General features: G+C 55.5%; 58 protein-coding genes, 2 tRNA genes and 2 pseudogenes (2 of these 62 only partly in view). 27 read left to right on the top strand and 35 right to left on the bottom strand.

Annotated elements, in window-relative coordinates:
* The 3 genes in view from ACZ89E_RS21160 to ACZ89E_RS21150 are tightly spaced (each overlapping or abutting the next) and all read left to right on the top strand, a layout consistent with a single transcriptional unit that may run on beyond the window.
* A protein-coding gene (locus ACZ89E_RS21160; protein ID WP_178129123.1) for a GNAT family N-acetyltransferase crosses the window boundary here: on the top strand, positions 1-223 show its 3' portion. It extends 215 nt beyond the left edge of the window; only the last 223 of its 438 coding nucleotides appear in the window; its start codon lies off the left edge, out of view; it ends in the stop codon at positions 221-223.
* The gene (locus ACZ89E_RS21155) at positions 220-936 is read left to right on the top strand and encodes an AzlC family ABC transporter permease (protein ID WP_476256381.1); all 717 of its coding nucleotides are present in this window, start codon (positions 220-222) and stop codon (positions 934-936) included. Before ACZ89E_RS21160 ends, ACZ89E_RS21155 begins: the two co-directional genes overlap by 4 nt.
* Positions 915-1,232, top strand: coding sequence for an AzlD domain-containing protein (locus ACZ89E_RS21150; protein WP_010464672.1), 318 nt, complete (start codon positions 915-917; stop codon positions 1,230-1,232). The genes ACZ89E_RS21155 and ACZ89E_RS21150 overlap by 22 nt, the downstream gene beginning before the upstream one ends.
* Here the strand turns inward: ACZ89E_RS21150 and ACZ89E_RS21145 are convergent.
* Entirely contained in the window at positions 1,149-2,075 is a 927-nt protein-coding gene (locus ACZ89E_RS21145; protein ID WP_463259109.1) for a LysR family transcriptional regulator, read from the bottom strand. The genes ACZ89E_RS21150 and ACZ89E_RS21145 overlap by 84 nt on opposite strands.
* A 483-nt stretch (positions 2,076-2,558) precedes the next feature.
* Between ACZ89E_RS21145 and ACZ89E_RS21140 the strand changes: the two genes are divergently transcribed.
* The 4 genes from ACZ89E_RS21140 to ACZ89E_RS21125 all read left to right on the top strand — a co-directional run bounded on the left by ACZ89E_RS21140 (position 2,559) and on the right by ACZ89E_RS21125 (position 4,506).
* Complete coding sequence (locus ACZ89E_RS21140; protein WP_149659071.1) at positions 2,559-2,849, top strand: type II toxin-antitoxin system RelB/DinJ family antitoxin; 291 nt, start codon at positions 2,559-2,561, stop codon at positions 2,847-2,849.
* Complete coding sequence (locus ACZ89E_RS21135; protein WP_123511297.1) at positions 2,815-3,129, top strand: type II toxin-antitoxin system YafQ family toxin; 315 nt, start codon at positions 2,815-2,817, stop codon at positions 3,127-3,129. Before ACZ89E_RS21140 ends, ACZ89E_RS21135 begins: the two co-directional genes overlap by 35 nt.
* 289 nt (positions 3,130-3,418) lie before the next feature.
* Positions 3,419-3,829, top strand: a complete 411-nt coding sequence (locus ACZ89E_RS21130) for an MbcA/ParS/Xre antitoxin family protein (RefSeq protein ID WP_476256380.1) — start codon at positions 3,419-3,421, stop codon at positions 3,827-3,829.
* Positions 3,829-4,506, top strand: a complete 678-nt coding sequence (locus tag ACZ89E_RS21125) for an RES family NAD+ phosphorylase (protein WP_476256379.1) — start codon at positions 3,829-3,831, stop codon at positions 4,504-4,506. Before ACZ89E_RS21130 ends, ACZ89E_RS21125 begins: the two co-directional genes overlap by 1 nt.
* A 188-nt stretch (positions 4,507-4,694) precedes the next feature.
* Here the strand turns inward: ACZ89E_RS21125 and ACZ89E_RS21120 are convergent, their stop codons facing one another.
* Both ACZ89E_RS21120 and ACZ89E_RS21115 read right to left on the bottom strand, forming a co-directional pair.
* On the bottom strand, positions 4,695-4,979 hold the full coding sequence (locus ACZ89E_RS21120; RefSeq protein WP_123598117.1) for a DUF3077 domain-containing protein: 285 nt from the start codon (positions 4,977-4,979) through the stop codon (positions 4,695-4,697).
* 595 nt (positions 4,980-5,574) lie between these two features.
* Positions 5,575-5,898 carry a helix-turn-helix domain-containing protein gene (locus tag ACZ89E_RS21115; RefSeq protein ID WP_149659074.1) on the bottom strand — a complete coding sequence of 108 codons (324 nt, stop codon included), beginning with the start codon at positions 5,896-5,898 and terminating at the stop codon, positions 5,575-5,577.
* Between the two features lie 230 nt (positions 5,899-6,128).
* Between ACZ89E_RS21115 and ACZ89E_RS21110 the strand changes: the two genes are divergently transcribed.
* Genes ACZ89E_RS21110 through ACZ89E_RS21100 form a run of 3 tightly spaced genes read left to right on the top strand, consistent with a single transcriptional unit; the run spans position 6,129 to position 7,757 of the window.
* On the top strand, positions 6,129-6,350 hold the full coding sequence (locus ACZ89E_RS21110) for a tautomerase family protein (protein ID WP_123402644.1): 222 nt from the start codon (positions 6,129-6,131) through the stop codon (positions 6,348-6,350).
* Positions 6,347-7,003 carry a DsbA family oxidoreductase gene (locus ACZ89E_RS21105; RefSeq protein ID WP_476256378.1) on the top strand — a complete coding sequence of 219 codons (657 nt, stop codon included), beginning with the start codon at positions 6,347-6,349 and terminating at the stop codon, positions 7,001-7,003. Before ACZ89E_RS21110 ends, ACZ89E_RS21105 begins: the two co-directional genes overlap by 4 nt.
* 43 nt (positions 7,004-7,046) lie before the next feature.
* Entirely contained in the window at positions 7,047-7,757 is a 711-nt protein-coding gene (locus ACZ89E_RS21100) for an SDR family NAD(P)-dependent oxidoreductase (RefSeq protein ID WP_476256377.1), read from the top strand.
* A gap of 64 nt (positions 7,758-7,821) precedes the next feature.
* On the opposite strand, the gene ACZ89E_RS21095 is transcribed toward ACZ89E_RS21100, so the two are convergent.
* The 3 genes and pseudogenes from ACZ89E_RS21095 to ACZ89E_RS21085 all read right to left on the bottom strand — a co-directional run.
* Positions 7,822-8,154: a hypothetical protein gene (locus ACZ89E_RS21095; RefSeq protein WP_476256376.1), complete on the bottom strand. Its 333-nt coding sequence runs from the start codon at positions 8,152-8,154 to the stop codon at positions 7,822-7,824.
* A gap of 532 nt (positions 8,155-8,686) precedes the next feature.
* Positions 8,687-10,012: a hypothetical protein gene (locus ACZ89E_RS21090; RefSeq protein WP_476256375.1), complete on the bottom strand. Its 1,326-nt coding sequence runs from the start codon at positions 10,010-10,012 to the stop codon at positions 8,687-8,689.
* Positions 10,013-10,114: 102 nt separating this feature from the next.
* Positions 10,115-10,651, bottom strand: a pseudogene (locus tag ACZ89E_RS21085) (site-specific integrase); the annotation flags it as partial.
* A 133-nt stretch (positions 10,652-10,784) separates the two neighbouring features.
* On the opposite strand from ACZ89E_RS21085, the gene ACZ89E_RS21080 reads away from it, so the two are divergent.
* Complete coding sequence (locus ACZ89E_RS21080) at positions 10,785-11,426, top strand: BRCT domain-containing protein (RefSeq protein WP_476256374.1); 642 nt, start codon at positions 10,785-10,787, stop codon at positions 11,424-11,426.
* Positions 11,427-11,940: 514 nt separating this feature from the next.
* On the opposite strand, the gene ACZ89E_RS21075 is transcribed toward ACZ89E_RS21080, so the two are convergent.
* The 3 genes from ACZ89E_RS21075 to ACZ89E_RS21065 form a co-directional block, all read right to left on the bottom strand.
* Positions 11,941-13,299 (bottom strand): hypothetical protein, encoded by a 1,359-nt coding sequence (locus ACZ89E_RS21075; protein ID WP_476256373.1) that lies wholly within the window; start codon positions 13,297-13,299, stop codon positions 11,941-11,943.
* Between the two features lie 155 nt (positions 13,300-13,454).
* Positions 13,455-14,267, bottom strand: coding sequence for a putative phage abortive infection protein (locus ACZ89E_RS21070; RefSeq protein WP_379555810.1), 813 nt, complete (start codon positions 14,265-14,267; stop codon positions 13,455-13,457).
* Positions 14,268-14,526: 259 nt separating this feature from the next.
* On the bottom strand, positions 14,527-15,081 hold the full coding sequence (locus ACZ89E_RS21065) for a hypothetical protein (protein WP_379555812.1): 555 nt from the start codon (positions 15,079-15,081) through the stop codon (positions 14,527-14,529).
* Positions 15,082-15,896: 815 nt separating this feature from the next.
* Here ACZ89E_RS21065 and ACZ89E_RS21060 point away from each other — a divergent pair.
* On the top strand, positions 15,897-16,019 hold the full coding sequence (locus ACZ89E_RS21060; protein WP_379555881.1) for a hypothetical protein: 123 nt from the start codon (positions 15,897-15,899) through the stop codon (positions 16,017-16,019).
* A gap of 88 nt (positions 16,020-16,107) precedes the next feature.
* Here ACZ89E_RS21060 and ACZ89E_RS21055 read toward each other — a convergent pair whose 3' ends face one another.
* From ACZ89E_RS21055 to ACZ89E_RS21010, 10 genes are all read right to left on the bottom strand, one after another.
* Positions 16,108-18,576 carry a DEAD/DEAH box helicase gene (locus ACZ89E_RS21055; RefSeq protein WP_476256372.1) on the bottom strand — a complete coding sequence of 823 codons (2,469 nt, stop codon included), beginning with the start codon at positions 18,574-18,576 and terminating at the stop codon, positions 16,108-16,110.
* Between the two features lies 1 nt (position 18,577).
* Positions 18,578-19,621: a hypothetical protein gene (locus tag ACZ89E_RS21050; protein WP_476256371.1), complete on the bottom strand. Its 1,044-nt coding sequence runs from the start codon at positions 19,619-19,621 to the stop codon at positions 18,578-18,580.
* An 831-nt stretch (positions 19,622-20,452) separates the two neighbouring features.
* A complete protein-coding gene (locus tag ACZ89E_RS21045; protein WP_476256370.1) occupies positions 20,453-20,713 on the bottom strand; it encodes a hypothetical protein in 261 nt (86 codons plus the stop codon).
* Positions 20,714-20,899: 186 nt separating this feature from the next.
* Positions 20,900-20,975: transfer RNA gene (locus ACZ89E_RS21040), tRNA-Thr, on the bottom strand.
* Between the two features lie 78 nt (positions 20,976-21,053).
* On the bottom strand, positions 21,054-21,878 hold the full coding sequence (locus ACZ89E_RS21035; protein WP_476256369.1) for an FkbM family methyltransferase: 825 nt from the start codon (positions 21,876-21,878) through the stop codon (positions 21,054-21,056).
* A gap of 332 nt (positions 21,879-22,210) precedes the next feature.
* Positions 22,211-23,443: a methyltransferase gene (locus ACZ89E_RS21030; protein ID WP_476256368.1), complete on the bottom strand. Its 1,233-nt coding sequence runs from the start codon at positions 23,441-23,443 to the stop codon at positions 22,211-22,213.
* A complete protein-coding gene (locus ACZ89E_RS21025; RefSeq protein WP_149659085.1) occupies positions 23,424-24,113 on the bottom strand; it encodes an ABC transporter permease in 690 nt (229 codons plus the stop codon). The genes ACZ89E_RS21030 and ACZ89E_RS21025 overlap by 20 nt, the downstream gene beginning before the upstream one ends.
* Complete coding sequence (locus tag ACZ89E_RS21020; RefSeq protein ID WP_149659086.1) at positions 24,110-24,805, bottom strand: ABC transporter permease; 696 nt, start codon at positions 24,803-24,805, stop codon at positions 24,110-24,112. The genes ACZ89E_RS21025 and ACZ89E_RS21020 overlap by 4 nt, the downstream gene beginning before the upstream one ends.
* A 77-nt stretch (positions 24,806-24,882) precedes the next feature.
* Entirely contained in the window at positions 24,883-25,629 is a 747-nt protein-coding gene (locus tag ACZ89E_RS21015) for an ABC transporter substrate-binding protein (RefSeq protein WP_476256367.1), read from the bottom strand.
* Between the two features lie 13 nt (positions 25,630-25,642).
* A complete protein-coding gene (locus tag ACZ89E_RS21010) occupies positions 25,643-26,416 on the bottom strand; it encodes an ABC transporter ATP-binding protein (RefSeq protein WP_133837806.1) in 774 nt (257 codons plus the stop codon).
* A 551-nt stretch (positions 26,417-26,967) separates the two neighbouring features.
* On the opposite strand from ACZ89E_RS21010, the gene gabP reads away from it, so the two are divergent.
* Positions 26,968-28,359, top strand: a complete 1,392-nt coding sequence (gabP, locus tag ACZ89E_RS21005; RefSeq protein ID WP_149659088.1) for a GABA permease — start codon at positions 26,968-26,970, stop codon at positions 28,357-28,359.
* Positions 28,360-28,734: 375 nt separating this feature from the next.
* Positions 28,735-29,061, top strand: coding sequence for a hypothetical protein (locus tag ACZ89E_RS21000; RefSeq protein WP_149659089.1), 327 nt, complete (start codon positions 28,735-28,737; stop codon positions 29,059-29,061).
* A gap of 80 nt (positions 29,062-29,141) precedes the next feature.
* Here the strand turns inward: ACZ89E_RS21000 and ACZ89E_RS20995 are convergent, their stop codons facing one another.
* The 4 genes from ACZ89E_RS20995 to ACZ89E_RS20980 all read right to left on the bottom strand — a co-directional run bounded on the left by ACZ89E_RS20995 (position 29,142) and on the right by ACZ89E_RS20980 (position 32,161).
* Complete coding sequence (locus ACZ89E_RS20995) at positions 29,142-29,612, bottom strand: hypothetical protein (RefSeq protein ID WP_463259118.1); 471 nt, start codon at positions 29,610-29,612, stop codon at positions 29,142-29,144.
* Between the two features lie 5 nt (positions 29,613-29,617).
* Positions 29,618-30,034 (bottom strand): hypothetical protein, encoded by a 417-nt coding sequence (locus ACZ89E_RS20990; RefSeq protein ID WP_133837810.1) that lies wholly within the window; start codon positions 30,032-30,034, stop codon positions 29,618-29,620.
* 37 nt (positions 30,035-30,071) lie between these two features.
* Positions 30,072-31,034 (bottom strand): alpha/beta hydrolase family protein, encoded by a 963-nt coding sequence (locus ACZ89E_RS20985; protein ID WP_476257067.1) that lies wholly within the window; start codon positions 31,032-31,034, stop codon positions 30,072-30,074.
* A gap of 68 nt (positions 31,035-31,102) precedes the next feature.
* On the bottom strand, positions 31,103-32,161 hold the full coding sequence (locus ACZ89E_RS20980; RefSeq protein ID WP_476256366.1) for a PDDEXK nuclease domain-containing protein: 1,059 nt from the start codon (positions 32,159-32,161) through the stop codon (positions 31,103-31,105).
* A 261-nt stretch (positions 32,162-32,422) separates the two neighbouring features.
* Here ACZ89E_RS20980 and ACZ89E_RS20975 point away from each other — a divergent pair, with 261 nt between their 5' ends.
* Positions 32,423-32,872: a carboxypeptidase regulatory-like domain-containing protein gene (locus tag ACZ89E_RS20975; protein ID WP_149659093.1), complete on the top strand. Its 450-nt coding sequence runs from the start codon at positions 32,423-32,425 to the stop codon at positions 32,870-32,872.
* Here ACZ89E_RS20975 and ACZ89E_RS20970 read toward each other — a convergent pair.
* Together ACZ89E_RS20970 and ACZ89E_RS20965 are read right to left on the bottom strand one after the other, a co-directional pair.
* Positions 32,869-34,323 (bottom strand): aminotransferase-like domain-containing protein, encoded by a 1,455-nt coding sequence (locus ACZ89E_RS20970; RefSeq protein WP_476256365.1) that lies wholly within the window; start codon positions 34,321-34,323, stop codon positions 32,869-32,871. The two genes, ACZ89E_RS20975 and ACZ89E_RS20970, sit on opposite strands and share 4 nt — an antisense overlap.
* Before the next feature lie 30 nt (positions 34,324-34,353).
* On the bottom strand, positions 34,354-35,778 hold the full coding sequence (locus ACZ89E_RS20965) for an L-lactate permease (RefSeq protein WP_476256364.1): 1,425 nt from the start codon (positions 35,776-35,778) through the stop codon (positions 34,354-34,356).
* A gap of 251 nt (positions 35,779-36,029) precedes the next feature.
* Here ACZ89E_RS20965 and ACZ89E_RS20960 point away from each other — a divergent pair, with 251 nt between their 5' ends.
* Positions 36,030-36,560 carry a hypothetical protein gene (locus ACZ89E_RS20960; RefSeq protein WP_463259122.1) on the top strand — a complete coding sequence of 177 codons (531 nt, stop codon included), beginning with the start codon at positions 36,030-36,032 and terminating at the stop codon, positions 36,558-36,560.
* A 62-nt stretch (positions 36,561-36,622) separates the two neighbouring features.
* Positions 36,623-36,910 carry a YceK/YidQ family lipoprotein gene (locus tag ACZ89E_RS20955; protein WP_149659096.1) on the top strand — a complete coding sequence of 96 codons (288 nt, stop codon included), beginning with the start codon at positions 36,623-36,625 and terminating at the stop codon, positions 36,908-36,910.
* Positions 36,911-37,176: 266 nt separating this feature from the next.
* Here ACZ89E_RS20955 and ACZ89E_RS20950 read toward each other — a convergent pair.
* From ACZ89E_RS20950 to ACZ89E_RS20930, 5 genes are all read right to left on the bottom strand, one after another.
* Positions 37,177-37,252 (bottom strand) — tRNA-Phe (locus ACZ89E_RS20950).
* 103 nt (positions 37,253-37,355) lie between these two features.
* Positions 37,356-37,628, bottom strand: coding sequence for an oxidative damage protection protein (locus tag ACZ89E_RS20945; RefSeq protein WP_149659097.1), 273 nt, complete (start codon positions 37,626-37,628; stop codon positions 37,356-37,358).
* Positions 37,625-38,692, bottom strand: coding sequence for an A/G-specific adenine glycosylase (gene mutY, locus ACZ89E_RS20940; protein WP_123511222.1), 1,068 nt, complete (start codon positions 38,690-38,692; stop codon positions 37,625-37,627). Before mutY ends, ACZ89E_RS20945 begins: the two co-directional genes overlap by 4 nt.
* Positions 38,689-40,920 (bottom strand): AsmA family protein, encoded by a 2,232-nt coding sequence (locus ACZ89E_RS20935; protein ID WP_476256363.1) that lies wholly within the window; start codon positions 40,918-40,920, stop codon positions 38,689-38,691. Before ACZ89E_RS20935 ends, mutY begins: the two co-directional genes overlap by 4 nt.
* A gap of 76 nt (positions 40,921-40,996) precedes the next feature.
* Positions 40,997-41,401, bottom strand: a complete 405-nt coding sequence (locus ACZ89E_RS20930) for an acetyl-CoA sensor PanZ family protein (RefSeq protein ID WP_463259130.1) — start codon at positions 41,399-41,401, stop codon at positions 40,997-40,999.
* Between the two features lie 332 nt (positions 41,402-41,733).
* On the opposite strand from ACZ89E_RS20930, the gene ACZ89E_RS20925 reads away from it, so the two are divergent.
* From ACZ89E_RS20925 to ACZ89E_RS20895, 7 genes and pseudogenes are all read left to right on the top strand, one after another.
* Positions 41,734-43,398 carry an OFA family MFS transporter gene (locus ACZ89E_RS20925; protein WP_149659100.1) on the top strand — a complete coding sequence of 555 codons (1,665 nt, stop codon included), beginning with the start codon at positions 41,734-41,736 and terminating at the stop codon, positions 43,396-43,398.
* A 305-nt stretch (positions 43,399-43,703) separates the two neighbouring features.
* Positions 43,704-44,297, top strand: a complete 594-nt coding sequence (gene hisB / locus ACZ89E_RS20920; protein WP_003218037.1) for an imidazoleglycerol-phosphate dehydratase HisB — start codon at positions 43,704-43,706, stop codon at positions 44,295-44,297.
* Positions 44,297-44,935: an imidazole glycerol phosphate synthase subunit HisH gene (gene hisH, locus ACZ89E_RS20915; protein WP_149659101.1), complete on the top strand. Its 639-nt coding sequence runs from the start codon at positions 44,297-44,299 to the stop codon at positions 44,933-44,935. Before hisB ends, hisH begins: the two co-directional genes overlap by 1 nt.
* A complete protein-coding gene (locus ACZ89E_RS20910; RefSeq protein ID WP_008024930.1) occupies positions 44,936-45,193 on the top strand; it encodes a DUF2164 domain-containing protein in 258 nt (85 codons plus the stop codon).
* A 100-nt stretch (positions 45,194-45,293) separates the two neighbouring features.
* Positions 45,294-46,035: pseudogene (hisA, locus tag ACZ89E_RS20905) on the top strand (1-(5-phosphoribosyl)-5-[(5-phosphoribosylamino)methylideneamino]imidazole-4-carboxamide isomerase).
* A 110-nt stretch (positions 46,036-46,145) separates the two neighbouring features.
* Positions 46,146-46,916 (top strand): imidazole glycerol phosphate synthase subunit HisF, encoded by a 771-nt coding sequence (gene hisF / locus ACZ89E_RS20900; protein WP_121731627.1) that lies wholly within the window; start codon positions 46,146-46,148, stop codon positions 46,914-46,916.
* 75 nt (positions 46,917-46,991) lie between these two features.
* Complete coding sequence (locus tag ACZ89E_RS20895; protein ID WP_476256362.1) at positions 46,992-47,747, top strand: substrate-binding periplasmic protein; 756 nt, start codon at positions 46,992-46,994, stop codon at positions 47,745-47,747.
* A 250-nt stretch (positions 47,748-47,997) separates the two neighbouring features.
* Here ACZ89E_RS20895 and ACZ89E_RS20890 read toward each other — a convergent pair whose 3' ends face one another.
* The 4 genes from ACZ89E_RS20890 to gpmI all read right to left on the bottom strand — a co-directional run bounded on the left by ACZ89E_RS20890 (position 47,998) and on the right by gpmI (position 53,100).
* Positions 47,998-48,774, bottom strand: coding sequence for a divergent polysaccharide deacetylase family protein (locus ACZ89E_RS20890; protein ID WP_476256361.1), 777 nt, complete (start codon positions 48,772-48,774; stop codon positions 47,998-48,000).
* 1 nt (position 48,775) lies between these two features.
* The gene (locus ACZ89E_RS20885; RefSeq protein ID WP_149659104.1) at positions 48,776-50,104 is read right to left on the bottom strand and encodes a S41 family peptidase; all 1,329 of its coding nucleotides are present in this window, start codon (positions 50,102-50,104) and stop codon (positions 48,776-48,778) included.
* A gap of 34 nt (positions 50,105-50,138) precedes the next feature.
* The gene (locus tag ACZ89E_RS20880) at positions 50,139-51,434 is read right to left on the bottom strand and encodes a murein hydrolase activator EnvC family protein (protein WP_123402605.1); all 1,296 of its coding nucleotides are present in this window, start codon (positions 51,432-51,434) and stop codon (positions 50,139-50,141) included.
* A gap of 136 nt (positions 51,435-51,570) precedes the next feature.
* Complete coding sequence (gene gpmI / locus ACZ89E_RS20875; protein ID WP_149659105.1) at positions 51,571-53,100, bottom strand: 2,3-bisphosphoglycerate-independent phosphoglycerate mutase; 1,530 nt, start codon at positions 53,098-53,100, stop codon at positions 51,571-51,573.
* 153 nt (positions 53,101-53,253) lie between these two features.
* Here gpmI and ACZ89E_RS20870 point away from each other — a divergent pair, with 153 nt between their 5' ends.
* Genes ACZ89E_RS20870 through secB form a run of 3 tightly spaced genes read left to right on the top strand, consistent with a single transcriptional unit; the run spans position 53,254 to position 54,453 of the window.
* Positions 53,254-53,667 carry a rhodanese-like domain-containing protein gene (locus ACZ89E_RS20870; RefSeq protein ID WP_149659106.1) on the top strand — a complete coding sequence of 138 codons (414 nt, stop codon included), beginning with the start codon at positions 53,254-53,256 and terminating at the stop codon, positions 53,665-53,667.
* A gap of 1 nt (position 53,668) precedes the next feature.
* On the top strand, positions 53,669-53,923 hold the full coding sequence (grxC, locus tag ACZ89E_RS20865) for a glutaredoxin 3 (RefSeq protein ID WP_149659107.1): 255 nt from the start codon (positions 53,669-53,671) through the stop codon (positions 53,921-53,923).
* 38 nt (positions 53,924-53,961) lie between these two features.
* Positions 53,962-54,453, top strand: a complete 492-nt coding sequence (gene secB / locus ACZ89E_RS20860) for a protein-export chaperone SecB (protein WP_149659108.1) — start codon at positions 53,962-53,964, stop codon at positions 54,451-54,453.
* A 188-nt stretch (positions 54,454-54,641) separates the two neighbouring features.
* On the opposite strand, the gene ACZ89E_RS20855 is transcribed toward secB, so the two are convergent.
* Positions 54,642-54,693: the 3' portion of a tRNA (cytidine(34)-2'-O)-methyltransferase gene (locus tag ACZ89E_RS20855; RefSeq protein ID WP_133837827.1), read on the bottom strand. Its footprint extends 404 nt past the window's final position; only the last 52 of its 456 coding nucleotides appear in the window; its start codon lies beyond the right edge, outside the window; it ends in the stop codon at positions 54,642-54,644.

The following is a 54,693-nucleotide window of genomic DNA, read 5'->3' as shown; positions in this document are numbered from 1 at the left end:
CGGCAGCCGCGGCACCATCAACCACTTGGCGGTGAGCCCGCACTATCGCGCACAAGGCGTGGGTCAGCGCCTGGTGGAAGCGGCTTCGGCGGACATGAAGCGCGTGGGCGTGCTGCGGATGTTCCTGTTCGTCGACGATGCTAACCTTGCCGGCAAACGTTTTTGGACTGCCCAGGGTTTTTGCGAGCCGCGTGGCGAAACGACCTTTGAGAGGGACCTATGAATGAGACGTCCAGCAGCCAGCCGCTGATGGTCGAGCCGCAGCCTTCGCGCACCTTTGCAGAAGCCAGCCCGGTGGTGGCCGGTTACTTCACGGTGTCGTTTGTGTTTGGTTTGATGGCCGTCAACGCCGGGTTGCCCGTGTGGTTGCCGGTTGCGATGTGCCTGTTCGTGTATGCCGGCGCTTCGCAGTTCGCCGCGTTGGCGCTGATCTCCAGCGGCGCGTCGCTGACCACGATTATCCTCACCACGTTTTTGATCAACGCGCGGCACATGCTGATGTCGGTCTACATGGCCAAGGCCTTGCGGGCGTTGGGGCTCAGTCGTTTTGAACGTTGGTGTTATGCCGGTGGGCTGACCGATGAATCGTTCGCCTTCCACAGCGTGAAACTGGGCAGCGGCGCGCCGGTCAACGTGCGTTACCTGATCGGCTTCAACCTGTTTTGCCACACCTCGTGGGTGCTCGGCGGTTTGCTCGGGGCGATTTGCGCGCAGTACGCCTCGCACTTGATCAAATACCAACTCGACTACGCCCTGACCGCGATGATGCTCTACGTGCTGGTGTCGCTGTGCAACACTCGTAACAAGCTGATCGCCGCAGCGGCCGCAGTCACCTGCATGGGCGCCTTGAGCCTGGTTGGCAGTTCGCCGTTCAACGTGTTTATCGCCACATTCGTGGGTTGCGGGGTGGGTGTATGCCTGACCAAACGTTCCTGATCCTGGTCGTCGTGCTGATGATGGCCGTGACCTTCCTGCCACGCGCACTGCCGCTTCAAGTCAACACCGACCACTGGCCGCCCTTCGTCGCGCGAGCGCTGGAATACCTGCCAGTGGCGATCGTCGCTGCGATCAGCCTTACGCCCTTGTTGATCAAGGACCAGCATGTGCAGCTCGATCGCCCGGAATTCTATGCCGCGATTCCGACGTTGTTATGTGCGTATTTCAGCAAAAACCTCTTTCTCAGTGTGGCGGTTGGGACGGCTGCGTACATTGCGCTCGGCTCGTTCATGTAGGCGCAGGTCGACCACATCGCTCAAGGCCTGGCCCGACAACTCAGGGTTATTGACCGCCAGCCGCACTTCGAGGAAATCCTCGAAGCCAGGGAAAATGGTCAAGCCGTTACGCTGCGCGGCGTCGCGAGACACCATGCCGATGCCGTCCATTTGCGGGATCAGCGACAGGGTCAGGGTTTCACTGCAGGAATAAATCATCCGTTGGCCGGTTTCGTAGTTGCCCAGGCCGGCGTCGAGAAAGCGTAGGAAACTGTGGGAATACGGACAATCATCCGCAGGACGAACCTGAAACTTGTCGCCCAGCATCACCAGCGGGTCGTTTTCCTGACCGCAATGCGCGCCGACCACCTGAACGTGCACGTCCGGCAGCAAAATGCTCGGCAGCCCCGGCTTTTGCGGGCCGATCAAAATGGCCAGGTCGAAGTCTTCGTTCTTCAGCTTGCTGAGGTTTTCCATCGACTCGGCGTAGGAAAACTCCAGTTGATGGTCAGGAAACACCTCAAACAGGCGTCCAATCATGCGCCGATTGAAATCCTCCGACAGCGTGGTATTCAACGCCACCTTCAGCGTGCGCTGGCCGGGCACCTTCAGCGCCGCCACTTTCTCTTCCATCTGCCGCGTCGCGACCAGGACCTTGTCAATATAGGGCGTGAGCTCCGTGCCCTGCGCAGTCAGGGTCAGGCCCTTGTTGGAACGTCGAAACAGACGAAATCCAAACTGCTCTTCGACCTTGTTCAACTGCGCGGCCAACGCCTGCACCGTCAAACAGGAATGCTCTGCTGCCGCCGACAACGAGCCGGTCTGCACGATGCGCATGAGGTTGCGTAAGGTTCTGCTATCCATGGGGTAATGCCCTCTAAAGTGGGCTGGCAATTGTTGTGTACCTGCGGCCTATCCGGCGCCGTATGCCGGCTATATTCCTGCACCTGAGCATAGTTGTCGCGAGTTTAGTAGCGAATTGATTCCGCAGCCGATGGCTGGAGGCTTACACAGGATCGGGGTTTTTGGTGGGGTTGGGGGTGATTGAGGTCAAAAAAGATGCCCGGACTGGAAAGGTTCGGGCATTTTTTATTGGGTGGGGCTTACGGCTGCGGGGATTCTTCCTGCAGCGGTCTCGGAAGAGTCTCAGGGAAGATTGCGATCGGGCTGATGGTTGTCGCTATCGGCAGCGGTTGTAATAGGTCGAGAGATCTCCGGTCGATAAATATCTTCGATTGAGCAAATGGTAAGGCCGCCTATCAACTTGCCATTGACCGAAAATGAGACCCCCAATCACAATGCAGAGGTAGCGCCAATGTAGCTACAAATGACGATGAGGTTATTAACATGGGTGCATTACTGAAAACTACCGACGTTCGGTGCCGCATTGATGAGGATCTGAAGATGCGTGCGACAGAAGTATTAAGCGCTTGCGGGCTGAGTATCAGTGACGCCATGCGTCTTTTTCTCCGCCAGGTCGTAGCGACTCAAGGACTCCCGTTTGAGGTTCGCGTCCCTTCTGAGAAAACCGCCCGGGCTATGATGGAAGCACAAGAGATTGGCCAGCGGTTCGGCTCGATAGACGACATGCTGAGGGACGTTGATGGCAAAACCGGAAAAAAAGCAAAAGCGCGCTGAGCTGCCTAAGCAGTGCGCGCAAACGTCGGAATTCAAGAAGTCTTGGGAACGTTATAAACGAGCTGGGCGTCGTGACATGAATGAAGTCCGCCACATGATGGTCCTGTTATTTCTAGGTGAGCAATTACCAGCTGAGTACCTGGATCATGCTTTGACTGGCGATTGGGCTGGATTTCGGGAATGTCATATTGGTGGTGATTTCTTGCTGATCTACCAGAACACTCGCCCCGACCTGATTACATTTGTTGATCTCGGAAGCCATTCTGAGCTGTTCAAATAGAGGGTATGAATCTCGGTCAACGCTCCAAAAAAAGCAGCCCAATTTAATTAGGCTGCTTCACATAAGAGGTCTCACCCGAGCGCTGACGTTCAAGTCATCAACAGGGTTCCTAACGCCGACTATCGCCACTTGAAGGCAGTCGGTTTCGCGCTCTTGACGCGATTTTCTGCAGCAAACGATTTTGTGTCAATGCGCTGAAATAGTGCTTAGTACACTTGCGAATTAATAGTACATATCTATCCGCATCTGTACTAATCTGGCCCTAAGACATTCTCAAGGAGGCCACCCCATGCCTACCTCATCCCCCGCCCTCAGCCCACAGCAACAACTCGACTCCCCCGAAGCCGGCCGCGTCGCGCTCAAGTTCTTCTTCAACCTCATGGAGCGTTGGGGCTGCAGCGCCGAGCAACAACGCACGCTGCTGGGCAAAGTCGGCAACACTACGTTCTACAAGTACAAACACTTACCGCCCAACGTGCGTTTGCCCCACGACACTCTTGAGCGCATTTCCTACCTGATGGGTATCCACAAAGCGCTGAGCATCATCTTCAGCAACAGCCGCGAGCGCGCCTATAAATGGGTCAGCAGCCCGAACACCGCCGCACCGTTCAATGGCCAAACCGCTTTGGAATACATGTTGGTCGGCCGCGTCGTGGACATCGCTGACGTGCGCCGCTACCTCGACGGAGTGCGCGGTTGATGGCGCCGGAACTGGCCGACCCGCAATGGTCGCGGGCCTATCGGATCGTTAACAGCTGCTTCCCGCCGATCTCGTTATTTGAAGACGTGCTCGATCCAGAAGATTTGCCCACGGCCTACGCACTTGAAGCACTGACCAATGATCGGCTGATGGAAGAGGCCGGCGTGCTCTCCCGAGTCCGTCCCGAAGACCGAATTTCCGGGCCCGGCTCCACGCCGGTGATGGCGGCGTTTACCCACATCGGCAAAACCAGCCGCTTTACCGATGGCACGTTTGGCGTCTATTACGCTGCGAGCAGCCAGGCTGCAGCCATTGCCGAGACGAGCTATCACCAGGAACGGTTTCTCGCGGCCACCAACGAACCGGACCTTGAGTTGACCATGCGCACTTACGTCAACAAAGTCGTCAAACCGCTGCATGACATTCGCGAAAACTATCCGCAGCTCCATGATCCGGACCCGACTGCTTACGGCCCGTCCCAGGCCTTTGCTCGGCAACTTCGCGAAACGTTGTCATGGGGATTGCTCTACAACAGCGTTCGTTTGCCGGGGCATGAATGTGTTGCGGCGTTTCGACCACCGGCGGTGTCGATTCCGAAGCAGGGGAAGCACATTCGGTATGTGTGGAGTGCGAGCAGTCGGAGGATTTCGTTTGTGTTTGAGGTGAGTGAGGTTTGAGGGGGAGGCCCGAAATTGTTAGGAGTTGCGAATGATTTGGCCAGTTTCTAATCGGTTTTATGCAAAAGGTCCGTTTTATATTCGTTTTTATGCAGGGAGAATCGTTTTTATGCACGGAGCTCAGGTTTTTAATGATTGCAGCACGCAAAAAGCCCCGATTGATTCGGGGCTTTTTTATGCGTGCGCGACTACGTTGGACGGCGGTTGTTACACGGTGCATCGAGCACCTTCACCACGTCATCGATGATCGCCTTGCTCATTTCCTGCAAATAATACGACGCCCAGGCATGCCGGTCGGTTTCGCGAACCATAGCAGCGTCAGAGGCGAGCAGTTTGGCGACGTGGAGCAGGTTGGAAGCGTGGGAAAGGGCTTCGATCACCGGGACACCGGAGTTGATGCGGAACAGCGCTTCGTTGGCGTGGTAGGAGAAAGGGGTGAGGCCGATGGTTTTCAGGTCTTGAGGGATGGTCATTGGGCACCTCCGGTTTTTGGGCGGTGGTGGGCATGAACCGGTGTTGCAGAAACGCAAATTTCGAACGGATTGATAACGGGCATTAGCAAAAACTCCTGAATCAAAGTTAGAGCTACCACGTTCGTTCTCAGGCGAATGGGTGGCAGCTATGCGCGGGCTGAGAAACCGGAGATACAGGAACCCGGCAGACCCGAAGGTCTCCCACGCACAGCCGCCATTACACGGAAATGCAGACACAAAAAAACGCCGGCAATCGTGATTTGGGGCGCTTGTGCGCCTGTATCTTACTTGGGTTCTCAGGCCCGGTCGCTGAATTGGCAGCGACGGCTTGAAGGTAGCTTTAGGCGGGAGGGAGCGCAATCGTGGCCAGGTGGTGGCGTCGGTCAAAAATTTACTTTGCTACCGGGCTAAGTGCTTGAGCGCTTGGAGTTTCACGTGTCGTTGGCGATACGCAACTCAATGGACTACAAAAAAAGGGGCAAGATCCTACTGCTCAAACAGTCCTCGATAACTACTAAACAGCTAAACAGCGCCTCCAAAATCGTCTACTGACGCACTCAGAGGGCATGAATGTTAGGAGGATGGGTGACAACGTTTAGCAGGTGCGACGCTGCGAAATCACGATCTGAGGCGAGACGCCGGCATCGTTGGGCGGCAAGGTAAAAGTGGTGCGAAAGCCGAGTTTATCCAGCATGTCCATCATTGCATCGATTGTGAATTTCTCGATCTTGCCAGTCGTGAGTTCAGAAACACGTGATTGGGTCACGTCCAGCTTGGCTGCGGCCTCACTTTGTTTGAGGCCCAGTTTTTTGATGCAGTCAGTGATGAATATTGAAAGCTCCATTTTCAAAGCCATTTTGCTGGCAACCTCCTCATCGTGGGTGACGTGGAATGGGCTGTCGAAGAATTGAATTGCCATAAACGATTAACCTCAATTTCTGCTGTTATCTAAAATTTACGATAATTGAAGATTAGCTAATTGATCATTTCCCAGGCAAACATTTTTTCGAGCGACAATCTCGGCACTCATTACGCGGCGTAACTAATGAAGTACCCACCCCCACCTTTATCCCCCTGACCCAACCCCCTACATTCTTCTCCAACGCCTCCCCATCATCCCGACGGGGCAGGTCACTGGAGATTTTCCTCATGCCTTTCGTAAGCGTTCGCATCACCCGCGATGGCGTTACCTCGGAGCAGAAAGCTCAGGTGATCGCCGAAATTACTGAAACCCTGCAGCGCGTCCTCAAGAAGGACCCGCACCTGACCCACATCGTGATCGAAGAAGTCGACACCGATAACTGGGGTTACGCCGGCATCTCCACCACCCAGTACCGCAAGCAACTGGCAGAGGCGGAGGGCAAGTCATGACCGCGACCGTGTCTATCGATTTCATCTCCGACGTGGTGTGCCCGTGGTGTGCGTTGGGCGCGACGGCGTTGGAGCAGGCGATCGAGAACGTGGCCGGTGAAGTGTCGGTCGAGTTGACTTACAAGCCTTTCGAGTTGAACCCGGATATGCCAGCAGTCGGCGAAAAAGCCGTCGAGCATTTGATGCGCAAATATGGACGAACCGCCGAAGACGTCGCCGCCGGTAAAGCGACGCAAATTGCTCTTGGTAATGCCCTCGGATTCACATTCGATCTGGAGAAACGCAGCCACTTCTACAACACGTTTGATGCGCATCGGTTGCTGACGTGGGCATTGCGGGAAGGGCGGCAGGTCGCGCTGAAAAAAGCCTTGCTGCGCGCTTACTTCACCGACGGCCAGAACCTGAGTGATCGCGAGACGCTGGTTCGACTGGCGGCGGAAGTGGGGCTGGATGCGGCGGCAGCCCGCGAGGTGCTGGCGTCCGGGGCGTTCACCACGGAAGTGCGTGATCTTGAGGTGTTTTATCGCGAGCGCGGCATCAACTCCGTTCCGGCCATGGTGCTGAACGGTCGTCACCTGGTGTCCGGCTCGCAGTCGGTCGAGTACTACGAACAGATGTTGCGACAAATGGCGCAGGCGCCTGTTGAAGCCTGATTAATCACCTTTTCAAACCATCATTTATTAGTTGAGGTTCATCATGAGCAATTCGAAAAAAGTCATCGTAATTACTGGCGCTTCCCAAGGTCTCGGCGCTGGCATGGTCAAGGCGTTTCGTGAACTGGATTACAAAGTCGTCGCCACTTCGCGTTCGATCAAACCTTCCACTGATCCGGATATTCACACAGTTGCCGGCGACATCGGTGATCCCGCAGTTGCCCAGCGCGTTATCCGTGAAGCGATTGAGCGTTTTGGTCGCGTCGATACGCTGGTCAACAACGCCGGGATCTTCGTCGCCAAACCATTCACCGCATACACCCAGGAAGATTACGCTGCGGTGCTCTCGGTGAATCTGAATGGCTTCTTCTACATCACCCAACTTGCGATTACCCAGATGGAAAAGCAGGGCAGTGGTCATGTCGTCAACATCACCACCAGCCTGGTGGACCATGCGATTGATGGCGTGCCTTCGGTACTGGCTTCGTTGACCAAGGGTGGCTTGAATGCGGCGACAAAGTCATTGGCGATTGAATATGCCAAGCGTGGGATTCGGGTGAATGCGGTGAGCCCTGGCATTATCAAGACGCCGATGCATGGTGAGGAAACTCACGCTGCTCTGGGCGCATTGCACCCGGTCGGGCACATGGGGGAAGTTCACGACATTACCCAGGCGATTGTTTATCTCGACACTGCGAATTTTGTTACGGGTGAAATTCTGCATGTTGATGGTGGGCAGAGTGCCGGACACTAAAGCTTGATTTTATAAACTGCAGAAACAACAAAGCCCTCGCAGAAATGCGAGGGCTTTGTTTTGCTCAGCCGAATTCTTTTTCGGCCAGTTCAGTGATTGCTTTGACCGTTGGGACATACTCTTTCACAAACTCCAAAACGTCATGAAAATTTTGCATCCCATACAGCTGTACCTCACTGCCCAATGTCAAATGGACTAGGGCGGAGTAATCGCACTTCCCAAAGTTTCTAAACAGCTCGATGGCCGCGATTTCAGGGTTGCCAATTTCGAATTGACGCTCGTAGCCTAATGCGCTTAATGCTTGATTGACATCATCTGTGCCGGCTTTTTTGCAGGCATCGCCAATCAGATCGACAGGGTGCTCGATGATGCCCCTCACGCTTGAATAGCTAAACATTGATTACTCCTTGGCTTTGAGAACAGATTTATTGCAAGAAACTTCACCCCTGTGCAGCTCTGAACAGGGGGGATTTATCTATCGCATGGCTTCATATCGCTTTCTCCATTCAAAAAAAGCCGCACGATTTGAGCTTGCTGACTGAGTCGACCTAGGCTTGGCGGGTGTATTGGCGTGCATTTTAAGAAGGTAAGCAGCACCGTCAACGGGACGCTTATGTGCAATTGTAACTAGCAGAAAAGGCAGGGCGGTGCAGCCTGAGGAATAGCGTCCATGACGCTGATAGGGCGGGAAACACGTGGGATCTTCAAATCCCAGAAACAACGAAGCCCTCGTATTTCTACGAGGGCTTCGTTTTGTATGGTGCCGGTACCAGGAGTCGGCCCCGGGACCTACTGATTACAAGGAAGCTGCTCAGAACAGTAAAATCAATAGCTTGAGCGATTCTTTATTACGTGCGCCATCGTCTCGACCACCCCATTTACAAGGCTTTGATGAACCTTGTTACGCTACCGGTCGGGCGCAACGTCGGTCATGCGTCCTCGTTCTGATCCTCACTGTCGCTGTCGCCAACCCCAAGGCCGCTCAAAATCTCCCAGATAGGCAGAAATCTTCTGAGAGATCTGTAAAAATACTTCGGTATGTCATCGGAATAATAGATGGCGTAATCTACGTCCGGTCTATAGACGTACTCCATATATTCGGAATGGATCTCTCGTAGAAGTCCTGTTAAGTATAAATCTCCATGGTTGACAGTGACCGACTCGATCATGCTTGTTTTAATTCCGTACCAATCCGGAAGAGATATTTCAAATTTTATCTTTTCTTGTTCTTTGTTTTTTAGAAGTTTTTTGAATTCGCTCCGGACTAATCTAATCAATCGATTATGAAAATTCCCTTCCATCGTTTCTATCCAAAACTGTCTTTCCAAGCCGGATAGTTGATCATGGACTGCTTGGATTTCCGTGAGTCTTCCTTCTAGAGAGCTTCCAGATATTCCATGTTCTGATATTTCGGTTCTAAAACTTGAGAAAGGATTTATCGCTGCTACGTATATGACATTTGGGAATGGGTAATTTAGACCAGCAGCAATTTCGCCCCACGGCTGGGTCGAGTAACACATGCTATGGTACCCACAAGCTTCAAGCATATTTGAGATGGCGCTAGTTAGCGTATTTAGAGCCCTCACGCTGTGACTAGGCATCCCTTCCTGACCTGTTTCTAGATCGATCCAGCCCTCTATTTCTTGGAACGCCAGCGCTACTGTGATGATGGACCGATCATCGAGAAGGTTGTTTTCGAACCATTTGTAATATGATGGGGCAGGATAATACACAGATAGCTGGGCTGTTTCATTTTCATATTTCGGTATTAAGGAAATTATGTATTTGTTGTTGGACACTAATTCTTGTGCGTATGCGTCTCGTATCGTTCGTGTTTCCATTGGTGCAACTAATATGGATGTTATTGAAGTTTCTTTTAGTCCGGGGAAAACGGTGCAGAAGTGATTTGAATAAGCCAGAAGTTCGGAGAAGGCTTGTCTTTCGGTTTGTTTGGATTTTTTTAGCTCGATTATTGTCAAGCCTGCGCTTTCTGAATTTCCCACTAGGTCAATGCGGGTTGTCGAATCGGCCTCCCTTGTAAGTCTTAACTCTTTTGCTGTTAGTGTCAGATCTTCCAGGTTGTCTAATGTTTCATTGATTTTTTTCTCGGCTCTTTGCTGCAACAAAATATGAATTGGTGGAAAGGAATCACCAGGCCAACTCACCGGTTCCCTCCGTCCAATGATGAGCGATGAAAAGTTTTCAGTGTGATTCTTGAATAAGAAATCCCGAAATTCGTTTTCGCTGATGTCCATATTTCACCGAGTGAATGCCTAGAAGAATTATTTCGTGTTGCACTCAGAGGGTAGTCGCTTTGAGAAATAGCGGGGAGCCGTAGCTCCTCTTTTGTACCCATTTCATTCCACTGATGGGGAAACGATTGGAACGCTGTGATCGTAGACGTCCATCATCTTCGGATCACGGTGCCCGCTTGCCTCTTGCTTATCAGCCCGTGTGCCCACCGTATCGGTAATGCCGCGTCGTTTCAGGTCATGCAGGGCAAAGCGTTCCTCTGGTGTCACGGCGCAGTCCGCTATCGCCAGTGTGATGAACCGCTGCCAGGCGGTGTCGAGGCTGGATTTGCGAAGCGGGCCGCCATGGCTGGCCACGATGATGTGACGGCGTGATGGGGAGATCGGGATAGCCGTCTTTCGACGTTTCGAGGTCCTGGCACGAAGCGCCTTCGCGCTATCCCAAACCGCACGTAACCGCGGAGTCCAACGCACGATGTTGTCCCGGCTACCCTTGCGCTGGTTGGTCTATAGCCCCTCGTCCAGTTCGTTGACGTCCATGAGGTTCACCACCTCGATGCCGCGCAGCCGACACAGGTAGGCCAGCTCCATAACGCTGGCCAAGTACTCCGGGCAACCACCTGGTTCATTGCGTGCCAGCCGAAGGGAAACGGGACGGATCTATTTTCCGGCTAAAAATGAGGTGTCTGCGCGCAGTGGTGCTAGCTTTGAACAGAACATTTACCCGCAAATGCTTCGGTTGCGAACCAGTACCCACCCCCAAGGAAAACCCGTAATGGATCTACACCACGAGTTCGAGAGCAGCAAATTCTTCCACCGCGCCCGTATCGATCGACGCGACGCCGATGCCTTGGTGGGATTGGCCGCTGGGATTACGGCGGACGGTGTTGTGAACATCACAGAAGCGGTATTTCTAAAACAATGGTTGGAAAACAACCTCGCGCATCTGAACGATCCGGTGATCAATCTGCTGTATTCGCGTTTAGCGTGCATGCTTCAGGACAGTGCTCTAGACATGGATGAGTCCCAGGAGCTACTTAACATTTTGCGTGGTTTTTCTGGCGTAGTCATTGAGAGGCCGAAGGTCGGCGATACCGTTGCCGTTACTCCTACGGATCTGCCTTTCAACTCACCGGCCCCTGATTTGGTGTGGGATGGTCGGATGTTCGTATTTACGGGTGTCATGACCTTTGGGCCGCGTAAGGATTGTCAGGCGCTAGTCGAAGAACGAGGTGGTTTGATCGGGGGCGGTGTGAGCAAGAAGGTTCACTACCTGGTGGTCGGTAGCGTGGGTAATGAGCAATGGCGTCACAGTACTTACGGAACGAAGATCATGAAGGCAGTGGAGTTGCGGGAGGCAGGAGCTTCGATTGCCATTGTGGGTGAGGATCATTGGCAAAAGATGCTGTTTGGTTGAGGTCGCTTCGTTTTCCGTGCCTTGGAAAAAGCGGCCTTTGCTTTGGTCAGTAGATTGTCGCTGGGGTTGATGGTCTCATCGCGAGCAGGCTCACTCCCACAGATTCCAATGCGTGGACAAAAAGTGGGCGTTCCAGAAACAACAAAGCCCCCACATTTCTGTGGAGGCTTCGTTTTGTATGGTGCGGCACCAGGAGTCGAATCGAATGGTAGTTTATTGAAATTTAATATAAATGTAATAACTAGCCTACAAGTATACCTCTAAAAGTACCCGATTGTTGCTTGCCATAGTTTATGGTGGAGCATAGGCTGTGCTCGCAATAATAAATATGTATGGTTGAGTTGATTTTAGTGGTTGGCAGATGGCGAAAAAATGGTTTGAGCTCTCTTTGTTGAGAAAAAAAGGCGACAGATTACCTGTTAGGTAACCTAGGGGTAAAACTTTCTACTGCTGTCGCCAGTTTGTAGACTCTTCTTTTCTTTGTTTGGACTTACACAAATTAAAGGCGAATTGATTACCAATTGTCCACTGGTTGGGAATCCTGCAAGATAAGAGATCGATAATGATGGGCGTGTAGTGTTGGTGCATAAAGTGGATTGAAGTTTTCACTTTCTCTCAAGAGTAACGAGTACCTGTGATCTTTTGATTCATGTTTGTGAGATAGTTCGCAATTAAGCCCGAGTGGCTTCAAGAACTTCTCATTGAACTCGTGGGAGTCGGCTCCGGACATAAATATCATCGATTCGATCGATGGTCCTTCAACAATATTTGCTGATCCACTAAGTGCCTCGAAGCCAAATTTCGAAATAGCGCAATATAGTTTGATGTGGAACTTGTTTTTCTTTATTGTGCCGTCAATCGCTTGTGAACTCAGTCCAAGCTCTTGCAGCTTGTTGTAGTCAATTCCTGATATGCTGCTGTAAGCTTTCTCAAAAAGTTTCACCTCAGAGGAGCGGGTTACAATTTTTGTTTTTTCTGGTGATATCTTACGCACCACGTTTAGCCAGTTTTCTACCCTCTGCTCACTTTTAAGGTACTGATGGCCGATAAATGGAGTTATTAAATATATGTCGTCAAACAGAATTGCCCACCTGTGCTGTAGTTTTCTTAACCATTGCATGATTTGAGTTTTGGAGAAGCTCCCTGGTGTTAAGTGTCCTTGCAGATTTTTTGCGCCTACTATATTGATTAGCGCGAAATCAGTTTCTTTAATATTTGCCGATTCGCTATAGGGCTTGCTGAAGTATGATACGGTATCCAGTCCGCACTCACATTTACAGGGAAGCCTGACAATCTGATATTCCGGCCTAGGCCCCCCGCCGTTTGCCAGATACCAGTTTAGGTATCGATCAAATCCATTTGATATATTGTTGATTTGCCCGATAAGTATTTCATACGCTTTTTCATCTAAGCCGGCACCGCATGTATGACATGTATAAAGTGGTTCCCCGGTCGGGCTATAGTTATGGTCAAGTTCATGAAGTCCAATATCTTGCGCAAGATAGTCATCGCATGTGGCAATCTCGCCAGTTTCTAAATTTAAGGGCTCAGGCATACCCTCAAGAAAAGCATACTCAATTTTCTCAGCGCCTTCATAAGCATAGCAAACGTCGGGATTAACTACCTTTATTCTAGACAGTTTTTGACATTTAGTGCACTCAAAAGTTACCACTCCGTCTTCATCGAACTTTGGGATTAGTGTGCCATTGGGTAACGTAACATTAGATGTCAAGGCTTGCGTAAATACTATTACGCTTCTACATCCTTGGCATTGTATGTTGTATTTTTTTACATTTTCAGGCTCAATTAGCCGCTCTCGCATTTCTCTTAAATCATGAGTTTCAAATATTATTTTTCCGTTTTCAAAATTCATCCCTAAATCTCGTCGAGATGCTGCGGTTAAAAGAAGTATTACCTGTCGCGACGGCATGGTGTAATTAACGTCAACCTCGCTGCCGTCGTGCTAGGAGTAGATTTATGTCGCCGTTCTTGTCGATCCTAAAGATAAAGTTTGAGCGGTAATAAGTATTACGCAGTGCTGAGGCTTGCTTGGATTTCAAGCGCTTCCGAATTTTCGCCGAAAACTTTAGCCTTCATCAGCTTTAAGTCGGAATGATGGAGTAACAGTTTCACATCTAGGTTATCAAACAACGCGTAGTCTTCAGCGAATCTCATGAACTTTCCCCCTTTCTTGCTCAAGCAGTTATAGAAAAGAAAAACCAGTTCGTAATCCGATAGCATGGAGCGCACAATAGTTCCCAGATGTTTTTTGTCTACTCCGTCAGAGTTTTCAATAAACCTGAAAATTGAATACAAGCTTCTGAAGTATAGGCCTAAATCACCACGATGTGACTCAAGTACAGAGTTATATGCAAACTTGGAGGCCTCGCTCGTTATAGTGCCCTCTTTGCGAAAGCGAACGAATCGTAATCTAAGCTTCCTGCGCCAGCTCCGAAAGCAGTCTCTTCCCTGAATGACAACGGCATGACCATTCCTTGTTAAGTGCAGATCAAATCCTTGGACAATTTGCTGCTGCAAACTTAGCAAGTTGTAAAATTGCGATTCAATCTGTTGCCTATGAGTCTGAGCATGGCTCGACTTAATATCCTTTCTTTGAAAGTGAAGCGAAAGTAGTACGCCAGAAAATGCGAGTGCCGAGAAAAACGCATTAAGTGTTCCAAAGGCATCACCAAAAGTACCGCTGCGAACGCCTTTCAATTCTGAGACATCCAGTGAATCTGCGTATCCAGAATACAAAAAAGCGTAATATATAATGTAAAAGCTCAGGACGGAAAATATCCCAATGGATATGATAATTCCAGATCCTATTTTTTTGCCCACCAGAGTATCTCCATGTATATCGACCCAATGTCGGTGGCCCTTAATACTCCACCTGGAGCCAAAATGCCATTATGTCCCGATGCGGAAAAGCGGGGTCAGACCACGATTTTCGACATTTAATTGAAAGCGTGGTCTGCCCCCTATTCACAGTACAGTAATTGGGTCAAAATGACCCTGTAAGGCAATCTTCATCGAAATATTATAGCGAGAGGTCGACACTAAAACGTTTTGGTTATGCCAAAACTCTCACCAATAGTAGTTAAACCCCGTTTACTCTTTTCTGATCCAAGATGGATATTATTTTTTCCGACAATTTCTTTTCTCTCGGGGATGAGATGAATTTTACAAAATCATCATTTTCATATGCGTGTAGATATTTTTCGGGGACTTCCGAGTCAAACAAAAACAGAAGCTGCTCTAGGTCTGGATGAGTTTCTTTCACTGTATTAAAATATTTTTTTGATGGCAGGCTGTAATTCCTTTTTACTTCAAGGCCTATTACGTGGCCGGAAAACTTTAGCAAAAAATCAACGCTATGATTTTTTGTATAACTAAACCCCTTATTTTTTTTCATATAAGCTTTTAATATTTGTTCCACCTTGCTTTCGAAGGCGTATTCTTTCTCGACAATTTTTTGTATTGCTCCGAGCTCGACTTTTCCGCTATATGATATTTTTTGCTCTTTTCCATTTGTATCTTTAACTATTAATTGTGTCATCTTGCCATCGAAGGTTTTTTTCAAGGCTTTTTTTGCCAAAACAGTAATAAGCGGGATGAGCAGCGCAACCGCTGTTGAAATAATAAGCTCATCCATTATAGTTTCTCCTTTGCCCACGTCATGATTAAACTAACCACGTATACGGCCCCACCAATTGCTAAGGGCATATCTAACACCCAAAGCTTTCTTATAGGTTGTTCGGTTGTTAGAAAGCAACTTCCAGCCCATAGAAACAAAAAAACAAAAACCAAAATCCATGTCAATCCTACGACCTGACTATCTCTGGTGGTCGTTAAAAAGCTATTAGGGTGACCTGGGATATTCATCTGTAGGACTTTTGGTTTAGTGAGTGGCATAAGAAAAGATAGTGCTGCAGCAGCTAGAGCGGGACCAGCAAATGAAGTGTTTTCTACCTTCATTATGTATTTCAAACCCCATTCGAAAGCTACAAGGATTAACGGAAATCCATACGTTATTAAAGAGTACATTATTTTCTTCGTGCTTATTCTGGTAGGGTTATGTATAGCTTATTTTTGTGAGAAGCGTGGGCACCTTCTCCTAGGTACGGACCATTCAGACGATAGCTCAACGCCACCATATAGTCTACTGCCTGCTTATGGCCGATTGCGATTTTCAAGATTTTTAGCTCGATGGATCATACGTTGGCAGATTTCTCGCCTGCCGTTGACATTTTGAGCTTTCCCTAAAGGAAATGTTGCGGAAGAGCCTCAAACCGATCGAGGCAAGGATGTAAGTTCCTCGTCAAAATGTTCAAACCCTAATAGCTCTGCTGCGCCTACAAATACCGGTCTCAAGGCGTACACGGGCGAAAAGGGGACTGATTTATTTTTTCTCTCTGTCCCGTCCTGAATAAGGTTTACACCTTCTGATCTGTTTTTCAGGAGGACGTAATGGAATCAGCTAAAAGGCGGAGTCAGCGCGACTACACGCTGACCTTTAAATTGTCGGTCGTCGATCAGGTCGAAAAAGGCGAGCTGAGTTATAAAGAGGCTCTGTACGAAACCCTGGAATAATCATAGTCGCCCGTGGCAATTGGGCCTCCAATTAAAAATTAGCAGGGACGACTTGAGAGAATTATTACATTCACGTAAAAATAAACCCCTATTGGATGTCTATGTACTTTCTTATTTCAAACTGAACAAGGTCATCTTGCGAGTTTACATAGTCAGCAAATTCGCTATTGAATTTAACCTCTCCAAGCTCATTTATTGAAATATTGCCTGTCTGCTTGTCACGCTCCAATTTATTCACCAAAGACCCACTAATGCCCATCTTGACGAATTCGGCATTTGTTTTTTTGTTGGTTCCGTAAATATGTAGATTGTACTCATTCTCAGTAATCAGTCTCAAGTCATGAAGGGCTTTCACGTATTCATTGAGTCTATAAGAGACAAAGTCACTTTCTATCTTAATTTTCACTAGCGCCAAGTTTACCAATTCTTTGTCTGTTTTTTTTGATAGATCTATGTATACATTGCTGCCATGTACGCCGTCGGCCCTGTTTTTGGCTATCTCGCCATAGGAACTTCCAATGAAAAACTCTTTTCCACTATCGATAAGTTTAATGCTGTGGAAATACTTTACTGTGTCTGATAAGTGATCTTTAAGATTTAGGCGATGGAGATTTCTTGTGAATAGTTTGTAGAAATCTCTAGCTTTTGGGTGCTGAAGGCGAAGAAACGCGGCATCTGAAATCTGATTTTCAAGAGCCTTGATAAAATATAAATACACTTTGTCAATTACGTCGGATGCTATCCATTCCTCACTTGAGGAAATTGTACCTAGGCGTCTTTCAAGTAAGCCAAAGACTCTCTCAGGATTATAGTACACAGAAGAAATGCCTGACTCCATAAGCGTGTGCTTTACTTTGCTAGACTCGTCCCCATCACTGTGTATCAAGAAGTCCTCTTTGCTCTGGATATATTCAAATTGATTAATTTTCCTCTCTAGAGTCTCTATACCATCTTGATCTATATTTTCGCGCGCTATGTCTAAGTCTTTAATGACTTGGCTCAAGTCGAAATTCAGCAGTAGAGGGTTTTCTATGTTGTCTTTAAATATTCCATTTTTTAGAAGTCTTATTTTATTTTCCATCTTTCCACCCTTCCGATTAAACTGGTCTGAGTTTACGAAATGTATAGGTGGAAGAAGTTTGTCGAGAGATTTTCTGCTGTCATCGAACACATCGTTAAGTCTATTTACCCTGCCAATCAAGTTGGTTAATGATTTTCCATCCAGATCGTAAGTGTTTAGAATAAATAGGTTGTCGATCGGCAGGTTAACCCCCTCTAGAATTACTGAATTCGCAATCAGGTATTTTAGCTCTTTGGTTTGTGAAAACTTGTGCTCCAAATATTCTTTTACTAAATCCGGGAGCTTTCCATGCAAATAAATCATCCCCTTTTTTATATGCTCTACGCAATAGAAGTCACTATGAACGTTGTTTGAAATGGTCTGAGATAAATCGCCGAGTACACTTGAGCCAATATATGGTAGCTCCTTGCTTATAAGCATGGAAAGCTCTTCAACTTTCTTCGGTGCTCTGAGGTATAGGAAGTTCTTCTCTTTCTTGTTTTTTATTATGTAGTCTACGAAACTCGACTCATTCCCTAAGCGATAAAACTCATTCATGAATCTATTGTAGGCGTGCTGTTCTCCATTTGATTTATATTCATAGATTTCTGGTTCTTTAATATTGCTTGCTATGCGCCGTTCAAAAAATTCCTGATTTTCATCAGTTTTAAGGTTTTCTGTTTCAGATACCAAGGGTGATAAATAATAGTTTGTCGACTCCGGATTTCTAAGCCTATTCCTACGTATTAGCCTTGTTAGCAGAATACTTCTTCCATCCATTTCAAATAAGTTGTGGGCTTCATCAATTATCAGCAGTTCAAATGATATATCTTTGTTTTTTAAGAGCCTGAGAGCACGCTCTTGAGTGAATATGGAAATAAAATTTCCTGCCCCATCATACATTTCATCATGAAATATAATGTGGCGGAGCGGGAAATTAGCTTTGATTAACTTGTAAGTTTGTATAAGGAGTGATTTGGTTGGTACGATGATTGCGGTTCTCTTGGGATTCCTTGCTTTTATTATATCTATAATTAATGTGCTTTTTCCAAAAGAGGTCGGCGCGATGTAACAGTTCTCCTTGCTACCGCTGTTAATTATTTGCTCTCGATATTTTTTTTGCTCGTAGGTTTCAGTTATGTGTTTGTTTAGAAATTTTTCCAACTGGTACTCTAAAGTGAAGTTTGTGCTTGTTGAATTCTCGGTTAATTTATTTTTTGATATGTACTGCGCTACCGGGTAGATCCCAAAATTTGAGCTTGCATCTAGTAGTGGTTGATAATAATTGTTATTAGTCGCGCACTTCAAGGTTATATAGTATGCAATCTCAAAGTAGGGGGATCTCCTCTTGTCGCCACTGTATTCGTTAAAAAATACAATTGCACAGCTTAGGATGAACTCCAGCTCTCTATTGTCAAGCTGGATGTTTAGAGAGGTCTTCCTCATAACTTCTGAAAATAATTTATTGCTCTTGAGCCAAGTCAGGCTAATTGCCATTTTACTTCTCCAGGTATTCAACAAAGCTATTTAGGCTAGATTTTGTCAAGCACATAGCTTTAATCGTTTTTCCGTCAAAGCTTAATACGAAGCTGTTATCATTTAAGATTTCAGCGCTCGCTGTTGAGTCCCACACGCCATTTAGGAATATCGTTGAACATGTGATGATATTGAATTCGGTTATCTTGTTAAAGGTTCCTTGGTCAAACATATCCTGAAGATTTTTAATTTTCTTTCTGATTGATTTTTCCGTTCCTACATCTATATGGGAGGCATGGTTGTAGGCATTCTTCCATGGGTTGTTTTTACCTTTCTCACTTTTCCCAGAAACGTACTTTTCTAAATCGGAGTAGGCATGTTTAAGCTTATCTTTGTGACTGATTCTTTTACTGGATATAGAGCCGGATTTACTTTCAAGTAGATAGGTTTCAGAGTCTTTAGAGAAAAAACCATCAAATCCTTTTTTTATTGATCCTTCTTCTAGATTAAAGAATAGGAATTCCTGTTTGTAACCAATCATTCTTAAGTATAAATGAGCAAAAAGCTCCGCGGCTGCTCCCATTCGAGTATTGGTATCTTTATCTTCCAGAAATTTTCTCAGCCTTATTTTAACTAGGTCTAGCTCGCTGTCAGAGCTGCCCTCACATATCGATACCAAAAAATCATCAAGATATTTAGTTATTTTGGTATCCAACGATTCTATATTGATGACATGTAGTTCGTGTGTGGAAGATATTAGCTTTATTTCAACTGGAAGCATTTTTATAGCCCAGGTTTTTTCGCTTGGTAATAGGGGGGGGCGCTGCCATGGCCAGACCTCTCCAACAAATCGGTGGATCTGCGTGGTGCTGCCTAACGTATTTAGAGTGAGATTGTGCAGCTGGAGATAGATGTGCTTGCCCGGCTTCCGGGCGAGCAGTCGCACCGAAAGTTCACCGTGATAGCCTTGGCTTAGCGGCCGCTTGAGCCGAGCGAGAAAAAATGCGCCCGGAAAAATCCAGTTCGGCATGCCCCAGATCTGGGCGATGATAGGGGTGAAGTCCATTTTTCAACCTCTCCAGAAATCCTTATCCACCCGCATCTTACCGAAATTTCGAGTAATGGCACGATAGTATTGCGCGATGCTGAGAAGGTGTGTGGTCGCGTTGAGATTTAGCCCCGTCTACCGACCAATGCCATGATCAAACTCCTCTCGAAGCAAAACCTTTAAAACCATCCCCACGTCATCCCGCCATGGATGTTGAGTGTTATCAGGGATCAAGGCCCCTGCGACCTGTGAGGGTTGTCCTCTAACGCGGGACTGGCGGCTCTTTACGACCGGGAGCTTGGGCATCTCATGATCTGGCCTCCTGAACACCTCTTAAGAGGTGGGCGGGTGGAGGCTGCATTGGCTGACGAGACCAGCGCCGCGAGATCCTGAGTCGGGTGAAGGCAGTGATGCGATGACCGGGGCATGCCTGACTGTCAGTCAGGTGCAGTCCATTCCGTCGGCTGCGGCACCATCATCTGCATCGCTGTTGCTAGTGACTTCGGTGTTTGTCACTCCGATTGTCACGAGGGGGAATGCCGCAAAGCCCTGTACGAGTTGGGCTGCAGCAGCGGTAGGAGCGCCCGTCTCTTTCCGGAAGAAAGAGACGGGCGCAGGTTGGCGCAATGAAATGGCCAAGCGGATAGGTTGCTGCAGGGCAGCTATAAAAGGGGATGAGTTGCCGCAGTGGACACTCTGGTAGAAGTAGGCATCCATCACATCGCTGTGACCGTGCGAGCCGCCGGACGCTAATCGCCTATTGGACAGCCATCAAGGACTGTATAGCTTGATGGGGCTACTTCGGTTGCGTTCATTGGCAACTTTTCCCAAGGGGTATTAGCAGCTATCTCAGCTGTATTGTTGTTCATAAAGAGCAATGAGATGGCTGCGATTGGTGTCGTCGATTGGCCAAGGGGCATGAATCTCGACCAGGTCAAATTCCATTTGTTCAGATTTGGCCAGCTCAACGATTTCTTCGTCTGAAAGCTTTGCGTATTCAGGCCATTGGTCGATGAGTTCTCGCGCATTTGCTACGGTATTTTCCTCGGTCTCGCCAACGAAGAGCTCTTCGATTTGAGTCATCCCGTAGGTAATCATGTAGAAGCTCATTGGTTCTCCAGCGGTAACGGTCCAGTGGGTAGAAAGTAGTCATTTCCCTGTTCTGAAGCTCAGAATCAGGGCGCGGGTTACCTTTTACCGACAATTCCAGATGGTTAGAAGCGTTGGTCTAAGACGCGAAACATATGGAAAACAAAAAAGGCCCACCTTTCGGTGAGCCTTTCTCGTTACTGCGTATGGTGCCGGCACCAGGAGTCGAACCCGGGACCTACTGATTACAAGTCAGTTGCTCTACCAACTGAGCTATACCGGCGTGTTAGGGCGACGATTATAGCGATTGCGTTGGTTCTGTAAACCCCTGAATTCAGACTATTTTTACTCGACCCTCAGGTTACCCACGAACCAGTGCTTTCCTGAGTTTCTGGAGAGTGCGCCAACCCCGGCTATTTTCCATCGCACGCACCTGCGCTTCCGCCTGTTCGGCCCGTTGCAGGGCGGCGGAAAGCTGCGATTCCGTGGCGCTGACGGGGTAGCTGAGCGCATGACCCTGACATAGTTGGAAGTTGTCCAGATTGCACGGCGGAATCTCGAACGCCGGTTTGAGGTCGATGTGTTCGTTGGCCAGGAACCAAGTGTTGATGCCATCGAACAGGACGGCCTCGTAACCGGCGTCGGTGACGAGGTGTTCCCAGGTGTGGTCGCGGGCCCATGGGGTTTCGATGAGGATGATCCAGGGGCGCCATTTTGCGAAGTCCATGCCGCGCAGGACGGTTTCTTCGTGGCCTTCGACGTCGATTTTCAGGAAGTGGATCGGGCGATTCTGGGCGTATTGCTCGCAGATGGAGGTGAGGGTGCGGGCTTTGACGGTTTGGCGATGGATGTCCATCCCGAGGGCTGTGCGTTGCTGGGCGGTGGCCGGGTCGACGGTGGAGAGGCCGGTGCCGGGGATGCCGTAGAGGATGAGGTCTTCGGTGCTGTCGCTGGCCACGCATTGCAGGTTGGTGTCGGTGGGGCGTTGTTGGCACAGGGCGTCGTAGTAGTGCTGCATCGGTTCGACGTTGATGCCGGTCCAGCCGCGATCGTGGAAAGCTTTGGTCACGGAGTCGTGGGTGGGGTCGTTGGCGCCTATGTCGATGTAGAAGCCGTTTTCGAACTGTTTGAGGGCGCGCCACAGGCGGATGTCTTCGAAATTCTGGGCATAGGAAATGAAGGTCACTGCGGCTTCCTGTCGGTGGTTCGTGGCCGCGCTTTCGGCGTCCTTGTCGTCTTGTATAACAAGGGCGGATGCCGGGCGCAATTTTCCGCTGGTGAGGTCCGGAATTCGGCGTTTATGTCCTTTCGGTTGAATGCTTATGCACAACGGGACCGCTGATTAGCTCGATCAACAGCGCTTTTGTGGACTCGTTCTCATTTGTTCGCAAATCCCTGTTTTTAGGGTTTTTTATTTATGTGTACGAAAAATGAACAGTTGTGTTTCAGTCGCGAAACAGCGCATTTATTGGATCCACGAGAATTTCATCAACAGAGTTATCCACAGGCTGCGACTGATTAAGGGCGTTCGGCCAGGAGCAGGAAATTGCGCGGTGTGAGGGAGGTTTCGCAGAAGGTGCCGAGGCGAACGGCATAACCCTGAGCGGATAGGAAAAGTGCTCGATCAAGCACCAGCCATAGCTCCAGCGGGCGTCGGAAAAGGCCCCGCAGCAGCTCCAGGTTGCGCACTTCGGCCAATCGCTGCCACCCGGCGGCTTCGAGTGCTGCCCAATCTACAACGCCAACTGTGGATAACTCCTTCAACGCGGCCAAATGATGGCAGTAGTCGGCGAAGGGTTTATCCAGCCAGGCGCTGGGCAGGGACGGCGTTGGCAGGTATTCGTCGATGCCACGCAATTGCCGTTGCAGCAGGTCGAAACCCAGGCGCCGGGCCATGGACGTGTCCCGTTGACGTCGCACCCGTGCACCGGCGGTAACGGTTTCGCTCATTGGTAGTGCGAGGTCTTCGAGGGATAGTTGTAGGTCGGATCGCCTACCCGCCGAAGAAAGCGCCTCATACGTCGAAAGACTGATCCGGTTATAGCAGCACGGCGCAATGGCCAATTGTTTACATCCGGCCGCACTGGCGAGCCGGATCAACCGCACATGCAGATCACCACAAGCGTGCAGCGCTACCGGCGTGTGCTCAGCCTTCAAAAAGGAGGCAGCGCCAACCGCGAGCACATCTTGCTCAATATGCAGCGCCTGCAACTGATGACGCTGGCTGAGTGTTTGGCCGCTCAACACCAAAGAAGGATCGTATTCCAGGCAGGTCAGCTGCTGCCCGGTTTGCAACAGGCGTCGCCCCAAGTGCCCCTTGCCCGAACACCAATCCAGCCAATGCCTCGCTGACGCGGTGAACGATAAGCGACTGGCAAACGCCTCAATCTGCTGCCACTTGCGCCCCGGTACATCGACGTTCAACCGATGTCCGGCCGCTTCAAGCGCATGCCCCGGCAACTCAGCCACCGAACTCAGCTCAAGGGACAACGCCGCCAACGAAGCGAACGGCTCAGGCGCCTCCAGCAAGTACGGTTGGTTATGACTGCTTTCCGCCTCTTCCAGCGAGCGCCCGCGTAGCCAGGAAGACAGCGATGGGTAGGACGTTTCCCAAGGCAGCTGCAGATGAGTAAACGGTCGTGGCTTCCACAGCGCCTGATGCTCAATCAGAAAAGCGTCCAGCGCCGTGAAACGGGCGAGTAGGGCCTCGCCCGTCAGCACGCAGGAAGAATCAACGCCCCTGGCAGGCATCGACGCGCAACCAGCGCTCCAGCAGCTTGAAGCCGCGCACGAGCACGTAAGCCATCACCAGATAGAACATGCCGGCGGCGAAGAAGATCTCCACCGGCAGGTAGGTCCGGGCAATGATGGTGCGAGCCATGCCGGTCAGTTCCAGAAGGGTCACGGTGCTGGCCAGGGCGCTGGCTTTGAGCATCAGGATCACTTCGTTGCTGTAGGCCGGCAGGCCGATGCGCGCGGCACGGGGCAGGATGATGTAGAACAGCGCCTTGGGCTTGGACATGCCCAGCGCCCGCGCTGCTTCGATTTCGCCCGGCGGAATCGCCTGGATCGCGCCGCGCAGGATCTCGGCGATATAGGCCGCCGTGTGCAAGGTCATGGTCGCCGTGGCGCACCAGAACGGATCGCGCAGGTACGGCCACATCGAGCTGTTACGCACCGCATCGAACTGCGCCAGGCCGTAGTAGACGAGGAACAGTTGCACCAGCAACGGCGTGCCACGGAAAAAGAAGATGTACGCGTAGGGCAATGACCGCACGTACCAGCGCCGCGACGAGCGTGCGATGCCCAGCGGGATTGCCAGCAGCAATCCGGCGATCACGGCGATGGCCACCAGTTCCAGGGTCAGCGTCGCGCCTTGGGCCAGTTTCGGCAGCCACTTGATGATGACTTCCCAGTTCATTGGGTGCTCCTCGCGAAGCCGCGAGCGGCGCGTCGTTCCAGGAAGTACATGCCGGTCATGGCCAGAATGGTCAGGCCCAGGTACATAAAGGCAGCGACCATAAAGAAGGTGAACGGCTGCTTGGACACGGTCACGCCGATTTGCGCATGACGCATGATTTCTTCCAGGCCGATCACCGACACCAGCGCAGTATCTTTCATCAGGATCATGAACAGGTTGCCCAGGCCTGGTAGGGCGATGCGCCACATCTGCGGCATGATCAATCGGGTGAAGATGCGGAATTTCGACATGCCCAAGGCCACGCCGGCTTCACGATGACCCTTTGGGATCGCCAGGATGGCGCCGCGAAACACTTCCGTGGCGTAGGCGCCGAAGCACAGGCCCAGCGCGATCACGCCGGCGGCGAAGGCATTGAGGGCGAGGTCGGGGTTGCCGAAAAACTCGCCCAAGGCACGCATCAGATTGACGGTGCCGAAGTAGATCAACAGCACCCAGAGCAATTCCGGGATGCCGCGAACCAGCGTCGAATAAGTGCCGCCCAGCCATTGCAATGGCTTGTGCGGGGATGTCTTGGCCAAGGCGCCGAGCAGACCGAGCACCAGCCCCAGGCACAGCGCCGAGAGTGCCAGTTTCACAGTCATCAGCGCACCAGCGGCGAGCGCCGGGCCGAATCCGTAGAGGTCGATAATCATGGGTTTCTTTTCAATCGCGGCAGGCAATGCCAAGGACTGGCGCCGTCAGCGAACGGCGCCGGTCAGGCAGGTCAGAATCAATAGATGCTGAACGGGAAGTACTTGTCGTTGATCTTCTTGTAGGTGCCGTCTTCGACGATTTCTTTCAAGGCCAGGTTCAGCTTCGCGCGCAGGGTGTCGCCTTTACGTACAGCGATACCGATCTTGTCGCTTTCTTCCACCGGGTCGCCCTTGAATTCATAAGAACGACCGGCTTCGCTTTTCAGCCACTCGTAGTTGACGTACTTGTCCGCCAGGATGCCGTCCAGACGACCGGAAGTCAGGTCGAGGTAGGCGTTTTCCTGGGTGTCGTAGAGTTTGACGTCAACGCCTGGCATGTTGTCTTCCATCCAGGTGCCGGCGAGGGTCGCACGTTGCGCGCCGATCACTTTGCCTTGCAGGGAAGCCTTGTCGGTTTTGAACTCTTTGTCTTTCGGCGCGATGAATTGCAGCTTGTTGGAGTAGTACGGGTCGGTGAAGTCGACCGCTTGCTTGCGCTCGTCGGTGATCGACATCGAGGAGATCAGGAAGTCGAATTTCTTGGCGTTCAGGGCCGGGATGATGCCGTCCCAGTCGGACGTGACCACGGTGCAGTCGACTTTCATCTTGGCGCACAGGGCGTCGCCGATTTCTTTGTCGAAGCCGACGACATTGCCACTGGCATCTTTGTTGTTGAACGGCGGGTAGGCCGCTTCGATGCCCATCTTCAAGGTCTCGGCCATGGCACCGGCGCTGAAGGCCAGGGTGACGGCGGCTGCCAGGAAGATCTTTTTGAAGTTCTGCATGCGGGTAGCTCCGTTAGCGGTTGCTGGACATGAATTGTTTGCAGCGTGCCGAAAGCGGGTTGTCGAACACCTGCTGTGGCGATCCTTGTTCTTCTACCAGGCCCTGGTGGAGGAACACCACTTCGCTGGAGACCTGACGGGCAAAGCCCATTTCGTGGGTCACGAGCAACATGGTGCGGCCTTCTTCGGCCAGGGCGCGGATGACATTAAGTACTTCCTGGACCATTTCCGGGTCAAGGGCTGAGGTCGGCTCGTCGAACAGGATCACCTTGGGCTGCATCGCCAGCGTGCGGGCAATCGCCGCCCGTTGCTGCTGGCCACCGGACAATTGCGCCGGGTAGGCGTGGCGCTTGTCGGCGATGCCGACCTTGGCCAGCAAGGCTTCCGCGACTTCGATGGCTTCGGCTTTACTCTGGCCGAGCACCCGGCGCGGGGCTTCGATGATGTTGTCGAGCACGCTCATGTGCGGCCACAGATTAAAGTTTTGAAACACAAAACCGATCTCGCTGCGCAGGCGATTGATCTGTTTGCCATCGGCGGCAACCAGTTCGCCGTTTTTCGCGGCCTTGAGCTTGAGTTCTTCGCCGGCCACCAGGATCTGGCCCTGGTGCGGGTTTTCCAGCAGGTTGATGCAACGCAGGAACGTGGACTTGCCGGAACCGGAGGAACCCAGGATCGAGATCACATCGCCGTCGCGGGCGGTCAGCGAGATGCCTTTGAGCACCTCAAGCTTTCCGTAGCGTTTGTGCAAGTTGCGGATTTCAAGCGCGGGCGTGGCCTCAGCCATGTGCGTTCCTCATAGTGTTTCGCTCCTGCTGTTGGCGGCCTTCCTGGCGAGGCGGCCAAGCTAGCATAGCGTTCGAATGGCAGCCAACAGCGCTGCGGGCGGTAAACGGATGGTGCGTGGCAGGTTGTCGCATCGGTACAGCCGTGTGTCGCGCTGCTATCAACCGAACAGCCGTTTGAACCAGTCGGCCCGCGGGTGTTGCGTAAAAAAGGGCGCGATGTTGCCAGCTTTGACGGGGTGTTGGAAGCGCTAACCGGCCAAACGTTCCTGATCTGCACTTTTATTGTGCATCCCACATTTTTTCAGTGTGTTTCTGGTGCGCTGATTCGTTCCTAATGTGGGTCGCTGGGTAACGCTCTGGCGAATTGCCATTAATCTCAATGACTTGCGATGACTGACCGGTCAAGCGGAGAGCCGCGGTTCTGGGGAGTCTGTAACATTTTGGCGCAATTATTGCGTGCAGAATAAGGAACGCCCCGTTGGATTCTTTTTACGAGAAAGAAATGCCAGACGCGGTGGACTGAATCGCTTTCCTTGCAAAGGTAGTTTCAATGAGCAGCACCCAAAGCTCCAATGGCCTCGAACAGGGGCTCAAACCGCGTCATGTGACCATGTTGTCGATCGCCGGGGTTATCGGCGCCGGCCTGTTTGTTGGCTCGGGCCACGCTATCGCAGCGGCCGGCCCGGCCGTGCTGTTGGCTTACGCTGCCGCTGGTGCGCTGGTGGTCCTGGTCATGCGCATGCTCGGCGAAATGGCCGTGGCCTCGCCGGACACCGGCTCCTTCTCGACATACGCCGATCGCGCGATCGGTCACTGGGCCGGTTTCACCATCGGCTGGCTGTACTGGTGGTTCTGGGTGTTGGTGATTCCGCTGGAGGCCAACGCCGCCGCGACCATCCTGCATGCCTGGTTCCCGAACGTGGCGATCTGGGCCTTCACCCTCGTGATCACGTTATTGCTGACGGTCACCAACCTGTTCAGCGTGAAGAACTACGGTGAGTTCGAATTCTGGTTCGCCCTGGTCAAAGTCATCGCGATCATCGGCTTCATCGGCCTCGGCATTCTGGCGATCTTCGGCTTCCTGCCGAACAGCCAGGTCAGCGGCGTTTCGCACCTGTTCGACACCCAAGGCTTCCTGCCAAACGGCATGGGCGCGGTGCTGGGTGCGATCCTGACCACCATGTTCTCCTTCATGGGCACCGAGATCGTCACCATCGCCGCCGCCGAATCGAAGAACCCGGGCCAGCAAATTTCCAAGGCCACCAACTCGGTGATCTGGCGGATCGGCTTGTTCTACCTCGTTTCGATCTTCATCGTTGTGGCCCTGGTGCCGTGGAACGATCCAGTACTGGCCGCCGTCGGTTCCTACCAGACCGTGCTTGAACGCATGGGCATCCCGAACGCCAAGCTGATCGTCGACATCGTCGTATTGGTTGCTGTGACCAGCTGCCTGAACTCGGCGCTGTACACCGCCTCGCGCATGATGTTCTCCCTGGGCAAACGCGGTGATGCACCGGCCGTTTCCCAACGCACCAACAAAAGTGGCACGCCGTACTGGGCCGTGATTCTGTCTACCGGTGCTGCGTTCGTTGCGGTATTCGCCAACTACGTGGCCCCGGCCGCTGTGTTCGAATTCCTGTTGGCCACTTCCGGTGCCATCGCGCTGCTGGTGTACCTGGTGATCGCCATTTCGCAATTGCGTATGCGCAAACAGCGCATGGCACGCGGCGAAAAAATCGCCTTCAGCATGTGGCTGTTCCCGGGCCTGACCTACGCGGTGATCGTCTTCATCGTCGCGGCCCTGACCATCATGCTGTTCCAGGAAGCCCACCGCGTGGAAATCCTCGCGACCGGGTTCCTGAGTTTGATGGTGGTCGCGGTCGGGTTGTTTGTGGCTCACCGTCGTCGCAATGAAAAGTTGATCGCAGCAGTCGCGCGCTGAGTGTTCTGACTCAAGCCAAGCGCTGTTGAAATACGGAAACGACCGCCATCAGACATGATCGCGGTCGTTTTTGTTTTCATTCAGGCGCTTGATTGGGTGGCGATCTGATGGACACAGTGATGGCGAGATAGTAGCCTTCGCACCGAATGTGTATCTCGCTATTGCGAGATGCAATGGAGATTCAGGACACGGATTGTTCGACGCCCCCAGCCTTCCTGGCTAAAGCCCCCGAGCCTTTCATGCCTGCTCCCTCATCTGACGCGCGTCACAGATGCATTTGCGTGTGCCTGCCGATTAACACGGCAGATCAGAATCAGAGCTGCATGGAGCTAGCCCCGCCATTCAGCCAATCATCGGGGCATCAAGGAGATAGGCATGGCGTTTACATCGGTTGTGTTCAAAAACCCTCAAACCGGTGCCATGAAAGAAGCGCCAATCGGCTTTTCGTGGACCGTGTTTTTCTTTGGCTTTTTTCCGGCATTGTTCCGTGGCGACATTAAGTGGGCCGCGATCATGTTCGTAGTGGCCTGCTTTACCTTCAGCCTGAGCAATCTGGTGTTCATGTTCATCTACAACAAGTTGTACGTGCAGGACCTGATCGGTGCCGGCTTCAAAGCCCAATCCATCGCCAAAGGTGACCTGAGCTACGCCAGCTCCAAGATCGGCATTGAAATCCCGCGTCTGGAAGGTGTCGCTGCCTAAGATTTGATCTTCGGCGGGCAAAAAAAACGGGCGCAATCAGCGATGATTGCGCCCGTTTTGTTTGTCCGTAGTTCAGTTGATCAGACGGACTCGTCCTTGGCCTCGGCGTCGTCCAGCGTCTGGCGATAGCTGTCCAGTGCCGTACCGAAATCAGTGATGAACTGCGGATCGGTCAGCCAGGCCTGGGCGGTGTCGCGGTCCATGCCGTCGGCCCACATGCGGTAATCGATCAGCATGTCGGCAGCCAGGTGAGTGGCGGCCATGGCTTCGTTGTCGGCGTTTTCCATGTCCAGCAGTTCTGGATGGTCGCTGATGATCCCGGCGAGGTCCGACAGCAGGGCCAGCAGCATGTCGTTGCGGCCGATGGCTTCGGCGTCGCGCATTTTGCTGAACATTGCCAGGGTGTATTCCGGAATCGGCTCGCCGATTTCGCCCAGGTCATCATCCAGATCTTCGTCCAGCGCGGCGGGTTTACGGCCGTGGATGTTGATTTGCTTGGCTTTGATCTTGGCGCGTTTGGCGCGTTTCTGTTGCTTGTTCAGGGATGCCATTTATTTCAGTTCGCTTTCGGTTGTGTTTGGGCCGCGATGGCGTCGGACGCCGCCACGTAGTCAGCCTGGAAGGCTGGGGATTCGATCCACGCCAGGGCGGCGGCTTCGTCCACTTCGGCGGACCACTGGCGATACTCGATCAGTGCCGCGAGGATGAAGTCTGTCGCTGTTTCTTCGCCTTCCTGCTCCAGCACCAGTGCGAGCAGCGGGTGTTCAAGAAACGCCGCGCACATCGCTTGTTGGCTGATCTTTTGCGCGTCGATCATTTCTTTGAACAGTTCGGTCAGGTCCACCGATTCGAAGTCGATGCGATCATCGTTCGGGTCCAGCTCGACGGGGGCGGCGGCCCGTTGGGTGCGGTTCTGCTTGGCCTTGGCTTTGGCACGGGTGGCGCGTTTTTGCTGCTTGTCGGCGGAGGCCATGGGCGTCGTTCCGTATTTCGTTGAGAGGGCAGGTCACTCAGCCGCGTGGCACTCGCCGCCCGGGGGTATCGGGGGCCAGTTCGCCGTTTTGCAGCCAGGACAATGCAATGGGCCATAGTGTGGCTTGGTATGGGCTACGAAAAAAGGCGAAATGTCCGACTTCTTCTTCGCCGATGTCTTTCGGCTCGATTCGCAGATGGGTGGTCGTGCCGTCGGTGAGGTAGTCGAGCAGGCGCTCGATCGCCGGGACGGTGCCGTAAGGATCGTCGCTGATACTGATCGCCAGGGTTTTCGCCGTGACATTGGCGAACGGTAACCGTCCGTGCTTTGCGTGGATCACACGGCCGCTGGGGCGCGTCTCGTAGCGCGAGGTGGGCGTGCTCCAGTCGCGCACGACGCCGGCGGGCGTGTCTTCCAGCCAGCCGAGGCGTTTGCCGGGGAAGTAGCCGTAGATCATCGTCACCAACGGCATCACCAAGTGCCACTTGCCGAACATCCGCCAACGATGAGCGGGCGCATAGTCACGCCAGTAGGCGAACTGCGCGCCGACGGTCACCAGATGCCGGATCAAGTGCCCGGAAGCCCCAAGGCCCGCCGCACAGCCGCCGAAACTGTGGCCGACCACGTCAATGGGTTGCCCGGGGAATTCACGCTGAGCACGCTTGAGCATCGCTTCAAAATCCAGCGCGCCCCAGTCGGACCACGTGGCGTCGAGGCCTTTCAGCGATGCCGGCCGTGATTCGCCGATGCCGCGGTAATCGTAGGTGATGACGTCGAAGCCGTTGGCGAACAGGTAATCGGCGAAGCGCGAATAGTGGCGGCATCGGACGGAGGTGGCGGCGTTGATGATCACGACCGGGCGGGTGCTGTCTGCATGGGCGTGGCGCCAGGTGAAGCCGCCGAGGAGGAAGCCGTCGGGGGCGGGTTCCTTGATGGGGGCACCGGGAGCAGATGGCGCCAACTCTGTTGGTGCCAGTGAGGACATGTCCTGCAAATTCATCGACTTCGAACCTTTGCGGGTAGCTGCCAACGATAGTCTTCACGCAGCCTGTGAACAATCCGTCAGCGCTAACATGTTTGCTGGTTGAGCAACCGCTCCTCAAGCGCCGCTCGTTCCCGATCCAGCTCCGCCCGCAGTTCATCCTCACTCGGCAGCACCCGTTTGTACTTACTGGCAAACAGTTGTTCATTGCCCTGCAACACCGAGTAGCGCACCACCGACTCGTTTTTTTGCGCGCACAGAATGATGCCGACGGTCGGTCCGTCTTCAGCGTTGCGCTTGAGGTCGTCGTACATGCGCACATACATGTCCATTTGCCCGACGTCCTGATGGGTCAGTTCACCGCGCTTGAGATCGAAGATGACAAAGCATTTGAGCAGGTAGTTGTAGAACACCAGATCGATGTAGAAGTCTCGGCCTTCGGTGCTGATGCGTTGCTGGCGGGCGACAAACGCGAAACCGTTACCCAGCTCTAAGAGGAAGCCCTGGAGTTGCTCGATGAGGGCTTGTTCGAGTTCGGTTTCCTGGACGAGCCCTGCATTGGGCAGGCCGAGAAACTCCAGCATCACGGGATCCCGGATGAATTCCCGTGGGCTCTCGGCCATCGCATGGATGTTGGTCGCGGCTTCCGTCATGACGGGCGCCTTGTCCCGGCTCATCAACAGGCGCTCGTAGTACAAGGTGTTGATCTGCCGTTCCAGGGCGCGGCTTGACCAGTTCTGGTTGGCGGCTTCGTCCATGTACCACGTGCGTGCCTTGTCACTGTCGACGCGCAGCAGTCGGCGGTAATGGGTCCAGCTCAATTCGAGCCGCAGTGCGTCTCGAATTGGAAACGCCTGATAAAACAGTCGCATTTTTCGCAAATTGGTCTCGTCAAACCCCTTGCCGAACTCCGCTGTCAAACTCTGCGCAAGCGTCAAAAGCAACTGCTTGCCATATTCCGCCCGCCGGGCCCCCTGCTGCTCGAACTCAACAATATGTCGCCCAATCTGCCAGCAAGTTTGCACCTGAGCAGTATCGACCGCTCTCAACACTTTCTGGCGTGCCTGCCGGATCAGCTCCCCAAGGTCGCCAAGCAGTGAGGCGAGTTGTGGTTCTTGAGTGTTGTCGGGTTTGAGGTTGCTCATGAAGTTTTCCGCCGCTGGATGAACAGGCGGAAAAGGATGCCAATGACGGACGGGTCAGCGATGCCGGGCGTTGCCGGTAGATCGGAAGGAAATGCCGGATTCGTTTTGCAGGATCATGCCGACGACACCCAGGAATTCGGAATACACCCTGTAGTCCCATTCGCAGTGATTCCAAGTGCCAATCAATCTAAAACTCGAGCATCCCGCCAGAAATCTAAAAGAGGTAACGATTGGGTTCCGTGGAACCCGGGAGTCGCCATCATGAAATACGTTCATTCCCTCGTAGTGCTACTCGCCGCTCTAGGCGTGTTGATGTTCCCAACCCTGTCCTATGCCGCCAGCCTCGACCCGGTCGACAGTTCGGGCGTGCAAGTCCAGCCGCAATTGCAAAACGGGATCAGCTACCTGTCCGGTGGTATCGGCGAGGATGAGGCAAAGGCCATCCAGCAGGCCAAGGGTTACAACCTGCACATGACGTTTTCCGTGGGGTCGCTGAATGAATACATCCCCGACGTGGATGTGGTCATTCAAAAAGCCCAGGGGCAAACCGTGCTGACGCTTAATCAGGCTGGCCCTCTGGTTTATGTCCAGTTGCCCGCCGGCAAGTACACCGTGGTTGCGACACGCAATGGCGAGGTGCGGCGTGACGTGACGGATGTCGGGGACGGCACGGCGCGCAATCTGGTTTTCCACTGGAATGGTGACAGCTAGAGGTGCATTTTCTGCCGCACCGGCGAGTTGCCCGCCGCCAGGTGCGCGCATTCGGCAATGACGCTCAAGCTCTGCATGACTGGCGGCGACAGCGTTGTCCCCAGGCATATTCTGAGTCCGGTGGTGGGATGCCCGTCGGCGAAAAAGATCCCGCTGCCGGCCACATGGCAACCTCGTTCGCTCGCCAGACGTTCCAGCGTCGACATGTCCGTGTGCTCCGGCAGTTCGATCCAGTGGATGAAACCTCCTTGTGGAGGAACGTAGAGCGTACCCACGGGAAAATCCGACCGAACCCGTGCTTCAAAAAAACGGGAGAGCGAGGACAGTTGCGCCCTGAGCCTGGCGCAGTGCTCTTCCATGTACCCACGGCCGATGAACTCACTGAGTACATGTTGCGCAAGGCTTGAGACAGCCAGATTGCGGGAAAACATGTGCGCAAGAATCGCATCGCGGTACTTACCGGCGACACACCAGCCCACGCGATAACCCGGGGCAACCGTCTTGGAGAATGAAGAGCAGTAAATCGTCTGGCCGCTGGTGTCGTAGCTCTTGATGGCGCGTGTGCGCTCACCTTCAGGCACCAGATCGAAAAAAATATCGTCTTCGATAATCGGCACATCCGCCGCGCGTGCCACCCGTGAAAGTCGTGCGCGGGTTTCATCGGGCATGATGAAGCCGCGTGGGTTTTGCAGGGTTGGATTGAGAAAGATCACCGCGACCTTTTTCTGTTTCAAGGCTTCTTCGAGATGATCGACATCGATGCCCAGTTTGCCGTGCGTCCGAATAGGCAGGGCGCGCATGCCCAGGCGTTCAATGGTCTGGAGTATTCCGTAGTAAGTGGGGGTTTCGATGGCGACGGTCGAGCCCCTGGGTGCGATGGCTTCGAGGGCCAGTTCCAAGGCGATCGTATCGCCTGACGTCACGAGGATATCGTCCGGTCCGCAGACGACACCGCGTGCCAGCATGAGTCCGGCAATTCGCCGTCTCAGTGCCGGCAGGCCAGGAGGGGCCACCAGCCCGGTCAACGCGTTGTCGGCTTTGGTCGCCACGGCACCCAGGCACTTGTTCAACAGAACGTGCGGGGTGAGATCGCTGCGCAAGACGGCGGAACTCAACGATGCCGTGGCGCGCGAGGCCGCCTGGGAGAGCATTGTGACGACGGCTTGATTGACGTTGACCGTGACACTGGAGAAATCAAAACCGCTCGCAGGTTTCGCCTGCGCTGATGCCGAGACGAAATAACCGACACGCGGAACGGTAAAGACATAGGCATTGGCTTGCAGATCAGCCAGCGCGCGCTGAACGGTGGTGATGCTGGTTTCAAACAGCCGGGCCAGGGTCCGAATCGAGGGCAGTTTTGATTCCGCCGCCCATTCACCACTTTCGATCTGGCGAATCACCCAGTCATTGACTATCCGCCAGTGTTTGTCGGCTCGATCAAACCTATCCATAAGTTCTCGTGGGCGAATTCGGGAATGACATCAAAGAAAATAAAGTAAAACGGCCCCGGCCGCAGCAACGATGGCGATATTGAGGCAAACAAGGCCAAAGGCGAATCGGATCAGCGTGTGCTCCTCCTGCCGATTGGCGCCTGCCAGCCCGGTGATCAGAGAAAGAATGGACAACGATCCCAGCGCGCCATGCCCGGCCGCACTGTTGACCATCGCGGCAAGCCAGGGCCCGTGCCCCGTTGCCAGGGCGGCGATAGACGGCATGACGAGGGTGTTGCCGCCCACGTTGGAGCCCGTGACATAGCCGGCAATACCCGCCAGCAACGCGATGGTCGGAGCCAGTGAGACACCGGACAGCGATTGCAGTGTGTGTTGCGCCTCCAGCAGAAACCCGGCGTTGACCATGACCTGGGACAGCAGCAGAAACAGGAAAATCGTGCTGACCGGGAACCTGGCTCGGTTGAACAGGGGGCGCCAGGGGAAGCCCGTCGCCGCGCCGTACTTTATCGACATCAGCAGGGTGACGATCAGCAACGCCAGCCCGGGGGATGCCAGCGGTTTCCACGACACATGCTCGCCTTTGACGATCCAGAGTGCGTCCCAACCGGTGAGCACAAATAACCCGCGCGACGCGACGATGACGCCCAGCAACGCCAGGTAAGGCCATGCCGCGCTCGGCCAGCGCACCCGCTTTTTACGCTGAAAGAACGAAATCCCCAGGCCCGCGCCCGCAACGGCAAGGCCCGCCAGCACGCCTGACACTTCCGGGCCTATCCACCGATTGACGCCATAGAGCACCGCCACGAACAGCGCCGTCACCATCATGAGCCCAAGCCACGGCGCGACGGTGCGTATTCCCGCTTGCCACAAGGCGATGGCGGCGAGGCAGAGGAAGACGGGCGCGCTGATCAGTGCCGAGTGACTACCGAGTGTTTCAGGCGGTAAATCAGCCAGCAACGCGCCAATCGCGGTGGCAAGCCCCAAGGTCCCCCACGGCATGATGACCATGCCGGCGAGGGCGATTTTCATCCCCGACTGGCGCGTGAACAGGCCCATCAACAGCGGCACGGTGGCGATCAGGGACACGCCGAAGCCTGTCATCGATTCGAGCAGCGGGGCCAGGCCCAGCACAATGAAGAGGACTTGCGCGGGGGGTGTCCAGCCGAGCTCCTTGACCCAGTCGCCAATGGCCTGTGGCGCGCCACCGCGCTCGACGAATATGACAAAGGCCAGGCCCGGCACAATCACGCAGGCGGTACTGAGGAACAGTATCGCGGTGTCCTGAAAGATGGCCGTCGTGATCGCCACCGAAAGAGGGCCCGCAGCCCCCGAGACCCACAACACAAACACCAGCGCGACACCCGCCAGCGCAGCTTGTACTGGAGGCCTGCGCATGATGAGGATCAGGGCGATTACCAGGCCGATGGGCGACATTTGCAGCAAGAGTGGAGCCATACGCTGTTTTCCTTAACCGTGAGTCTGTCCGCAGTGGGGCGCTTGCATTGATGGGGGCAATCAGTGACTCGCCGAGGCTTGGAGAGGTTGGCGATTTTTCCGGCGAGGGGAGAGACACAGGTTTTGTGTTTTTTTCAGTACAGCTGAAATCCCGCGCTGTTCGCGCAGGTATGATCGCGTCCTTTAGCGATTGATCAGGGACGACAATGATAAAGCGGCACTCATGGGTGGGACCGGCGCTGGCGGCGCTATTGAGCTCAACCGGACAAGCGTGGGCGAGCGAGCCGTCCTCGGTGTACCTGCGTTGCACCATGGCCCCGGCGCAGTACGCCAAGGCAATGGCGGCTCCCCCGGGTTCGGCGCACGCGTACAGCGACTGGCAACAGTGGTTCGACGGGGTGGACATGTCCGGCTCGGGCAAGGTCGATGCCGAATCGCTGCGTGATTCTGGGGCGCAGAGCCTGGAGGAGCTGCTGCAAGCCTGGGGCGGGCTGTCTCGGTATGACCCGGCCACAGGGAGTTGGCAGTATGCCTTGCCGCAATTCAGCGAGAACTACGGCGAGATGATCCAGTTGCTGGCGCCGCTGCGCAGTGTTGCCCCTTACTGCGAAGCCAATTCCGACAGTTTCCTGTTGGTCTATTCGTACATCTGGGGCAATGGTGACAACGCCTACCTGACCCTCGACAAACAGCGCAGCCAGTTCGCAGCCGCGCCAACGCCCGCCCAGCGTAAAGAGGCCGACGCGGCGCTCGAGTCGCTGATGGATTCAGATGCGGACTAAGGCGGCCTCGGGCGCTGGTTGGATTGTCGCGACGCCATATGATTTAAAAAAGGATGCTGGATTTGAAACGGATTTTACGCGTGGGTTCTGTGGTGAGCCTTGCTCTGGTGCTCGCCGGTTGTGGAACGCTGATGGGCCGACTGAATGGCGCATCGGAAGAAAATTACTACAAAGGCGTTGATGGCGATCTCCACCTGCTGGGCGCCAGGGGCGGCGGTAGCAGCGGTATGCCGGAGGCGGTCATTTGCTACTTCATGATTGTGTGTCCGCTCATCACGGTGGTGTCCCTGCCGGTGGATGCCGCGCTGGACACCGTGTTGCTGCCAGTGGATTACGTCAACACGTTATGACGCAACCTTAATCTGACGCGTCCTGTGGCGCGTCAAGAGGCTAGCCGGGCTAATCGACGAGGCTGTTTGCGTTTGGCTCGTCCGACGGCGCCATCACGATTCTGCGCAGCCAGAACGCTGCTGTTCCCGTGGCAAGCAAACCAAGGGCGCTGATGCTGTGCCTGGCAATCAGCAACCAGCACGTCCGTTCGAACGCAGAAACCGCACCGGATCAAATCGAAGGCATAAAAAAACCCTGAATCTTGCGATTCAGGGTTTTCGGTATTTGGTGCCCAGAGACGGAATCGAACCGCCGACACGGGGATTTTCAATCCCCTGCTCTACCGACTGAGCTATCTGGGCAACGGGGCGCATTAAACTGGTTTTTCAGGGGGTCGTCAAGAAAGTTTTCAAAAAAATTTTAATTATTACCGTCGCTTACGTTCCGACCCCCGAAAAATCGGGATTATTCAGCCGGCGGAACGTAGCCTTCGGCCTGGGCGTATTCCTCGCCGGAAAAGAACTTGTCCATCTCGCCCTGCAGATATTTGCGATCTTCGGCGTTCATCATGTTCAGGCGTTTTTCGTTGATCAGCAGGGTCTGGTGTTTCTGCCAGTCGGCCCAGGCCTTGGCGGAAACGTGGTCAAGAATGTCCTGACCTTTTACGCCCGGGAACGGCGCGTGCGCCAGGGCGGGCAATTCTTCTTTGTACTTGCGGCACATGATGGTGCGGGTCATGACGACTCTCCTGCGTTCAATACGGCGGCCGCGCGTTCGAGCAAGGTTTTGACCGGGGCGGCAAGGCCCAGGCGCGGCGGGGTGGCGAGGTTATACCAGAGCCAGTCGGCCTCGGCCACGTGATGGCCTGCCTCCTGGACCTGGACAAGCCAGGGTTCGATGGACAATTGAAAGTGGCTGAAGGTGTGCACCAGGCTCGGCAACGCCTGTTGGCTGCCCAGTTCCAGCGAGTGCTGGGTGGCCAGGTGTTGCAGGTCGTCGAGGTCGTCGAGCTCCGGCAAACTCCACAAACCACCCCACAAGCCCGTGGAAGGGCGACGGTAAAGCAGAATCGCGCCTTCGCCATTGGCGAGCATCGGCATCAGCGTGCGCTTCTGCGGTACGGCTTTGCGCGGCTTGGGGATCGGGTAGCGGGTTTCCAGGCCGAGCATGTGCGCTTCGCAGCCCTTTTCCAGCGGGCAGAGCAGGCAACTCGGTTTGCTGCGGGTGCAGAGCGTGGCGCCCAGGTCCATCATCGCCTGGGTGTAGGCGTTGACCCGATCATGGGGCGTAAAGCGCTCAGCGTTCGCCCAGAGCTGTTTGGCGACCTTCGGCTCACCCGGATAACCCTCTTGCGCGGTAAAGCGCGCCAGCACGCGTTTAACGTTGCCATCGAGGATCGGTGCCCGCAGGCCCATGCTCAGGCTGGCGATGGCGCCGGCCGTGGACAACCCGATGCCCGGCAACTCGACCAGTTTTTCCACATCCCGGGGAAACTCACCGCCATGTTCGGCAACGACGATCTTCGCGGTCTTCTGCAGATTGCGCGCACGGGTGTAGTAACCCAGGCCCGTCCACAGGTGCAGCACTTCGTCTTCCGGCGCGGCGGCCAGGGCCTCGACCGTCGGCAGCGAAGCCATGAACCGGTCGAAGTAATTCAGCACGGTGCTGACCTGGGTCTGTTGCAGCATGATTTCCGAGACCCACACCCGATACGGGGTGATGCCCTGTTGCCAGGGCAAATCGTGGCGGCCGTGGCGGTCGTACCAATCCAGCACCGCCGATGAAAACTGCTCGGCTCTCATCGCTTGAACAGCCCCTTCAACGCGTTTTTCAGTTCAGGGCTGACTTTGTCCCCGAGCTTCTCGTCGATCTTGTCGCTGAGTTTCTCGCCCGCCAGTTTGGCGGCGACCTGGCCCATGCGTTCGTTATCCACGCGGCAAGCCTTGGCCCCGAGTTCAAGTGGACCACGGCAGCGTAGCGGCCATTCGATGCCGACAAACTTCTCGCCGACCTGACAGGCCGGATCAGGCATGGCGCTGGTGTCGCCTTCGACGAGGATGCCGACGCGATAGTCCATGCCCAGCACCCGCAGATCGACGTCGCCGTCACCATTGACGGTCATGCCGGGGATGCGCACTTTCATGTCCGGATTGCTCGCCACGCCGTTGCGGAAGGTCAGGTTGCCCTTGAGTTCCTGGAATGGCGTGTCCTTGCCCCGGGGTTCGCCGCTGAGGGTTTTGCGATTCAGGGTGGCGATGCCTTTGCACAGTTGTTGCTCAAGGTTGGCGTTGAGCAGCACGCCATTGTTGATCACGAAACTGGCGTTGCCGTTGAGCGTTTCGATCAGCGCGCTCTGGCTATTGCCGCTACCGGTCAGCGCACTGTTGAGCGTCACCAGGCCTTTGACCGGCGGATTTTTACCCTGGCTTTCAAGGATTTTTTCCACCGGCACCTTGGTGATGCGAGTTTGCATGCTCAGAGCGGGCACCGGCTGGCGCACGTCGAGGGTGCCCTTGGCTTCGAAGTTGCCGTTGTACAAATCACCCCGCAGGTTCTCCAGGGTCAGCAGGCCGCCCTGGCCGGTGGCCTTGAGCGCAGCGTTCTGGATCGGCAGTTTGTCGAGGGTCAGTTGGCCGAACGTCAGGTCGGCATCCACATCGAGTTTGGCCAGGCGCTCCACCGGCAACAGGCGCTCGGTGCTCCACGCGCCTTTGGTCGGTGAGGGCGGCAGCGGCGTGCTGCCCGCGCCCGCCATGGCATCGGCCTCGGTGCTGGCCACTTCAGCCTGGCGCACTTGCGTCGCGCTGTTGGCTGCGGCGGATTTCGGCGGCAGATAGCGATCGACGTTGAACGTGTCAGCCTTGAGGATCGCGCGCAGGGATTGCTTGGCGAAATCCTCGATGGCGATACGGCCGCTGAAGCTGCTGTCGTCGACTTTCAGGTTGATGTTGTCGAACGCCAGGCTGGTGGGCGTCCCGGAGAGGCGGCTGACCAGCTCGACTTTACTCAGGCTGCCCTCGGCCATGGCCGGGAGTTTCTGGCCGATGCTGTCGACGAATTTGGCCAGGTCAAACTGGGCAATCGACAGGCCGCCGTTGACTTGCGGGGTCTTGTCGAGGTCGTTGACCTTCAGTTCGCCCAGCGCGCGCAACTGGTTGGCGGAGATCTTGATCCCGGTCCATTCGGCGACGTTGGCTGCTTTATCCAGCAACAACTGGCCTTGGGCGGCGAAGGTCATGGTCTTGCCTTGCAGCGGATCGCCGGTGACTTCGCCCGACAGTTTCATGTCTTCGAACTGGTAACGCTGGAGGGCGCGGGCGATGCGCAACTCGCCGTTCAACTCGGTACGCACGCGCAGCGCCGGCTGGTTGGAAGACAGGAATGCGGTGAGTTTGAGCGGTATATTGGTCGAGTCGTGGACCGCGCCGGTGCTCATCTGAATGCTTTCGGCGCTGTAGATCTTGCCGGTTTTTTCATCGTTGTATTCAACCCGCGCGTTGTTCACGGTCAGGCTGTCGATGTCCAGGCGGATCGGCTGCGGCGGTTTTTCCGCGACGACGGGGGCTTCCGGGGCTGGTTCGCCAGCGGCAACGGCAGGCGGGGTCGCGCCGGTAGTGGCCGGGGCCGGGATCTTGCCGATGTCTTCCCAGTTGCCGTGGCCATCCTTGTCACGGTTCAGGCGCAGGTTCAGGCCTTCGACGCGTACGTCGCTCATCTGCACTTCACGGCGCAGCAGTGGCAGCACGCGCACGGACAGGCCGAGCATCTGCAAGTCTGCAAACGGTTCGGTGGGTTTGACCAGGGTCGCGACACTGGCTTCGTGCAATTCCAGGCCCAGCCACGGGAACAGGCTCCAACCGATGTCGCCATTGAGCGTCAGCTCGATGTGGGCCTTGTCGCGGGCAATCTGGCGAATCTCGTCTTTATAGTCGTTGGGATCGAAGAGGTGGGTCAGGGCAAAGCCCAGCGCCACAATGATCAGCAACAGCCCGAGAAGTACCAGACCCAGGATTTTGCCGAACGCTTTCATGGGCGAGTCCTTGTAGTTAGTCGAATTCGAAATTTAGCCGGGGAGTATAGCGCTCCGAAACTGACGACCGGTCAGTTCATATGGGCAGCATGTCCAGCGGCACGTTCAGTTTGGCTGCCAGTGCCTGGGCTTCCAGATGCCCGGCGGGCGCCAGCAGGCGCAATGTCGCGCCCGACTGCGACGCCATTTTCTGCGCTTCGTTCACCAGGCGCTCCGCCACGCCACGGCGTCGGGTGATTTTTCGTACGCAAATTTGGGAAAGGTGCCAGACGTCCGATTGGCGTTGCAGGCGTGCGGCGCCCAGCAACCGATCGTTGAAGCGCCCGGCGATCAGCGAACCGTCGCCCAGGCAGCCTTCGATCAACTGCACCTCGCCGGCAAACGGCGCAAACAGCCAGTCCGGTGCGTCGCGGTAGATCTTCTGCAGGTCTTGTTGATCCTGATAAGTGGCTTCAGTCAACGGCTCGACTATTATCGGCATGGCGGCTCCTGTCAGATGGGTACAGATTTCGACCTGTGGGAGCTGCCGAAGGCTGCGATCTTTTGATCTTTCGTCGGTTACAAAAAAATCAAAAGTTCGCAGCCTTCGGCAGCTCCTGCAAAAGAAAGAGATCAGATGACATAGAAAAGGTGATGTCAGTTTGGTTTTTCTGTCACGAGCAAATGGTAACCTCTCCACGTTCGTCCGTCCTTCTGCGACGTAACGTCGCGCCCAAATGGAGCTTCACCCAAGAAAAAGGTCATGCCTGCGTGCATATAAGGCTGAGGGTGAGGAGTGGCTGGCGAACCATACTAATAATTGGGGGATACACAATGAGCACGAGCATCACGGCGGACGGCGTCATCGCCGGCCAGCCCGCGTTCCTGTCCAAGGAGCGCATCATCGCCAAGCCCGGTTTCAACCGTTGGCTGGTTCCACCAGCCGCGTTGGCCATCCACCTGTGCATCGGCATGGCCTACGGCTTCTCGGTGTTCTGGTTGCCGCTGTCCAAGGCCCTGGGCGTCACCGCTCCGGTCGCTTGTGCGCCGGACATGAGCTTCATCTCACAAATCTTCTCGTCCCAATGCGACTGGCCGATCTCGATGCTCGGCTGGATCTACACCTTGTTCTTCATCTTCCTTGGCTGCTCGGCAGCGATCTGGGGTGGCTGGCTGGAACATGCGGGTCCGCGCAAGGCCGGTGTTGTATCGGCACTGTGCTGGTGCGGTGGCCTGCTGATTTCGGCGCTGGGGATTTATACCCACCAGATCTGGCTGATGTGGGTCGGCTCCGGGGTCATTGGCGGTATCGGCCTGGGCCTGGGCTACATCTCGCCAGTGTCGACCTTGATCAAGTGGTTCCCGGACAAGCGCGGCATGGCGACCGGCATGGCGATCATGGGCTTCGGTGGCGGCGCGATGGTGGGCGCTCCATTGGCTGCGGCACTGATGAGTCACTTCGCTTCGCCAACGGGCGTGGGCGTATGGCAGAGCTTCCTGGTGATGGCCGCGATCTACTTCGTGTTCATGATCGGCGGCGCACTGTCCTATCGCGTTCCGCCTACTGGCTGGAAGCCTGAAGGCTGGACCGCTCCGGCGAAAAAAGCGTCGAACGCGATGATCACTCATCGCCACGTTCACGTGAACGTCGCGTGGAAAACCCCGCAATTCCGCCTGGTGTGGCTGGTGCTGTGCCTGAACGTATCGGCTGGTATCGGTATCCTCGGCATGGCTTCGCCGCTGTTGCAGGAAGTGTTCGGCGGCAAATTGATCGGTGTCGACCTGCCATTTGGCAAGCTGGACGCCGGGCAACTGGCCTCGATCGCGGCGATTGCCGCCGGTTTCACCGGTTTGCTGAGCCTGTTCAACATCGGCGGCCGGTTCTTCTGGGCTTCGTTCTCCGACTACCTGGGTCGTAAAAACACCTATTTCGTGTTCTTTGCGTTGGGCTTTGCCCTGTACGCGCTGATCCCGAACCTGGGTCACCTGGGCAACGTCGCGCTGTTCGTGGCGGCGTTCTGCATCATCCTGTCGATGTACGGCGGTGGTTTTGCGACCGTTCCGGCTTACCTGGCGGACCTGTTCGGCACGCAAATGGTCGGCGCGATCCACGGTCGTCTGCTGACGGCGTGGGCGGCGGCGGGCGTGTTGGGTCCGGTGTTGGTGAACTACCTGCGTGAATATCAACTGAGCATCGGCGTTGAACGTGCCGCAGCTTACGACATCACGTTGTACATCCTCGCGGGCCTGCTGGTGCTGGGTTTCCTGTGCAACCTGCTGGTGCGTCCGGTGGCCGACAAGTACTTCATGACCGACGCTGAACTGGCTGCCGAACAAGCGCTGGGCCACGACAAAGGTGCTGACAGCAGCACCGTGCTGGAGTGGAAAGCGGCGCCGGGCAGCAAGCCTTTGGCGGTTGCGGCGTGGCTGGTGGTGGGGATTCCGTTGGCGTGGGGTGTGTGGGTGACCCTGCAGAAGACGGCGGTTCTGTTCCACTAAGTTCTCTGCACCTGATCGTTCCCACGCTCCGCGTGGGAATGCCTCCCGTGACGCTCTGCGTCACTTTCGAAGTGGACGCGGAGCGTCCGGGGCTGCACTCCCAGCAGAGTGTGGGAGCGATCAGCGATAAGGTATGTCTGGCATACCGTCTTCGCGGGCAAGCCTCGCTCCTACATGTCATTACAGGTATATCCCCGGCACCGTTGGGGTCTGTCCGTCAGCCATATCACCTCTCGTGTTTCTGTTTCGGCCCCGCGCCCCTATAATGGCTGCCTTTTTCGCCCAATGATTTTGCGGAGCTGGTGATGGCCGAACGTAAGGCGTCAGTCGAGCGCGACACTCTGGAAACCCAGATCAAAGCCTCGATCAACCTGGATGGCACCGGAAAGGCCCGATTTGATATCGGTGTTCCTTTTCTTGAGCACATGCTGGACCAGATCGCCCGTCACGGGCTGATCGACCTGGATATTGTCAGCAAGGGCGACCTGCATATCGACGACCACCACACCGTGGAAGACGTCGGTATCACCCTGGGTCAGGCCTTTGCCAAAGCCATCGGCGACAAGAAAGGCATCCGTCGCTACGGCCACGCCTACGTGCCGCTCGATGAAGCGCTGTCGCGCGTGGTGATCGACTTCTCCGGCCGTCCTGGCCTGCAGATGCACGTTCCCTATACCCGCGCCACCGTTGGCGGCTTTGACGTGGACCTGTTCCAGGAATTCTTCCAGGGCTTCGTCAACCACGCCCTCGTCAGCCTGCACATCGACAACCTGCGTGGCACCAACACCCACCACCAGATCGAAACCGTGTTCAAGGCTTTCGGCCGCGCATTGCGCATGGCGGTCGAGCTGGATGACCGCATGGCCGGGCAAATGCCGTCGACCAAGGGCGTTCTGTAATGCAGACGGTCGCGGTTATCGATTACGGCATGGGCAACCTGCACTCGGTGGCCAAGGCCCTCGAGCACGTCGGTGCCGGCAAGGTGTTGATCACCAGTGATGCCGCTGTGATTCGCGAAGCTGACCGGGTGGTATTCCCCGGCGTCGGCGCGATTCGTGATTGCATGGCGGAGATCCGTCGTCTTGGCTTCGATTCGTTGGTGCGTGAAGTCAGCCAGGACCGTCCGTTCCTCGGCATTTGCGTGGGCATGCAAGCCCTGCTCGACAGCAGTGAAGAGAACGACGGCGTGGACTGCATCGGCCTGTTCCCGGGCGCGGTGAAGTTCTTCGGCAAAGACCTGCATGAAGACGGCGAACACCTGAAAGTCCCGCACATGGGCTGGAACGAAGTGAAGCAGACGGTGAGTCACCCGCTGTGGCACAACATTCCGGACCTGGCGCGTTTCTACTTCGTGCACAGCTACTACATCGCTGCCGGCAATGCGCGGCAAGTGGTGGGTGGCGGTCACTACGGTGTCGATTTCGCCGCAGCGCTGGCCGATGGCTCGCGTTTCGCCGTGCAGTTCCACCCGGAGAAGAGCCATACCCATGGCCTGCAATTGCTGCAGAACTTCGCCGCGTGGGATGGTCGCTGGTAAATGGCCGTCAAGAAGAAGCCGCCGATCCTGACCCTCACTCCCGAACAGGAGAACGAGGCCAATCACAAGATCAAGCGCTTTATGGAGGATCGCTTCGAACTGGACCTGGGTTCGTTCGAAGCGGCTGAAATCCTTGAGCTGTTTACCCGCGAAATTGCGCCGCACTATTACAACAGAGCGATTTTCGATGTGCAGACGCACCTTAAAGAAAGGTTCGAAAGCATCGAAAGCGACCTGTGGGCGCTTGAGAAGAATTAGGGCAGCGGCAAGCTTCAAGCTGCAAGCTGCAAGAAGTAGACACGCGTGCGCGCTTGCAGCTTATGGCTTGCAGCTTGCAGCTCTTTGACGAAGGAAAAGCATGCTAATTATTCCCGCTATCGATCTTAAAGACGGTGCCTGTGTTCGTCTGCGCCAGGGCCGCATGGAAGATTCCACGGTGTTCTCCGATGACCCGGTGAGCATGGCCGCCAAGTGGGTGGAGGGCGGTTGCCGTCGTCTGCATCTGGTCGATTTGAACGGCGCCTTCGAAGGCCAGCCGGTCAACGGCGAAGTGGTCACAGCCATCGCCAAGCGCTACCCGAACCTGCCGATCCAGATCGGCGGCGGTATCCGCTCCCTGGAAACCATCGAGCACTACGTGAAAGCGGGCGTGAGCTACGTGATCATCGGCACCAAAGCCGTGAAAGATCCGGCCTTCGTCGCTGAAGCGTGCCGCGCATTCCCGGGTAAGGTGATCGTTGGCCCTCGACGCTAAAGACGGTTTCGTCGCCACCGACGGCTGGGCTGAAATCAGCACCATCCAGGTGATCGACCTGGCCAAGCAGTTTGAAGCCGACGGCGTGTCCGCGATCGTTTATACCGACATCGCCAAAGACGGCATGATGCAGGGCTGCAACGTACCGTTCACCGCCGCGCTGGCCGCTGCCACGCGCATTCCGGTGATCGCGTCCGGTGGCATTCACAACCTCGGTGACATCAAGTCGCTGCTCGACGCCAAGGCGCCGGGCATCATCGGCGCGATCACCGGCCGCGCGATTTATGAGGGCACGCTTGATGTTGCAGAAGCCCAAGCCTTTTGTGATGGCTACGCGGCCAGATAAAACAGCTTCAAGTTGCAAGCTGCGAGCTGCAAGTAAGAGCGCGGCAGTGATCTGCTCTGTCTTGCAGCTTGAAGCTCCAAGCTTGCAACTCTTAATCGGAGATTAAGCCCATGGCGTTAGCCAAACGCATCATCCCTTGCCTGGACGTGGACAACGGCCGGGTCGTCAAAGGTGTGAAGTTCGAGAACATCCGCGACGCCGGTGACCCGGTGGAAATCGCCCGTCGCTATGACGAGCAGGGTGCCGATGAGATTACCTTTCTCGACATCACCGCCAGCGTCGATGGCCGCGACACCACGCTGCATACCGTCGAGCGCATGGCCAGCCAGGTGTTTATCCCGCTGACCGTGGGCGGTGGCGTGCGTACCGTGCAGGACATTCGCAACTTGCTGAATGCCGGCGCGGACAAGGTGTCGATCAACACCGCCGCCGTGTTCAACCCGGAATTCGTTGGCGAAGCGGCGCAGCATTTCGGCTCGCAATGCATCGTCGTCGCCATCGACGCGAAGAAGGTGTCACTGCCGGGCGAAACCCCTCGCTGGGAAATCTTCACCCACGGTGGCCGCAAGCCGACCGGCCTCGACGCCGTCGAGTGGGCGAAGAAGATGGAAGGCCTGGGCGCTGGTGAAATCCTCCTGACCAGCATGGACCAGGATGGCATGAAGAACGGCTTCGACCTGGGTGTTACCCGTGCGATCAGCGATGCGCTGGGCATTCCGGTGATCGCTTCCGGCGGTGTCGGTAACCTGCAACATCTGGCTGACGGCATTATCGAAGGCCACGCCAGTGCGGTGCTGGCGGCGAGTATTTTCCACTTCGGCGAATACACCGTGCAGGAAGCCAAGGCTTACATGGCCCATCGCGGCATCGTGATGCGCTAAAACCCATACAGGCCAGTGGACAGCATGGCGGGCTCAGGGCACTCTTGGGCACGCCATGGATTTCGGTAGCCCGACATGCTCAAACGTTTTCTTCTTGTCCTCGCCAGCGCTTCTCTGTTGCTCATCAACGCAGCCCGCGCCGAAGAAAGTCCCGCCACCGACCTGGTGCTGCTGACGGAAAACTTCCCGCCCTACAACATGGCGAAGAACGGCAAGAACTTCGCTCAGGACGAGAACATCAATGGCATCGCCGTGGACATCGTCCGCGAGATGTTCAAACGCGCCAACATCACCTACAGCCTGACCCTGCGTTTCCCCTGGGAGCGCATCTATAAGATCGCCCTGGAAAAACCCGGTTACGGCGTGTTTGTCATGGCGCGGCTGCCGGATCGCGAAAAGCTTTTCAAGTGGGTCGGCCCCATCGGCCCGGATGACTGGATCATGTTGGCCAAGGCTGACAGCAAGATCACCCTCGATACCCTGGAGCAGGCGCGCAAGTACAAGATCGGCGCCTACAAGGGCGACGCGATTGCCGAGACCCTGGCCAAGCAAGGCTTGAAGCCGATTGTGGTGCTACGGGATCAGGACAATGCGAAGAAGCTGGTGAGCGGGCAGATCGATCTGTGGGCCACCGGCGACCCGGCCGGGCGTTATCTGGCCCGCCAGGACGGCGTGACCGGGCTCAAGACCGTACTGCGCTTCAACAGCGCCGAGTTGTATCTGGCGCTGAATAAAGACGTGCCGGATGAGACCGTGGCCAAGTTGCAAGCGGCGCTGGACCAGTTGCGCAAGGAAGGCGTGGTTGACGAGATCATGGCGAAGTATCTCTGACTATTGGCTGCCCGTTCCCACGCTCCCGCGTGGTAACGCCGCCCGTGACGCTCTGCGTCACAGTGGACGCGGAGCGTCCATGGCTGCATTCCCACGCAGAGCGTGGGAGCGATCGTGTTTCAGCGGTACACGCCATCTCTGATCGTTCCCACGCTCCCGCGTGGTAACGCCTCCCGTGACGCTCTGCGTCACAGTGGACGCGGAGCATCCATGGCTGCATTCCCACGCAGAGCGTGGGAACGATCGTGTTTCAGCGGTACACGCCATCTTTTCCATGCGCAGCCGTCGCCCGATTGCTGCGCACACTGATCATCATTTTGATGTTGATCCAGTCAATCCCCAGAGCCTTCAGCTTCGGTAACTCACGTTCCAGCACCGCCAGTGTCTGCGGATACGGATGCCCGATCATCACCGCCGAACCCTGTTTGTGTGCGAGGCTGATCGCCGTCTGTAGCTGAGTGAAGATCGCCGCTTCCGTGCGTTCGTCATCGAGAAACACATCCCGCGAAACGCTCGCCAATCCGATCCTCTGTGCTTCAGCCGCGCCCACGGTTTGCGCGCTGGTGCGGCTGTCGACGAAGAATTTGTGCCGGCGCTGCAAGTCCGCCATCAGCCAGGCCATGGCCGGTTGTTGCGCGGTCATGCGGCTGCCCATGTGGTTGTTGATGCCGGCGGTGTACGGCACAGCCTTGAACGCCGCGTTGAGGCGTTTCTCCAGTTCTTCGATAGGCAGGTCAGGATGCCAGGCGAACGGGCCGGTGGCCGGGTCCATGGGCATGTGAAGAATGACGATCTTGCCGGCGCGATGGGCTTCGCGGGCGAATTCGGCGGCGTGGGGTGTGTCGGGCATGATCGCCGTCGTCACCGGGCCGGGCAGGGCGAGCACGCGACGATCCCGGGGCAGGTTCTGCCCCAGGTCATCGATGATCAGTGTCAGGTAGGCCTTGTGTGGCGTTGGCTTGGCGGGTTCCGCGTGAGCAGCACCCGCCAGGCAGCACACCAGAGCGAGGATCAACCGCAGGCGCATCTCAGCGGCCGGAGGTGATGCTCAGCCCTTTGAGCAGGCTCAGGGCCTGGGCCAGTTGGTAATCGTCATCCTGCGGCATCGCCTTGGCTTTGCTGCTGGACGTCGGCTTGTCGGCGCCGCCGTTGCCATTGCCCAAGTGACCTTGCAGATCGGCTTCCTTGAAGTACTCGCCGTCCTGCTCGTTGGTGATTTTGGCCTTGCGCACTTCGATGTCCGGGACGATGCCCTGGGCCTGGATCGAGCGACCGTTCGGCGTGTAATACAGCGCCGTGGTGATCTTCAGGGCGCGGTCGTTATTCAGCGGCAGCACGGTTTGTACCGAGCCTTTGCCGAAACTCGTGGTGCCCATGACCACTGCGCGTTTCTGATCCTGCAAGGCGCCGGCGACGATTTCCGACGCCGAGGCGCTGCCGCCGTTGATCAGTGCGACCATCGGCACGGCTTCGCTTTCGTCCTTGCCGGTGGCGGAGAAGCGCAGCTCGGAGTTGGCGATGCGGCCTTTGGTGTAGACGATCAGGCCCTTGGTGATGAAGTGATCGACCACTTCCACTGCTGCTTGCAGCACGCCGCCCGGGTTGTTGCGCAGGTCGAGGATGATGCCGTTGAGCTTCTTGCCATTGTCCTTGCGCAACTTTGCCAGGGCCTTGGAGACCTCTTCGCCGGTCTTGACCTGGAACTGGGTGATACGGATGTAGCCGTAGCCCGATTCCAGCAGCTGCGCCTTGACGCTCTTGACTTGGATGGTGGCGCGGGTCAGCACCACGTCGAAAGGTGTGCCGCCATCGCGGACCAGGGTCAGGGTGATTTTCTGGCCGATCTTGCCGCGCATCTTGTCCACGGCTTCGGTCATGCTCTGGCCGCGGGTCGGGGCGCCGTTGATCTTGACGATGAAGTCGCCAGCCTGGATGCCGGCCTTGGAGGCCGGGGTGTCATCGATCGGCGACACCACTTTAATGAAACCGTCCTCGGCACCGACTTCGATGCCCAGCCCACCGAATTCGCCGCTGGTGCTTTCCTGCAGCTCGGCGAAATCTTCCGGGCCCAGGTAGGCGGAGTGCGGGTCGAGGTTGCTGAGCATGCCCTTGATGGCATTTTCCAGCAGGGTCTTGTCATCGACCGGTTCGACATAGGCAGCCTTGATCCGGTCCATGACCTCGGCAAAGGTGCGCAACTCGTCCAGAGGCAATGGCGCCTTGGTGGTCGCAGCCGTGCCCGCAGGTGCAGGCGCTGGCGCCGTTGCCGGGGCAGGCTGAGCGGCAAACGCCAGAGGCGCGCCGATCACCAGGGCGATCGTCAGGGCCAGCGAGGTAAGGCGGGACAAATGCAGCATGTCGAACGAACTCCTAATGTAGGTGACTCAACGCCTATCCTTGCGCGCGGCACCATTGCGCCGGATCACTCGGGTGACCCTGCTGACGAATTGCGAAATACAGCGCCGGTGTGTCCTGCCCGCCGCTGTTACCGACAGTGGAGATGGACTCACCGGCTTTAACCACATCACCCGCAGACTTGAGCAGCGTCTGGTTGTGACCATAAAGACTCAAGAAACCGTTGCCGTGGTCCAGAATCACCAGCAGCCCCGCGCCGCGCAACCAATCGGCGAACACCACGCGACCACCGTGCACGGCATGCACCTGGCTGCCGGCGGAGGCGCTGATCATCACCCCATCCCACTTGGTCCGGGCATCATCGCCGCGGCTTTCGCCGAAGCGCGCCAACAGTCGACCATCAACCGGCCATGGAAGTTTGCCGCGGGCTGAAGCAAATGCGCCGCCGAAGGTCTCGCCTGAACTTGAAACCAGCGCGCCGGGTGTCGATTTAGGCGGTTTGCGTGGGGCATCAGTGTTGGCGTCGGCCTGTTCCTGAGCCTCACGTAAACGCTTTTTTTCGGCTTCCTGCTGGGCGATCAGCGCTTTTTGCCGCGCTTCTTCTGCCTCACGGGCCTGACGGGCCAGGGTTTCTTCAATGGTTTTAAGGACTTTAGACAGGTCTGCCTGATCCTGCTCGCGGGTGGCGAGCTTCTGATCGCGCGCCTTGACGTCGTCGTTGAGCTTGGCCAGGACTTTCTGCCGTTCCTGACGGACTTTGTCGAGTTCGTCGCGCTGGCTGTCGAGGCTACTTTTCTGCACCAGCAACTGCGCCTGTTGCATGGAGATGTCTTTTTCGACATTGGCCAGTTGGCGCAGGGTTTCGTTGAAATTCTTCAGCTGCTCCAGGCGGGCCTGGCTCAGGTAGTCGTAATAGGTGAGGGTGCGGGCGAATTTTTCCGGGTTCTGCTGGTTGAGCAGCAGTTTCAGGTACTCCTGACGGCCATTCTGATAGGCCGCGCGGGCCTGGATGGCGATCAGTCGCTGCTGTTCAATGCGCGCGCTCTGGAGTTTTTTTTTCTCACCATCGAGTCGCTGCAGCTCGGATTCGCTTTTCTTCAGCTCTTTTTGCAGAGCGTCGACCTGCTTCTCCAGCTTGCCCATCTCGGTCTCGGTGCCCTTGAGATCCTTTTGCACACCGGATTTTTCTTCCTGGAGCTTGCCCAGCAGTTTTTTCAGCTCGGCAATGTCCTGACGCGTGGCGTCCAACTGTTGTTGGGTTTGCGCGCGCTCGTCAGCAAAGGCCGGTTGGAGCAGGCAAGTCAGAGCAAGGGCTATCAGGACGCGAAGCATAGAGGCGGGCGACACCAGGGAAAGGGACGGCCTAGTATGCCCGCCAAGCGCCGCAAAAAAAACGCCTCAAAGGCAACTGCTTTGAGGCGTTCGTCATAAAAAGCCGTTTCGGGCTGTTTATAAGGGGCTTTTACGCTCAGACCAGGATCGAAGTGCCCGTCATTTCGGCCGGCTTCGCAAGGCCCATCAACATCAGCATGGTCGGCGCCACGTCCGCCAGCACGCCGCCATCGCGCACCTTGAAGTCACGCTTGCCGACATAAATGAACGGCACCGGCTCGGTGGTGTGGGCGGTGTGGGCCTGGTGGGTTTCTTCGTCGGACATTTTCTCGCAGTTGCCGTGGTCGGCGGTGATCAGCGCTTCGCCGCCGACTTTATCCAGGGCATCGACGATGCGCCCGACGCACAGGTCCAGGCATTCCACGGCTTTGATCGCGGCTTCAAGGTTACCGCTGTGGCCGACCATGTCGCCGTTGGCGTAGTTGACCACGATCACGTCATAACGCTGGTTGTCGATGGCGTCGACGATGCGGTCGGTGACTTCCGGGGCGCTCATCTCCGGCTGCAAGTCATAGGTAGCGACTTTTGGCGACGGGATCAAGATGCGTTCTTCGCCCGGGAACGGTTCTTCACGGCCGCCGGAGAAGAAGAAAGTTACGTGGGCATATTTTTCGGTTTCGGCGATGCGCAGTTGGGTCTTGCCGTTCTTCGCCAGGTAGTCGCCCAGCACGTTTTCCAGGCTGCCGGCGGCGAAGGCCGAAGGCGCAGGAATGCTCGCGGCGTATTGGGTCAGCATCACGAAGCCTGCCAGTTTCGGCTGGCGCGCACGTTCGAATTCCTTGAAGCCGTCCTCGACGAACACGCGGGTCAGTTCGCGGGCGCGGTCGGCGCGGAAGTTCATGAACACCACGGCGTCGCCGTCTTCGACTTTCACCGGCTCGCCGATGGAAGTGGCTTTGACGAATTCGTCACTCTCGCCACGTTCGTAAGCGGCTTGCAGGCCTTCCTGAGCGGTGGCGGCGTTGAATTCGCCCTTGCCGTCGACAATCAGGTTGTAGGCCTGGGCTACACGGTCCCAGCGATTGTCGCGGTCCATGGCGAAATAACGGCCGACAATGCTGGCGATCCGGCCTTTGCCGAGGGCCTGGAAGGTCGCGTCGAGCAGTTCGATGGACGACTGCGCGCTTTTCGGCGGCGTGTCGCGACCATCAAGGAAGGCGTGCAGGTAGATTTTTTCGGCGCCGCGCTTGAAGGCCAGTTCGGCCATGGCGACCAGGTGATCCTGATGGCTGTGCACGCCGCCGTCAGACAGCAGGCCCATGAAGTGCACGGCTTTGCCGGCGGCCACGGCTTTATCCACGGCGGCGCAGATGGTCGGGTTCTCGAAGAACTCGCCGTCGCGGATCGATTTGGTCACGCGGGTGAAGTCCTGATACACCACGCGACCGGCCCCGAGGTTCATGTGGCCGACTTCGGAGTTGCCCATCTGGCCATCGGGCAAGCCGACGTCCATGCCGCTGCCCGAGATCAGGCCGTTCGGCACGGTGGCCGACAGACGGTCCAGAACGGGCTTCCTGGCCGAGTACACGGCGTTGGCTTCGTGGCTCTCACTGTGACCGAAGCCATCGAGAATAATCAGGACCAAAGGTTTAGGCGTGGTAGTCATGGATTCCACTCGTGGCTGAGTTAAAAAGAGGGCGATGGAAAAGGGAGTGGCAGTTTAAAGCGAAGTTCCGACCGCGTCACCGCCGGACGGGGTTTGGCCCGCCATAGGGGCTGTGTATACTGGCCCACTTTTCACGCCCTGGAACCACCTTAAATGCTTGATCACCTGATTGCATTTGCCACCACCCACTATTTGCTGGCCGGTATTTTCGTTGTTCTGCTGGCTCTGCTGATCGCCCATGAGATGAAAGGCGGCGGTCGTAGCCTGAGCACCGGTGAACTGACCGGGCTGGTCAACAAGGACGCAGGCGTGGTGATCGACATCCGTTCGGCCAAGGATTTCGCCGCCGGCCATATCGTTGGCGCGCTGAACATTCCTCACGACAAACTGACTGCTCGTGTCGGCGAACTGAACAAGCACAAGGACAAGACCATCATCCTGGTCGACGCCCAAGGCCAGACCGCTGGCACCCACGCCCGCGAACTCTTGAAAGCCGGTTTCAACGCCGCCAAGCTGTCCGGCGGGATTTCCAGCTGGAAAGGCGACAACCTGCCGTTGGTGAAGTGAGATGAACAACGTCGTCGTCTATTCCAGCGATTACTGCCCTTACTGCTCGCGAGCCAAGTACCTGCTCGAGAACAAAGGCGTGGCCTTCGAAGAGATCAAGGTCGATGGCAAGCCGCAGGTGCGCGCCGCGATGGCTCAGAAGGCCGGACGCACGTCCGTGCCGCAGATCTGGATCGGCGAGCGCCACATCGGCGGTTGTGATGATTTGTTTGCCCTTGAGCGCGCGGGTAAGCTCGACGCCATGCTCAAGGCCTAGTGCCTCCCTATAAGACCCAAGATCAGAAAGGATCTGAGATGACTGACCAACAGAACACTGCAGCTAGCGAAGAAGAAAACGCACCGCAATTCTCCTTGCAGCGCATCTACGTACGTGACTTGTCCTTCGAAGCCCCGAAAAGCCCGGCGATCTTCCGCCAGCAGTGGGAACCGAGCGTCGGTCTGGATCTGAATACCCGTCAAAAGGCCCTGGAAGGCGACTTCCACGAAGTCGTGCTGACCTTGTCCGTGACCGTGAAAAACGGTGAGAACGGCGAAGTGGCGTTCATCGCTGAAGTGCAACAGGCCGGGATCTTCCTGATCAAGAACCTGGACGACGCCTCGATGAGCCACACCCTCGGCGCGTTCTGCCCGAACATCCTGTTCCCGTACGCTCGCGAAACCCTGGACAGCCTGGTGACCCGTGGTTCGTTCCCGGCTCTGATGCTGGCTCCGGTGAACTTCGACGCGCTGTACGCACAAGAACTGCAACGCATGCAGGCCTCGGGCGAAACCCCGACTGTGCAATAAGCGTTCGATGCCGTAACGAAAAAAGCGCCGTAACAGGCGCTTTTTTCATGGGCGGGATGAAACGGCGGCGGATTTGATCGTTCCCACGCTCCGCGTGGGAATGCTTCTAGGGACGCTCCGCGTCCAGTGACGCGGAGCGTCACGGGCTGCATTCCCATGCAGAGCGTGGGAACGATCAGGTCGCAGGGTTACTTGAAACCCAATTGACGCCAGCCTTCATACACCGCGACAGCCACGGTG

This window comes from Pseudomonas sp. TE3899, from assembly GCF_056279105.1.
The sequence above is the reverse complement of the archived record's forward strand: the minus strand, read 5'-3'. Positions and strand labels throughout refer to the sequence as shown.

Bases quoted from the DNA above. Each gene is read 5' to 3' on its own strand.
- ACZ89E_RS21155 (WP_476256381.1), top strand. From the start codon at position 220: ATGAATGAGACGTCCAGCAGCCAGCCGCTGATGGTCGAGCCGCAGCCT.
- ACZ89E_RS21150 (WP_010464672.1), top strand. From the start codon at position 915: ATGCCTGACCAAACGTTCCTGATCCTGGTCGTCGTGCTGATGATGGCC.
- ACZ89E_RS21145 (WP_463259109.1), bottom strand. From the start codon at position 2,075: ATGGATAGCAGAACCTTACGCAACCTCATGCGCATCGTGCAGACCGGC.
- ACZ89E_RS21140 (WP_149659071.1), top strand. From the start codon at position 2,559: ATGGGTGCATTACTGAAAACTACCGACGTTCGGTGCCGCATTGATGAG.
- ACZ89E_RS21135 (WP_123511297.1), top strand. From the start codon at position 2,815: ATGGCAAAACCGGAAAAAAAGCAAAAGCGCGCTGAGCTGCCTAAGCAG.
- ACZ89E_RS21130 (WP_476256380.1), top strand. From the start codon at position 3,419: ATGCCTACCTCATCCCCCGCCCTCAGCCCACAGCAACAACTCGACTCC.
- ACZ89E_RS21125 (WP_476256379.1), top strand. From the start codon at position 3,829: ATGGCGCCGGAACTGGCCGACCCGCAATGGTCGCGGGCCTATCGGATC.
- ACZ89E_RS21120 (WP_123598117.1), bottom strand. From the start codon at position 4,979: ATGACCATCCCTCAAGACCTGAAAACCATCGGCCTCACCCCTTTCTCC.
- ACZ89E_RS21115 (WP_149659074.1), bottom strand. From the start codon at position 5,898: ATGGCAATTCAATTCTTCGACAGCCCATTCCACGTCACCCACGATGAG.
- ACZ89E_RS21110 (WP_123402644.1), top strand. From the start codon at position 6,129: ATGCCTTTCGTAAGCGTTCGCATCACCCGCGATGGCGTTACCTCGGAG.
- ACZ89E_RS21105 (WP_476256378.1), top strand. From the start codon at position 6,347: ATGACCGCGACCGTGTCTATCGATTTCATCTCCGACGTGGTGTGCCCG.
- ACZ89E_RS21100 (WP_476256377.1), top strand. From the start codon at position 7,047: ATGAGCAATTCGAAAAAAGTCATCGTAATTACTGGCGCTTCCCAAGGT.
- ACZ89E_RS21095 (WP_476256376.1), bottom strand. From the start codon at position 8,154: ATGTTTAGCTATTCAAGCGTGAGGGGCATCATCGAGCACCCTGTCGAT.
- ACZ89E_RS21090 (WP_476256375.1), bottom strand. From the start codon at position 10,012: ATGGACATCAGCGAAAACGAATTTCGGGATTTCTTATTCAAGAATCAC.
- ACZ89E_RS21080 (WP_476256374.1), top strand. From the start codon at position 10,785: ATGGATCTACACCACGAGTTCGAGAGCAGCAAATTCTTCCACCGCGCC.
- ACZ89E_RS21075 (WP_476256373.1), bottom strand. From the start codon at position 13,299: ATGAATTTTGAAAACGGAAAAATAATATTTGAAACTCATGATTTAAGA.
- ACZ89E_RS21065 (WP_379555812.1), bottom strand. From the start codon at position 15,081: ATGGATGAGCTTATTATTTCAACAGCGGTTGCGCTGCTCATCCCGCTT.
- ACZ89E_RS21060 (WP_379555881.1), top strand. From the start codon at position 15,897: ATGGAATCAGCTAAAAGGCGGAGTCAGCGCGACTACACGCTGACCTTT.
- ACZ89E_RS21055 (WP_476256372.1), bottom strand. From the start codon at position 18,576: ATGGCAATTAGCCTGACTTGGCTCAAGAGCAATAAATTATTTTCAGAA.
- ACZ89E_RS21050 (WP_476256371.1), bottom strand. From the start codon at position 19,621: ATGGACTTCACCCCTATCATCGCCCAGATCTGGGGCATGCCGAACTGG.
- ACZ89E_RS21045 (WP_476256370.1), bottom strand. From the start codon at position 20,713: ATGAGCTTCTACATGATTACCTACGGGATGACTCAAATCGAAGAGCTC.
- ACZ89E_RS21030 (WP_476256368.1), bottom strand. From the start codon at position 23,443: ATGCCTGCCAGGGGCGTTGATTCTTCCTGCGTGCTGACGGGCGAGGCC.
- ACZ89E_RS21025 (WP_149659085.1), bottom strand. From the start codon at position 24,113: ATGAACTGGGAAGTCATCATCAAGTGGCTGCCGAAACTGGCCCAAGGC.
- ACZ89E_RS21020 (WP_149659086.1), bottom strand. From the start codon at position 24,805: ATGATTATCGACCTCTACGGATTCGGCCCGGCGCTCGCCGCTGGTGCG.
- ACZ89E_RS21015 (WP_476256367.1), bottom strand. From the start codon at position 25,629: ATGCAGAACTTCAAAAAGATCTTCCTGGCAGCCGCCGTCACCCTGGCC.
- ACZ89E_RS21010 (WP_133837806.1), bottom strand. From the start codon at position 26,416: ATGGCTGAGGCCACGCCCGCGCTTGAAATCCGCAACTTGCACAAACGC.
- gabP (WP_149659088.1), top strand. From the start codon at position 26,968: ATGAGCAGCACCCAAAGCTCCAATGGCCTCGAACAGGGGCTCAAACCG.
- ACZ89E_RS21000 (WP_149659089.1), top strand. From the start codon at position 28,735: ATGGCGTTTACATCGGTTGTGTTCAAAAACCCTCAAACCGGTGCCATG.
- ACZ89E_RS20995 (WP_463259118.1), bottom strand. From the start codon at position 29,612: ATGGCATCCCTGAACAAGCAACAGAAACGCGCCAAACGCGCCAAGATC.
- ACZ89E_RS20990 (WP_133837810.1), bottom strand. From the start codon at position 30,034: ATGGCCTCCGCCGACAAGCAGCAAAAACGCGCCACCCGTGCCAAAGCC.
- ACZ89E_RS20985 (WP_476257067.1), bottom strand. From the start codon at position 31,034: ATGAATTTGCAGGACATGTCCTCACTGGCACCAACAGAGTTGGCGCCA.
- ACZ89E_RS20980 (WP_476256366.1), bottom strand. From the start codon at position 32,161: ATGAGCAACCTCAAACCCGACAACACTCAAGAACCACAACTCGCCTCA.
- ACZ89E_RS20975 (WP_149659093.1), top strand. From the start codon at position 32,423: ATGAAATACGTTCATTCCCTCGTAGTGCTACTCGCCGCTCTAGGCGTG.
- ACZ89E_RS20970 (WP_476256365.1), bottom strand. From the start codon at position 34,323: ATGGATAGGTTTGATCGAGCCGACAAACACTGGCGGATAGTCAATGAC.
- ACZ89E_RS20965 (WP_476256364.1), bottom strand. From the start codon at position 35,778: ATGGCTCCACTCTTGCTGCAAATGTCGCCCATCGGCCTGGTAATCGCC.
- ACZ89E_RS20945 (WP_149659097.1), bottom strand. From the start codon at position 37,628: ATGACCCGCACCATCATGTGCCGCAAGTACAAAGAAGAATTGCCCGCC.
- mutY (WP_123511222.1), bottom strand. From the start codon at position 38,692: ATGAGAGCCGAGCAGTTTTCATCGGCGGTGCTGGATTGGTACGACCGC.
- ACZ89E_RS20935 (WP_476256363.1), bottom strand. From the start codon at position 40,920: ATGAAAGCGTTCGGCAAAATCCTGGGTCTGGTACTTCTCGGGCTGTTG.
- ACZ89E_RS20930 (WP_463259130.1), bottom strand. From the start codon at position 41,401: ATGCCGATAATAGTCGAGCCGTTGACTGAAGCCACTTATCAGGATCAA.
- ACZ89E_RS20925 (WP_149659100.1), top strand. From the start codon at position 41,734: ATGAGCACGAGCATCACGGCGGACGGCGTCATCGCCGGCCAGCCCGCG.
- hisB (WP_003218037.1), top strand. From the start codon at position 43,704: ATGGCCGAACGTAAGGCGTCAGTCGAGCGCGACACTCTGGAAACCCAG.
- hisH (WP_149659101.1), top strand. From the start codon at position 44,297: ATGCAGACGGTCGCGGTTATCGATTACGGCATGGGCAACCTGCACTCG.
- ACZ89E_RS20910 (WP_008024930.1), top strand. From the start codon at position 44,936: ATGGCCGTCAAGAAGAAGCCGCCGATCCTGACCCTCACTCCCGAACAG.
- hisF (WP_121731627.1), top strand. From the start codon at position 46,146: ATGGCGTTAGCCAAACGCATCATCCCTTGCCTGGACGTGGACAACGGC.
- ACZ89E_RS20895 (WP_476256362.1), top strand. From the start codon at position 46,992: ATGCTCAAACGTTTTCTTCTTGTCCTCGCCAGCGCTTCTCTGTTGCTC.
- ACZ89E_RS20890 (WP_476256361.1), bottom strand. From the start codon at position 48,774: ATGCGCCTGCGGTTGATCCTCGCTCTGGTGTGCTGCCTGGCGGGTGCT.
- ACZ89E_RS20885 (WP_149659104.1), bottom strand. From the start codon at position 50,104: ATGCTGCATTTGTCCCGCCTTACCTCGCTGGCCCTGACGATCGCCCTG.
- ACZ89E_RS20880 (WP_123402605.1), bottom strand. From the start codon at position 51,434: ATGCTTCGCGTCCTGATAGCCCTTGCTCTGACTTGCCTGCTCCAACCG.
- gpmI (WP_149659105.1), bottom strand. From the start codon at position 53,100: ATGACTACCACGCCTAAACCTTTGGTCCTGATTATTCTCGATGGCTTC.
- ACZ89E_RS20870 (WP_149659106.1), top strand. From the start codon at position 53,254: ATGCTTGATCACCTGATTGCATTTGCCACCACCCACTATTTGCTGGCC.
- grxC (WP_149659107.1), top strand. From the start codon at position 53,669: ATGAACAACGTCGTCGTCTATTCCAGCGATTACTGCCCTTACTGCTCG.
- secB (WP_149659108.1), top strand. From the start codon at position 53,962: ATGACTGACCAACAGAACACTGCAGCTAGCGAAGAAGAAAACGCACCG.